Raw genomic sequence first — 55,631 nt, 5'->3', positions numbered from 1 at the left:
GCGCCCAGGATCTCGCCCGAGCACAGCCGGGGCAGCCACTCGCGCTTCTGCTCCTCGGTGCCGAACAGGTGCAGCGGCATCGCGCCCAGCGAGACGCCCGCCTCCAGCGTGATCGCCACCGACGAGTCGACCCGGGCCAGCTCCTCCAGGGCCACGCCGAGGGCGAAGTAGTCGCCGCCCATGCCGCCGTACTCCTCCGGGAACGGCAGCCCGAACAGGCCCATGCGGCCCATCTCGCGGACGATCTCGTACGGGAACTCGTGCCGCTCGTAGAAGTCGCCGATCTTCGGCGCCACCACGTCGTGCGCGAACGCCTCGACCGTACGGCGCAGTTCTTCCAGTTCGGGGGAGAGCTTGTGGTCCATGGTGTTCACGACTCCTGGTGGGAGAGGGCTCGAACGGTGCGGGACGGGCTCGGTCGGCCCAGGTGCGCGGCCATCCAGACGCTTGTGGCGACGAGACGGCCGAGGTCGACCCCGGTGTCGATGCCGAGGCCCCGCAGCATCCACACGAGGTCTTCGGTGGCGAGGTTGCCGGTGGCGGACTTGGCGAAGGGGCAGCCGCCGAGCCCGCCGGCGGAGGCGTCGACCGTGGTGACGCCCTGCTGGAGCGCGGCCAGCGTGTTGGACAGGGCCTGGCCGTAGGTGTCGTGGAAGTGCACGCCCAGCGCGGAGACCGGCACGCCCGCTCCGGTCAGCGCCGTGAGCAGGGCCGTCACATGGCCCGGGGTCGCCACCCCGATGGTGTCGCCGAGGCTCAGCTCGTCGCAGCCCATGTCCAGCAGGGCCCGGCAGACCCCGACCACCTGGGGGACGGGGACGGCCCCCTCCCACGGGTCGCCGAAGCACATCGAGAGGTAGCCCCGTACGTGCACGTCGTCGCCCTGGGCCTTCGCCCGGGTCACCACCGGCTCGAACATGGCCAGCGCCTCGTCCACCGTGCGGTTGAGGTTGGCCTTGGCGAAGGACTCCGTGGCGCTGGCGAAGACCGCGACGCGGCGCGCGCCGAGCGCCAGGGCCCGGTCCAGGCCCCGTTCGTTCGGCACCAGCACCGGCAGCGACACCGGCAGGTCGCAGACCTGCGGGTACAGGTCCTCGGCGTCCGCCAGCTGGGGGACCCACTTGGGGTGGACGAAGCTCGTCGCCTCGATCGTGGTCAGGCCCGTGCCGGCCAGCCGGCGGATGAACTCCGCCTTGACGGCCGTCGGCACGGTCGCCTTCTCGTTCTGGAGCCCGTCGCGCGCGCCGACCTCGTGGATACGGACGCGGGCGGGCAGGCCCTCGGCCGGTACGGCCGTCGGGAGGCCCAGTTCCGGGGTGTTCACGCCGTCTCCTCCTTCGCGTCCGTCGCGTCGTCGGTGGGGGCGATGACCGCGAGCACCTGGTCCATGGCGACGGTCGTGCCCGGTGCCACGTCCAGCTCGGCGACGGTGCCGGCGTGCGGGGCGGAGATGACGTGCTCCATCTTCATCGCCTCCACCACCAGCAGGCTCTGCCCGGCGCTCACCTCGTCGCCGACGGCGACCTTCACCACCGTCACCGTGCCCGGCATCGGCGCGGTCAGCGAGTCGGCGCCCGCGTGGGCGGCCCGGTCGAGGGACGCGGCGACCGGGTCGTGGTCGCGCACCTGCCAGGCGTCGCCGTCGCGGCCCAGCCAGTCGGCGGCGCGGTGGAAGGTGTGCCGGACGCCGTCCAGGGTGACGGCGACGTGGTCGTCGGTGACGGTGTGGGAGCCGCGCGGGGTGTGCGTGACGGGTTCGAGTCCCGGCGCACGCAGGGGGAAGGAGACCGGCTTCGGCTCGCCGCCGGTGCGCCAGCCGCTGGGCACCGAGAACGGGTCCGTCCAGCCGCCGCCGCGCGGACGCAGCGCCTCCAGCCGTACGGCCGCCGCCGCCTCGTACACCGCCTCCGGTACGCCGGTGGCGACCAGGCCGTCGACCTCGCGCTCCACCAGCCCCGTGTCCAGCTCGCCCGCCACCACCGCCGGGTGCGCGAGCAGCCGCCGCAGGAACCCGGCGTTGGTCGGCACGCCCAGGGTGACGGTGCCGGCCAGGGCCGCCCGGAGCCTGCGCAGCGCGGTCTCCCGGTCGGGGCCGTACGCGATCACCTTGGACAGCATCGGGTCGTACAGGCTGCCGACCTCGGCGCCCTCGCTGAGCCCCGAGTCGGTGCGTACGCCGTCGCCCTCGGGCTCGCGCAGCCGCAGCACCGTGCCGCCGGAGGGGAGGAAGCCGCGGGCGCCCTCTTTGATGGACACAGTTTCCGCGCACAGCCGGGCCTCGATGGCGTGCCCCGTCAGCCGTACGTCCTCCTGCGCGAACCCGAGCCGCTCACCGGCCGCCACCCGCAGCTGCCACTCCACCAGGTCCAGGCCGGTCACCAGCTCGGTCACCGGGTGCTCGACCTGGAGACGGGTGTTCATCTCCATGAAGTAGTACTGGGAGGGGTCGCTCCCGGGCACGATGAACTCCACCGTGCCCGCGCCCCGGTAGCCGCAGGAGCGGGCCGCCTGCACGGCCGCCTCGCCCATCGCCGCCCGCGTCGCCTCGTCCAGCAGAACGCTGGGCGCCTCCTCGATCACCTTCTGGTGGCGGCGCTGGAGCGAGCACTCGCGCTCGCCCAGGTGCACCACGTTCCCGTGGCCGTCGGCCAGCACCTGGATCTCGATGTGCCGGGGACGGTCGATCCACCGCTCCACCAGCAGCGTGTCGTCGCCGAAGGAGGCGCGGGCCTCGCGGCGCGCGGCGGTGATCTCGTCGGCGAGCACCGCAGCGTCCCGCACCAGCCGCATGCCCTTGCCGCCGCCGCCCGCCGACGGCTTGAGGAGCACCGGGGTGCCGATCTCGCGGGCGGCGTCGGCGAGCTGCTCGTCGGTGAGCCCGCTGCCGCTGGAGCCGGGGACGACCGGGACACCGGCCACCTGCACCGTCTCCTTTGCGCGGATCTTGTCGCCCATCAGGGCGATGGCGTCGGCGGGCGGCCCGATGAAGACCAGCCCCGCCTCCACGCAGGCCCGCGCGAAACCCGCGTTCTCGGCGAGGAAGCCGTACCCCGGGTGGACGGCCTGCGCCCCCGTCCGGGCCGCCGCCTCCAGCAGCCGCTCGACGGACAGATAGCTCTCCGTCGCGGGCGCCGGGCCGATCCGTACCGCGTCGTCGGCCTCCCGCACGTGCCGCGCGTCCGCGTCGGCGTCGGAGAAGACCGCCACCGAGCGCACGCCCATCGCGCGCAGCGTCCGGATGACGCGGACGGCGATCTCGCCCCGGTTGGCGACGAGCACGGTGTCGAACATGCGTGGCGTCTCGTTCGTGTTCTGCATGGGATTCTGCATGGGTCCCCTCCTCACATCCGGAAGACGCCGAACTGGGGCTCGCCCAGCGGCGCGTTGGCACACGCGGTCAGGGCAAGGCCCAGCACCTGCCGGGTGTCGGCGGGCTCGATCACGCCGTCGTCCCACAGGCGGGCGGTCGCGTAGTAGGCGTTGCCCTGGCGCTCGTACTGGGCGCGGACCGGTGCCTTGAAGGACTCCTCCTCCTCGGCCGGCCACTCCTCCCCGCGCGCCTCCAGCTGGTCCCGCTTGACCGTGGCCAGCACGGAGGCGGCCTGCTCGCCGCCCATCACGGAGATCTTGGCGTTGGGCCACATCCACAGGAAGCGCGGTGAATACGCCCGCCCGCACATCGAGTAGTTCCCCGCGCCGTACGACCCGCCGACGACCACCGTCAGCTTCGGCACGCGCGTGCACGCCACCGCCGTCACCATCTTGGCGCCGTGCTTGGCGATGCCCCCGGCCTCGTAGTCCCGGCCCACCATGAACCCGGAGATGTTCTGGAGGAACACCAGCGGGATGCCGCGCTGGTCGCACAGCTCGATGAAGTGGGCGCCCTTCTGGGCGGACTCGGAGAACAGGATGCCGTTGTTGGCGACGATGCCGACCGGGTGGCCGTGGATGCGGGCGAACCCCGTGACCAGGGTCTGCCCGTACTCGGACTTGAACTCGGCGAAGCGGGAGCCGTCCACCACGCGCGCGATGACCTCGCGGGCGTCGTAGGGGGTGCGGGAGTCGACCGGCACCACGCCGTACAGCTGCTGAGGGTCGACCTTCGGCTCGACGGCCGCCTCCACGCCCCACGGGAGGGTGCCGCGCTCCGGCAGGGTGGAGACGATCTGCCGCACGATGCGCAGGGCGTGCGGGTCGTCCTCGGCGAGGTGGTCGGTCACGCCGGACACGCGCGCGTGGACCTCGCCGCCGCCCAGCTCCTCCGCCGTGACCACCTCGCCGGTGGCCGCCTTCACCAGCGGCGGGCCGCCCAGGAAGATCGTGCCCTGATTGCGGACGATCACCGCCTCGTCGCTCATCGCCGGGACGTACGCGCCGCCCGCCGTGCAGGAGCCGAGGACGGCGGCGATCTGCGGGATCCCGGCGCCGGACATCCGGGCCTGGTTGTAGAAGATCCGCCCGAAGTGCTCGCGGTCCGGGAAGACCTCGTCCTGCATCGGCAGGAAGGCGCCCCCCGAGTCGACGAGGTAGAGGCACGGCAGCCGGTTCTCCAGCGCCACCTCCTGCGCCCGCAGGTGCTTCTTCACGGTCATCGGGTAGTACGTGCCGCCCTTGACGGTGGCGTCGTTGGCGACGATCACGCACTCCCGGCCGCTGACCCGGCCGATTCCGGCGATGACGCCGGCGGCGGGGGCCGCCCCGTCGTAGAGCCCGTCGGCCGCGAGCGGCGCCAGCTCCAGGAACGGCGAGCCCGGATCGAGCAGTGTGTCCACGCGGTCGCGCGGCAGCAGCTTGCCCCGCGCGGTGTGCCGGGCCCGCGCCCGCTCGCCGCCGCCCAGCCGGGCCGCCGCGAGCTTGGCGCGCAGTTCCTGAACGAGGGTGGCGTGCGCCTCCTCGTTGGCCCGAAAGGCCTCCGACGCGGGGTCTGCCGCCGTCGTCAGCTCCGGTGCCTCGTGCATCCTGCGGTCCCCTCACCCGATGGTCGATCGGTCGATCGGTTAATGAGCGTTAACGCATTTCCTTCAGGTTAACGACCGCTAACCGCCCTGTCTAGAATTGGTCCCATGGCCACCAGAACCGATGCCCCCACCCGCCGCGAGCAGATCCTCAAGGAGGCCGCCCGGCTCTTCGCCGAGCGCGGCTTCCACGGGGTGGGCGTCGACGAGATAGGCGCCGCGGTCGGCATCAGCGGTCCCGGCCTGTACCGGCACTTCCCCGGCAAGGATGCGATGCTCGCCGAGCTGCTGGTCGGGATCAGCGACTCGCTGCTGACCGGGGCGAAGCGGCGGCTGGCGGAGGCGGACGGGTCGGCCGGCTCCGAGGCGGTCCTCGACTCGCTCATCGAGGGGCACATCGACTTCGCGCTCGACGACCGCCCGCTCATCACCCTGCACGACCGTGAGCTGGACCGCCTGCGGGACGCCGACCGCAAGATGGTGCGGCAGTTGCAGCGGCAGTACGTGGAGCTGTGGGTCGGGGTGCTCCGGGAGGTCTACCCGGCGGTCGCCGAGCCCGCCGCCCGCTCGGCGGTCCACTCGGTCTTCGGCCTCCTGAACTCCACCCCCCACCTGGGCCGCCCCGGCTCCCTGCCCGGTCGCGCGGTGACGGCGTCGCTGCTGCACCGGATGGCGCGCGGGGCGTTCGCGGCGGTGGGGGAGGCGTAGGGCCGCGTCCCCCTCTTCCTGGCCGACCGGGTCGGGGCCCTCCGCTCCCCGGTCGTCCGAGGCGTGGTCCTTCGCTTCTCGGCCGACCGAGTCGGGTGGTGGGTGGGCATAGGCCGGGGACCGGGGCGGAGCCCCGGGCGGCACGGCGGCCGGCCGCGCCGCGGAGTGACGAGGGTTACCCGCGTCCCGGTCTGGACGCCCCTGACTACCCGCCGGTACGGTTGGGTCTGAGCAAGCGCTTAGATATTCGTACCCTGGAGGTGGCGCGGTGCGCCGTACGGTGTTCAACGAGGACCACGAGGCGTTCCGGGAGACCCTCCGCGCCTTCATCGAGGCCGAGGTCGTCCCCGTCTACGACGACTGGTTCGCCGCGGGCCAGGCGCCGCGCGAGTTCTACTACAAGCTCGGCGAGCTGGGCATCTTCGGCATCAACGTGCCCGAGGAGTTCGGCGGCGCCGGAATGGACAGCCACAAGTTCGAGGCCGTCCTCTACGAGGAGACCGCCCGCGCGGGCGTCCAGTTCGGCGGCTCCGGCGTGCACGTGCTGCTCGCCCTGCCCTACATCAACATGCTGGCCACCGACGAGCAGAAGAAGCGCTACCTGCCGAAGTTCGTCACCGGCGAGGAGATGTGGGCCATCGCGATGACGGAGCCCGGCACCGGCTCCGACCTCGCGGGCATGAAGTCCACCGCCAAGCTCTCCGAGGACGGCACCCACTACGTCCTCAACGGCGCCAAGACCTTCATCACCGGCGGCGTGCACGCCGACAAGGTCATCGTCTGCGCCCGCACCGCCGCGCCCACGGCCGAGGACCGCCGCCACGGCATCTCCCTGTTCGCCGTGGACACCAAGTCCGAGGGCTACTCGGTCGGCCGCAAGCTGGACAAGCTGGGCCTGCGCACCTCCGACACCGCCGAGCTGGCCTTCGTCGACGTCAAGGTCCCCGTCGAGGACCTGCTCGGCGAGGAGAACAAGGGCTTCTCCTACCTCGGCCACAACCTGGCCTCCGAGCGCTGGGGCATCGCCTTCGGCGCCTACGCGCAGGCCAAGGCCGCCGTCCGGTTCGCCAAGAGTTACGTGCAGGACCGCACCGTCTTCGGCAAGCCGGTCGCCCACTTCCAGAACACCAAGTTCGAGCTGGCCGCCTGCCAGGCCGAGGTGGACGCCGCCGAGGCCGTCGTCGACCGCGCCACCGAGGCCCTGGACGCCGGCGAGCTGACCCCCGCCGAGGCGGCCAGCGCCAAGCTGTTCTGCACCGAGGTCGCCCACCGCGTCATCGACCGCTGCCTCCAGCTGCACGGCGGCTACGGCTACATGAACGAGTACCCGATCGCCCGCCTGTACGCGGACAACCGCGTCAACCGCATCTACGGCGGCACCAGCGAGATCATGAAGTCGATCATCGCGAAGAACATGGGCCTGTAGACCACAGGTCATGAGCGAAGCACTCCAGTCCCTCCTCGACCTGCTCGACCTCGAGCGGATCGAGGAGGACATCTACCGCGGCCGCTCCCGGTCCGCCGTCGTCCCCCGGGTCTTCGGCGGGCAGGTGGCGGCCCAGGCCATGGTCGCCGCCGGACGCACGGTCCCCGAGGACCGGCACGCGCACTCCCTGCACGCGTACTTCCTGCGCCCCGGCGACCCCGGTGCCCCCATCGTCTACAACGTCGACCGGCTGCGCGACGGCCGCTCCTTCACCACTCGCCGCGTCGTCGCCGTCCAGCACGGCAAGCCGATCTTCACCCTGTCGGCGTCCTTCCAGACGTACGAGGAGGGTCTCGACCACCAGGCCCCGATGCCGCCCGCACCGGACCCGGCGACCCTGCCCACCGGCGAGGAGCGGCTGCGCGGCTATCCGCACCTGCCCGCCGAGACGGTGGAGCGCTTCCTGGAGGCGCGTGCCGCCGTCGACCTGCGCTACGTCGACGACCCGCCCTTCGGCGACTTCGGCACCCCGCGCGAGGCGCACTCCCAGGTGTGGTTCCGCACCAACGGCAAACTCGCGGACGACCCGCTGCTGCACGTCGTCCTCGCCACCTACGTCTCCGACATGACCCTGCTCGACTCGGTCCTGCTCGCACACGGCCGCGGCGGCTGGGCCGTCGGCGACGTCGTCGGGGCCTCGCTGGACCACGCCATGTGGTTCCACCGGCCCTTCCGCGCCGACGAATGGCTGCTGTACGACCAGCAGTCGCCGTCCGCGTCCGGCGGCCGGGGCCTCGGCCAGGCCCGCATCCACACCCAGGACGGGCGGCTCGCCGTCTCGGTGGTCCAGGAAGGCGTGGTCCGCGTCCCTCGGGAACACTGAGGGGCATGGCGGACACAGGGGACACGGCGGACGAAAAGAAGAACGGCGACAGCACCTTCACGGTGCTCGTCGCCGCCTTCGCCAATCTGGGCATCGCCGTCGCCAAGGCGGTGGCCGGCGTGATCAGCGGCTCCAGCGCCATGCTCTCCGAGGCCGCGCACTCGGTCGCCGACACCGTCACCGAGGTACTGCTGCTGACCTCGCTCAAACGCAGCGTCCGCCCCGCCGACGAGGACCACCCCCTCGGCCACGGCCCCGAACGCTACGTCTGGGCGCTGCTCGCCGCCGTCGCCACCTTCGTCGGCGGCGCCGTCTTCTCCCTCTACGACGGCATCCACACCCTCACCCACGGCGAGGACCTCGGCGACCCGCTGGTGTCGTACATCGTCCTGGCCGTCGCCTTCCTCCTGGAGGGCTACTCGCTGCGCACCGGCCTGCGGCAGGTCCGCGGCGAGGCCGCCCACCACCGGGTCTCCTTCGGCCGCTATCTGCGCCGCACCCCCGACACCGCCGTGAAGGCCGTCGTCATGGAGGACTCCGCCGCGCTGGCCGGCCTGCTGCTGGCCGCGGCCGGACTGCTCGGCGGACAGCTCACCGGCTCCGGCGTCTGGGACGCCGTCGCCTCGCTGTGCATCGGCGCGCTGCTGCTGTACGTCGCCTGGGTGCTGGGCCGCTCCAACGTCGAGTTCCTCGTCGGCCGCGCCCTGCCGCGCTCCGTGCGGGACCGGATCCGGGCGGAGCTGGTGGCCGTCGAGCACATCGAGGCGGTGCTGGAGCTGACCACCCTCGTACAGGGGCCGAGCGAGGCCCTGGTCGCCGCCAAGGTCGACTTCCGGGACGTGTCGACGGCGGCGCAGATCGAGTGGGCCTGCGAGCGGGCCGAGCAACGGCTGCGCGAGGAGTTCCCGATCGTGCGCCGGGTCTACCTGGACCCGACGCCGGGTTTCGCGCAGCGCCGCTCGGAGGGGCTCAACCCCTGGCCCTAGGGGGGAGAGGCGGCTACTTCAGTCCCGCCTCCGTCAGCAGGTACGCCGTCATCGGGTCGTAGTAGCGCGGGCTGACCACGTGGTCGTCCAGCGGCACCGCCACCTGGAGGGTGCCCTCGGACTCGGCGAGGAAGAGCGCCGGGTCGTTGCAGTCCGCGTAACCGACGGAGTCCACGCCGTGCTGGGCGGCGTACCCGGCCCAGCCGTGGTCGGCGACCACCAGGTCGGGCAGCGGGCGGCCCTCGCGCTCCAGGCCGGTCAGGATCGCCTTCATCGGCTCGCCCGAGTGGGTGTGCCACAGCGAGGCCCCGTGCTCCAGCACGGACACGTCCGCGAACTGCTGGACGTACCCCTCCTCGGTGGTCAGCCCCTCCGGGATCACGACGATCTCGCAGCCCGCGGCCCGCAGCGCGGCGGCCGTGGCGCGGTGCACGTCCAGCAGCCCGCCGGGGTGACCGGTGGCGAACAGCACCCGCTGCCCGCCGTCGGCCGCCTTGCGCAGCCGCCCCGCCATCCGCTCCAGCGCGGAGACGGTCAGCTCCGGGTCGATGGTGTCCTGGCCGTACCGGTGCTCGGGGTCGTCGTTGACGCCGACCCGCTCCGCCATCACCGCGAGCACGTCCTGCTCGTCGGTCCAGCGGTCGCCCAGCTCCAGACCGAGCCAGAAGCCCCGGTCGCCGTTGGCCAGCTTCCGGTAGTGGGAGAGGTTGTTCTCGCGGGGCGTGGCGACGTCGCCCGCGATACGCGTTCTGACGAGGTGCTCGGCGAGTTCGGCGCGGCTGGGTGTCCCGGGTATCGGCATGGCTCCATTGTGGGGCAGCCCGGGTCCGGGCAGCAGCCGGTCCCCGGCGGGATAGCCGATTCCTCCAGTCACCGGGGCGCGTATGGACGGAATGTACATGTCGCAGCCGTAATTCGGCCATCTAGTCTGCGACGACCGGCTGCCCCGCTCACCAGTACAGTCGGACGGCAGCAGTACATACGCGACGAAGCGTAAGAAGGAAGGCAGTGCATGAGCAGCAACGAGACGCCCCGCGGTCCCGTCGACTCCTCCCGGATCCCGCGCTACGCCGGGCCCGCGACCTTCGCCCGGCTCCCGCGCCTGGACGAGGTCGGCGCCGCCGACGTCGCCGTCGTGGGTGTGCCGTTCGACTCGGGCGTCTCCTACCGGCCCGGTGCCCGCTTCGGCGGCAACGCCATCCGGGAGGCCTCCCGCCTGCTGCGCCCCTACAACCCGGCGCAGGACGCCTCCCCCTTCGCCCTCGCCCAGGTCGCGGACGGCGGCGACATCGCCGTGAACCCGTTCAACATCCACGAGGCCGTCGAGACGATCGAGGCCGCCGCCGACGACCTCCTCGGCACCGGCGCCCGGCTGATGACCCTGGGCGGCGACCACACCATCGCCCTGCCGCTGCTGCGCTCGGTCGCCAAGAAGCACGGCCCCGTCGCCCTGCTCCACTTCGACGCGCACCTGGACACCTGGGACACCTACTTCGGCGCCGAGTACACCCACGGCACGCCCTTCCGGCGCGCGGTGGAGGAAGGCGTCCTCGACACCTCCGCGCTCTCCCACGTCGGCACCCGAGGCCCCCTGTACGGCAAGAAGGACCTCACCGACGACGAGAAGATGGGCTTCGGCATCGTCACGTCGGCGGACGTCTACCGCCGCGGCGCCGACGAGGTGGCCGACCAGCTGCGGCAGCGCATCGGGGACCGCCCGCTGTACATCTCCATCGACATCGACTGCCTCGACCCCGCCCACGCCCCCGGCACCGGCACCCCCGAGGCCGGCGGCATGACCTCCCGCGAGCTGCTGGAGATCCTGCGCGGCCTGGCCTCCTGCAACCTGGTCTCCGCCGACGTCGTCGAGGTCGCCCCGGCCTACGACCACGCGGAGATCACGTCGGTGGCCGCGTCCCACACCGCCTACGAACTGACCACGATCATGTCCCGCCAGATCGCCGAGGCGCGTTCGAAGTGACCCACGACCACGACCTGGTGCTCCGTCCGACCGCTGCCCAGACGGAGGCCGCGCTGAATCCTCCCGGCGGCCGCACCGGCGGGGACCTGGTCGTGGAGTCCCTGGCCGCGCTCGGCGCGACCACCGTCTTCGGCCTGCCCGGTCAGCACGCCCTCGGCGTGTTCGACGCCCTGCGCCGTTCCGACCTGCGCTACATCGGCCTGCGGGTGGAGAACAACGCCGGGTTCGCCGCCGACGCCTACGGCCGGATCACCGGCGAGGCCGCCCCGCTGCTCCTGTCCACCGGCCCGGGAGCCCTCACCTCCCTCGCCGCGCTCCAGGAGGCACGGGCGGCCTCCGCGCCCGTCCTGGCGATCGGCAGCCAGGTGCCCACGGCGGGCCTCGGCGGCGGCCGCCGCGGCTACCTGCACGAACTCCCCGACCAGGCCGCGTCCTTCCGGGGTGTGGTCAAGTCCGTGCACACCGTCCGCACCCGGTCCCAGATCCCGTCCGCGATCGCGGAGGCGTGGACGTCGGCGCTGACCGTCCCGCACGGCCCGGTGTGGGTGGAGATCCCGCAGGACGTCCTGCTGGCCGAGACGCCGATCCCCGTGGTGACCGGCGGCGACACCTTCCCCGAGGAGCTGCCCCCGCGCCCCGAGCTGACGGCGGTGGCGGCCGACCTGCTCGCGCGCGCCGAGCGCCCGGTGATCATCGCGGGCGGGGGAGTGGTCCGGGCGGACGCGTCGAAGAAGCTCCGCCAACTCGCGGAACGCCTCCGGGCCCCCGTCGTCACGACCTTCGGCGGCAAGGGCGCCTTCCCCTGGACGCACCCCCTGTCCCTCCAGTCCTGGCTGGAGGACCGCCACACCACGGACTTCCTGGAGGACGCCGACGTCCTCCTCGTCGTCGGCTCGGGCCTCGGCGAACTCTCCTCGAACTACCACACGTTCAAGCCCCGCGGCCGGGTGATCCAGATCGAGGCCGACCTCGGCAAACTGGAATCCAACCACCCCGCCCTCGGCATCCACGCCGACGCCCGCCTCGCCCTCCAGGCGCTGCTGGAGACGGTGGGGGAGCGCACCGACCCGAGCGCCCCGGAGCGGGTCCGTGCGGTACTGGACAAGGTCCGCGACCGCATCGCGTCCCAGGAACTCACCCTGGAGCAGGACGTCCTGGCCGCCGTCCGCAAGGCCCTCCCGCCCCGTGCCCCCTCCTTCTGGGACATGACCATCCTGGCCTACTGGGCGTGGTCGGCCTTCGACGCCAAGGCCCCGAACACCATGCACTCCGCCCAGGGCGCCGGCGGCCTCGGCTACGCCTTCCCGGCCGCCCTGGGAGCCGCGGTCGCCGACCCCACCCACCCGGTGCTGGCGGTCTCCGGCGACGGCGGCGCCCTGTACTCCGTCGCCGAACTGGCCACCGCCCGCCAGTACGACCTGAACGTCACCTGGCTGATCGTCGACGACGGCGGCTACGGCATCCTGCGCGAGTACATGACCGACGCCTTCGGCGCGCCGACGGCGACGGAGCTGACCCGCCCCGACTACGTCGCGCTGGCCGAGTCGTTCGGGGTGCCGGGAGTGCGGACGTCCCCGGAGACGCTGACCGCCGACCTCACGAAGGCCCTGACCGCACCGGGCCCCTCGGTGGTCGTCCTCCCGGCCGTACTGCGGATGTTCGCGCCGACGCACCGGGACTGAGCGTTCGGCGGCCCTACGAGATCGCGCGCAGCAGGGGGCGGCTCCCTGCCCGTTCCCGCAGCCGCTCCACGGCGGTCGCCGTCTCCTCGTCCGCGGGCAGCATGACGACGAGCTGCTGCGCGTCCGAGGTGAGGTCCAGCGTCTCGCGGCGCAGCCGCAGCTCGCCCTCGTCGGGACGGCCGATGCGCAGCACACCGCGCGGTGGTACCACGTGCCGGTTCATGCGCCGGGTGAAGTCGGGGCCGGCGACGGGCGCCAGCTCCGCGGTGAACCACTCCGCGTTCTCGATCTTCGGGCCGAGCCACAGATCGAACGCCTGCTCGTCGGCCACGTCGTCCCAGGCGACGAAGAACGCTCTGGCACGGGCGTCGGTGAAGACGTACCGGGTGAGATTCGGTTCGTCGGCCTCCAGCAGACCCGAGCCCTCCGCCACGGTCCCGAAGGTGCCGGTCCACGCGAGGATGTCGCCGAGCCGGTTGGTCACCATGGCGATGCCCGGCTCCAGGAGGCGCAGGGTCTCCAGCACGGAGGGGCGCACCTCCCGGCTCGGTGGCTCGGGGCGCGCGTGGGCGGTGCACTCCCCGCCGGTGATCTTCGACAGGTAGCGCAGGTGCCCGCGTTCCGCCGGGTTCAGGGCGAGCGCGTCGGCGAGCGCGTTCAGCACGGCGACCGAGGGATTGCGGTCCCGGCCCTGCTCGATGCGGGTCAGATACTCGACGCTGATCCCGGCCCGCGCCGCGACGTCCGACCGCCGCAGCCCCGGTGACCTGCGACGTCCATGATCGGGCAGCCCCAACTCCTGCGGCTGAACACTGTCACGCCTGGTCCGGACGAAGTCCCCCAACGGTGTCCCCATGCTGAGAGACTACGGCGTCTCCCGCCGCCCGGGGACTGCTCAAGGTGGCCCTGTCGGGGCCAGCCTGAGCAGAGTCTGGCTGTGCCGTCGGCGGCCGTCGAGAGTGGCGGCATGGACATCAACACGCACAAGCTCGTGATCGTCGTCGGAAGCGTCCGTGAGGGCCGGTTCGGGCCCGTGGTGGGCGCCTGGGTCGCCGAACAGGCCGTACAGCACGGCGGGTTCGAGGTGGAGGTCGTCGACCTGGCCGACATCGACATCCCCCTCGCCCTGCCGGCGGAGTCGCCCAAGTACGCCGGCGACTCCTACCCGCGACCGGCCGGCATGGCCGCGCTCACCTCGGCCCTGGAGAGCGCCGACGCGTTCGTCGTGGTCACGCCCGAGTACAACCACAGCTATCCGGCGTCCCTGAAGGCGGCCATCGACTGGCACTTCACCCAGTGGACGGCCAAGCCGGTCGCCTTCGTCAGCTACGGAGGTGCGGCGGGCGGCCGGCACGCGGTGCTCCACCTGGAGAACGTGCTGACCGAACTGCACGCGGTGACCATCCGCGACGGACTCGCCTTCCCGAACTACTTCACCGCGTGGCAGGACGGACAGCCGGTCGACGACGCGGCCCCCGGATACGCCAAGACCCTGCTGGAGCAGCTCGCGTGGTGGGCGGGGGCGCTCCGCTCGGCCCGTGAAGCCGCCCCCTACCCGGCGTGACGCCGCCTACCAGATCGACTCCACCCACTCCGGGTGGTCGACGAACGGGTTGCGGTTGTGCTGGTAGTCGTCGTAGACGACCTGGTTGCGGTGCTCCTCGAAGGCGTCCGGCGGGTCCTCGTCGTTCCACTCCTTGAGCACCGAGAGCTTGCCGATGTACGGGTCGCTGCCGTTGTCGACCTGGCCGTTGACCTCCAGGTCGGCGAAGCCGTCGCCGCCCTCGTAGCGGACCGCCATGTAGAAGATCATGCGGGCCACGTCGCCCTTGACGGCGTCGCGGGGTTCGAAGGAGTCGGAGTCGGTGAGGCTGCCGCCGCCCTCGCTGACCGCGCTGCCGCCGTTGTCGAAGTCCTTGTTGCCCCGGACGCTGTTGACCCGGACGTCCGAGGGACGCAGGTGGTGCAGGTCGGTGCCGGGGCCGGTGGCGGTGCCGAAGTCGCCGTGGGACTTGGCCCACACGTGCTCGCGGTTCCAGTCGCCGGTGTCGCCGCCGTTGAGCGACTTGCTGCGGGAGACGCCCGAGTAGAGCAGGATCACGTTGCCGCTGTTGTCCGGGTCCTCGTCGGTGGCCTTGAGCGCGTCCCAGACCGCCGAGTACGACAGCTTGGTCTGGTCGCTGATGATCGTGTGGAGGGACGACTTGAGGCTCGTGCCGGTCTTGCCGATCGCGTCCTTGTAGTACGTCGAGTCGTAGTCCGATGCCGTGGTCGTCGCCGTGGCCGGGGTCGCGGTCAGCGCGGGTGCGGCGACCGCGGCCAGTGCGGCGGCCGTGGCGAGGGCCGTCGCCTTCCGGCGGCGGGTGCGTATCGCGAGCATGTGGGGTGTCCGATCTACGCGTGTCGAACGGAGTTGTAGGACGAGCGTGACATGGACATGTTGGAGGCCGGGTGTACGGAGCGTGTCGATTGCGTGACGGTCGCCGTGCCGCGTCGGTCGGGTACGCGAGGTGCAGAAGGCGAGCCCGAAGCAGGCCGCCGGACCCGGCAGGGGAAGCAACCGCCCGTCGCGGACGGCCCGCAGACCTGACCGTCAGGGCGAGGGGTGCCTTGTCGACGGCGAGGAAGAACGAGCCGTGGGTGCCGCCGGGGTCACTCGGGAGTGGCCGCCCACGGGGCGAGACGCTGGGTGGCGGCCCACGATGCCAGGAGCGCCACATTGTCGGCGGTCGGTGTGCCCGCGGGCGCGGTGTACACGTTGAGGTGCAGGCCGGGTTCGGCGGGCAGTTCCAGCGACTCGACGTCCAGGTCGAACCGGCCCACGACCGGATGGCGCACACGCTTGCGGCCGGACCGGTGCAGCCGCACGTCCTGAGAGGCCCACCGCCGCCGGAACAGCTCACTGCGCGTGGACAGTTCGCCGATCAGGGCGGTCAGCTCGCCGTCGTGCGGATCGCGACCGGCTTCCATGCGGAGCTTCGCGGCCACGTCACCGGTGATCTCGTCGTAGTCGACGAAGAAGTCTCTGGCCGCCTCGGGGTTCAGATAGACGAACCGCGCGGTGTTCGCGGGCCGTCGCGGGTCGGCCAGCACCGGTGCATACAGCGCGCGAGCGAGTCGATTCGTGGCGAGCACGTCATAGCGGCCGTTACCGATCCAGGCCGGTGCGTCGGAGATCGCGTCGAGCACCTGCCGCAGCGTCGAGCGCACCGTCACGGCGGGCCCGGACCGGCGCGGGCCGCCGGGCGCCGCGGACCGGCGAGCGAGATGGAACAGGTGGTCGCGCTCGGCCTCGTCGAGTCGCAACGCCGAGGCCAAGGCGTCGAGCACGCCGTCGGAGGCACCGGCGAGACTGCCGCGCTCCATGCGCACGTAGTAGTCGACCGACACCCCCGCCAGCAGCGCCACCTCCTCGCGGCGCAGGCCCTTGACCCGGCGGTTGCCGCCGTAAGCGGGCAGGCCCGCCTTCTCGGGTGTGATGCGGGCGCGCCGCGAGCTGAGGAACTCCCGGATCTCGGCGCGCGGGTCGCTCGTGGTCATCCCCTCACCGTAAGCCCGTCCCGGAGTCACGGGGTCCCCGATGCGGTGGTCGCGATGCCGCCGTCCACCGGGATGACGGTGCCGTTGAGGTAGGACCCGGCCCGGCCGGCGAGAAACACGGCGATACCCGCCATGTCGTCGTCGCGGCCGAGCCGGCGCAGCGGGGTCGCCGCCGCGATCGTGTCGCCGACGGCATCGAGCGTGGCCGCCATCATCTGTGACGGGAACACTCCCGGTGCCACCGCGTTCACCGTGACGTGCTGTGGGCCCAGCTCCCTGGCAAGCACTCTGGTGAGTTGATGGAGTGCCGCCTTGCTGCCGGCGTACGAGTAGTTGGGCGACTGGGCGACGTGGATGGCGGCGATGCTGCCGATGTTGATGATCCGCGCGGGATCATCGGTGGTGCCCGCCCGGCGAAGCGCCGGGAGCAGCGCCTGCACCAGCCAGAACGGCGACTTGAGGTTGAGATCGAGCACCGTGTCCCAGGCCTCGTCCGGGAAGGTCGCCAGCGGCTCGCGCCACATCGCTCCCGCGTTGTTGACCAGGATGTCCAGCCGCTCCGAGTCGGTCGTGACAAGGTCGGCGAGGCGCTGACACTCGTCGTGCCTGGACAGGTCGGCGGGGATGGCTCGAACGTCGCCGAACGCGGACAGCGACTGCTGTGCCTCCGCGCACGTGTCCGCCTTGCGTGAGCTGATGACGACGCGGGCGCCCGCCTGGAGCAGGCCGCGCGCGATCATCATGCCGATGCCCTTGGTGCCGCCCGTGACGAGGGCGTACTTCCCACTGAGATCGAAAAGGTCCGTGTGAGTGGTGAATCGGTTGTCCGCCATGGGGCTCCGTACCTCGCGTGTCCGTGGAGTCGTGTCCGTGCAGTCGCGTCCATGGAGTTGTGTCCATGGAGCGTTGTCGGCGCTTTCGACCCGACGAGGCTGACAGGCGTTCCGGACGGCTGGGAGTTCCTGGTGATCCAGGTACTGGGAGGACCCCTTTCCCTGATGCGCGGCTCAGTCGAGCAGTTTGGGCAGGGCCTCCTTGAGTGTCGTGAGCTGGGCGCGGTAGCCCGCGTTGAACTCGGCCAGTTCGCGCACGCCGAGGTTGTGGCCCAGGTCGCCTTCCTTCAACGGCACCATGGCGGGCATCGCGCCGAACACCTCGGCCATCGCCTTCGCGTGCCGGCCCTTCTGGACGGCGGTCACCAGGTCTTCGAAGAGGTCGAGCTTCAGGGCCTGGATCCGGCTGCGCGGACTGTCCTTGTCCTTGAACTCGTCGCGCACGGTCGGCTTGTGGGTGCCGCCGGGATCCGCGATGAACTTGAGCACCCGCAGCGTCGCGTACAGCCGCCCGGCCAGCCTCTGGCCGCTTTCCTTCTGTTCTGGCATGGAGCATTACTTGCCATCCCGACGCTCCCGCATCCCAGCTTTCGAAAAGCGGTCAACTTCCGTCCATCCCCCCGCCCTAGGGTGACCGGCATGCGCCCGAGAACCCTCCGCACCGCCCTCGCCACCCTCACCGCGGCCCTCGCGGCGGCCGGCTGCCTCACCGCCGCGGGCCCGGCCGCCGCACAGGAGAGACATCAGGCGAACGCCTGCTCGCCCTCCGTCTCCCTCACCGGCTTCACCGACGTCCTCGACAAGACGACCTACGACGGCACCTACGTCGGCAACCTCTCCGCCCTCGCTCCCGCCCGGCGCGGCTCCCTGGCCGCCCTCTCCGACCGCTCGGAGCTGTTCCGGCTGGACGCGCGGACCCTTCGGCCGCGCGGCGTGGTCACGCTCGCCGACGAGAACGGCGCCGCCCTCGACGCCGAGGGGCTGGTCGCCGACAGGGACGGCACCTACCTCGTCACCTCCGAGACCGAGCCGTCCGTCCGCCGCTACTCCCCGGCCGGCGAGCTGCTCGGCCGCCTGCCCGTGCCGGACGACCTCCGCACGGCGCCCGAGGGCCGCGCCCGGGCCAACGGGAGCTTCGAGGGGCTCACCCTCGTGTCCGGCGGACGGACGCTGCTCGCCTCGATGGAGTACCCGCTCGACGGCGATCCGGCCGACCTGGTCCGCTTCCAGACCTGGCAGCGGACGCGGCACGGCGACTTCCGGCTCGGTGCTCGGTACACCTACCGGACGGACCCCGGTCTCGGCGTCTCCGAGGTCACCGCGACCCCCGACGGCCGCCTCCTCGTCGTGGAGCGGGGCTTCACCGCCGGCGTCGGCAACACGGTCCGCCTCCACCTGGCCGACCGGCCCGGCCGCGGCACCGCACTCCACAAGCGGCTCCTCGCCGACCTCGCCGACTGCCCGTCCCTCGGCGCCACGGCCGAGCAGCCCCAGCCCAACCCCCTCCTCGACAACTTCGAGGGGATGGCCGTGACCGGCCGCTCCGGAGGGCGTACGGAGGTCCTCGTCGTCAGCGACGACAACCAGAACGACGTACAGACCACCCGCTTCCTCAGGCTCCGCGTACGCGCCTGATCACCCGGCCGATTGTTGCGGCGGGATGAAATCCCCGCTCGCCCGTGTTGGTGCCTTCCGGTAGATCAGGTGAGCAGGACGACCGACCGGAGGGCACGGCGTGGACGCGCAACGGGGCTGGGTACGACGACTGGCGGGGTACGCCTGGCGGAACCCCAAGGACGTCGTCCTCGCCCTGGGGGCCTCGCTGGGCGGCATGGCCGTCATGGCCTTCGTGCCCCTGATCACCAAGGTGATCATCGACGACGTGATCGGCGACAAGACCAGGGACATGGCCGTCTGGGCCGGTCTCCTGATCGGCGCCGCGGCCGTCGTCTACGTCCTGACCTACATCCGCCGGTACTACGGCGGCCGGCTCGCCCTCGACGTCCAGCACGACCTGCGGACCGACATGTACGGGACGATCACCCGGCTCGACGGGCGGCGGCAGGACGAGCTGTCCACGGGGCAGGTGGTCGGGCGGGCGACCAGCGACCTCCAGCTGATCCAGGGCCTGCTCTTCATGCTCCCGATGACCATCGGGAACGTCCTGCTCTTCCTGATCTCCCTGGTGATCATGGCGTGGCTGTCCCTGCCGCTCACCCTGGTCGCACTCGCCGTCGCCCCCGCCCTGTGGTTCATCGCCCGCCGCAGCCGCACCCGGCTGCACCCCGCCACCTGGTACGCGCAGGCGCAGGCCGCCGCCGTCGCCGGGGTGGTCGACGGCTCGGTGAGCGGCGTCCGCGTGGTGAAGGGCTTCGGGCAGGAGGAGCAGGAGACCGGGAAGCTCAGGGAGGTCGGGCGCAAGCTCTTCGCCGGGCGGCTGCGCACGATCAGGCTGAACGCCACGTACACCCCGGCCCTCCAGGCCGTCCCCGCGCTCGGACAGGTCGCCATGCTCGCCCTCGGCGGCTGGCTGGCCGTCCGCGGGCACATCACCCTCGGCACCTTCGTCGCCTTCTCCACCTACCTCGCCCAGCTCGTCGGCCCGGTCCGCATGCTCGCCATGGTGCTCACCGTCGGCCAGCAGGCCCGGGCGGGCACCGAGCGCGTCCTGGAGCTGATCGACACCGAGCCGGGCATCGAGGACGGCACGAAGACCCTGCCGGCCGACGCGCCCGCGACCGTCGAGTTCGACGACGTCGCCTTCGGCTACGACACGGGCGACGGAGAGCCTCGGCCCGTCCTCGACGGGCTCTCCTTCGAGATCCGCGCCGGGGAGACCCTCGCCGTCGTCGGCTCCTCCGGCTCCGGCAAGTCCACCGTCTCGCTGCTCCTGCCGCGCTTCTACGACGTGACGCGCGGCGCCGTCCTCGTCGGCGGCCACGACGTGCGCGAGCTGACCCTGGACTCGCTGCGGGCCGCCGTCGGCCTGGTGCCCGAGGACTCCTTCCTCTTCTCCGACACCGTCCGCGCCAACATCGCCTACGGCCGCCCGGAGGCCACCGACGAGGAGATCGAGGCCGCCGCGCGGGCCGCGCAGGCCCACGGGTTCATCACCGAACTGCCCGACGGCTACGACACGACCGTCGGCGAGCACGGGCTGACCCTCTCCGGCGGCCAGCGCCAGCGCGTCGCGCTCGCCCGGGCGATCCTCACCGACCCCCGGCTGCTGGTCCTGGACGACGCCACCTCCGCCGTGGACGCCCGCGTCGAGCACGAGATCCACGAGGCGCTGAAGCAGGTCATGCGGGGCCGCACCACGCTCCTCATCGCCCACCGCCGCTCCACCCTGGGCCTCGCCGACCGCATCGCCGTGCTCGACCGGGGCCGCCTCGCCGACCTCGGCACCCACGAGGAGCTCCAGGAGCGCTCCGCCCTCTACCGGCGCCTGCTCACCGACCCCGACGAGCTGGGCGGCGTCTCACCGGGGCACACGCCCCCCGCCGAAAAGGCGGAGGACACCTCCGTACGCGACGAGCTGGACGCCGAGTTCGACGCCGAGCGCGGGGTCACGCCCCGGCTGTGGACCGGCGACCGGGCGCCCAAGGACACCGCCCTCGCCGGCACCCCGGCCACCCCCGAGCTGCTCGCCCAGGTCGACGCGCTGCCCCCGGCGAACGGCACCCCGGACATCGACGAGACGCGGGCGGTACGGCCCGAGTCCTCCTACGGCCTGCGGCGTCTGCTGCGCGGCTTCCGCACCCCGCTGCTGATCAGCCTCGCCCTGGTGGCCGTGGACGCGGGCATGGGCCTGCTGCTGCCCGTGCTGATCCGCAACGGCATCGACGACGGCGTCACCCAGGTCGCCCTCGGCGCGGTGTGGGCGTCCTCGCTGCTCGGCCTGCTCGCCGTACTCGCCCAGTGGGGGGCGCAGACCGGCGAGATCCGCATGACGGGGCGGACCGGCGAGCGGATCCTGTACTCGCTCCGCCTGAAGATCTTCGCCCAGCTCCAGCGACTCGGCCTCGACTACTACGAGCGCGAGCTGACCGGCCGGATCATGACCCGGATGACGACGGACGTGGACGCGCTGTCGACGTTCCTCCAGACCGGACTCGTCACCGCCTTCGTCTCGGTCGTCACCTTCTTCGGCATCATGGTCGCCCTGCTGGTGATCGACGTCGAACTCGCCCTGATCGTCTTCGCGACCCTGCCGCCACTGATCATCGCCACGTACTTCTTCCGCAAGGCCAGCGTGAAGGCCTACGAACTGGCCCGCGAGCGCGTGTCCACGGTCAACGCCGACCTCCAGGAGTCGGTGGCGGGCCTCAGGATCGTGCAGGCCTTCCGGCGCGAGCGGGACGGCGGGCGGCGGTTCGCCGAGCGCAGCGACAGCTACCGGCAGGCCCGCATCCGCGGACAGTGGCTGATCTCGATCTACTTCCCGTTCGTGCAGCTGCTGTCGTCGGCCGCCGCCGCGGCGGTGCTGGTCGTGGGCGGGGCCCGGATCGACGACGCGACGCTGACGACCGGTGCGCTGGTGGCGTACCTGCTCTACATCGACCTGTTCTTCGCACCGGTCCAGCAGCTCTCCCAGGTCTTCGACGGCTACCAGCAGGCGTCCGTCTCGCTGGGCCGCATCCAGGAACTGCTGCGCGAACCGACCTCGACCAAGGCCCCCGAGAAGCCGCGCGACGTGGACTCCCTGCGCGGCGAGATCGCGTTCGAGGACGTGCACTTCAAGTACGGCGACGACGAGGAAGCCCTCACCGGCATCGACCTGCGCATCCCCGCCGGGCAGACCGTCGCCTTCGTCGGCCAGACCGGCGCGGGCAAGTCGACCCTGGTGAAGCTGGTGGCCCGGTTCTACGACCCGACCGGCGGCCGGGTCACCGTCGACGGGCAGGACCTGCGCGCCCTCGACCTCACCTCCTACCGGCACCGCCTCGGCGTCGTCCCGCAGGAGGCGTACCTCTTCCCCGGCACCGTCCGCGACGCCATCGCCTACGGGCGTCCGGACGCCACCGACGCCCAGGTGGAGGCGGCGGCACGGGCGGTCGGCGCGCACGAGATGATCGCCACGCTCACCGGCGGCTACCTGCACGAGGTCGCCGAGCGGGGCCGCAACCTCTCCGCCGGGCAGCGGCAGCTGATCGCGCTGGCCCGCGCCGAACTGGTCGACCCGGACGTGCTGCTCCTCGACGAGGCGACGGCGGCCCTGGACCTGGCCACCGAGGCCCAGGTCAACCAGGCCACCGACCGCATCGCGGGACGCCGTACGACGCTCGTCGTCGCGCACCGCCTGACCACGGCCGCCCGCGCTGACCGGGTCGTCGTCATGGACGGCGGCCGGGTCGCCGAGGACGGCACGCACGACGAACTGCTGGCCCTCGACGGACGGTACGCGCGGCTGTGGCGGACCTTCGTCGGCGCGGCCGAGCCCGAGGAGCCGGTCGGCGCGCTCCACTGACGCGTGCGCGCAACCGTGCGACGCATGTCCTGCGTCCGTACATCCGTACGTCACATCCGTACGTCGTCAGTGATCGCCCTACGGAGGGGGACCGCAGTGGGCCGGGCCGGTGCCGCAACTCGCCGTCGGCTGGCGCTCGGCACGGCCGTGCTGAGCGCCGCCGCGCTGCTCGCCGTCGCGATGCCGCAGGAGGCACAGGCCGCCACGGGGTGCGCCGGCCGCAAGGTGCGCACCCTGTCCTTCTCCTCCGGGTCCGTCCTCGTGTACAAACGCGGCGGCTACGTCTGCGCCGTCACGCTCCCCAAGAAGCCGGGCACCAAGCGGCAGATGTCCGTCGGCGTGCAGGCCCGGGGCGGCCGGGCGGTCGTGGACTCGGGCCGGTTCGCCCACCGCGCCGGACCGGTGACCGTGCACGCCGGAAACCGCTGCGTGCGGGTGACCGGCAAGGTGGCCAGGTCCTCGGTCGGCTCCGGCTGGATCCTCTGCTGACTCTGGTGTCGCGGGAGTTGCTCCGATAGCTTCCGGCGGACATCAGTTTCACAGGGAGGGTGCATGCGCAAGGCGCTCAGATGGCTGCTGGCGCTCGTGGTGCTCATAGGCACCGTCAGCACGGCGGGGGCGGCCACCGCCGCCGAGCCGAAGGCCGTCGACATCAAGGACCGGCTGCTGTCCATACCGGGCATGAGCCTGATCGAGGAGAAGCCGTACACCGGCTACCGCTTCTTCGTCCTCAACTACACCCAGCCGGTGGACCACCGGCACCCGTCCAAGGGCACGTTCCAGCAGCGGATCACCGTGCTGCACAAGGACGTGAACCGGCCGACGGTCTTCTACACCGGCGGCTACAACGTCTCCACGAACCCCAGCCGGCGCGAGCCGACCCAGATCGTGGACGGCAACCAGGTCTCCATGGAGTACCGCTACTTCACGCCGTCCCGGCCCGCCCCGGCCGACTGGTCCAAGCTGGACATCTGGCAGGCCGCCAGCGACCAGCACCGCATCTTCAAGGCGCTGAAGCCGATCTACTCGGAGAACTGGATCTCCACCGGCGGCTCCAAGGGCGGCATGACCGCCACCTACTACGAGCGCTTCTACCCGCGCGACATGGACGGCGTCGTCGCCTACGTCGCCCCCAACGACGTGGTGAACAAGGAGGACTCGGCCTACGACCGCTTCTTCGCCCGCGTCGGCACCGAGGAGTGCCGCGACAAGCTCAACGGCGTGCAGCGCGAGGCGCTGGTGCGCCGGGCGCCGCTGGAGAAGAAGTACGCGGCGTACGCGGCCGAGAACGGCTACACCTTCGACACCATCGGCAGCCTCGACCGCGCCTACGAGGCCGTCGTCCTCGACTACGTGTGGGGCTTCTGGCAGTACAGCACCCTCGCCGACTGCGCGGACATCCCGGCCGACGCGAAGAACGCCACCGACGAGGCGATCTGGGGCTCCGTCGACACGATCTCCGGCTTCTCCGCCTACACGGACCAGGGCCTTGAGACGTACACGCCGTACTACTACCAGGCGGGCACCCAGCTGGGCGCGCCGACGATCCACTTCCCGCACATCGAGAAGAAGTACATCCGCTACGGCTACCAGCCGCCGCGCAACTTCGTGCCCCGTTCGATCCCGATGAAGTTCGAGCCGTGGGCGATGCGGGACGTCGACACCTGGGTGCGGCACAACGCCCGGCACATGCTGTTCGTGTACGGCGAGAACGACCCGTGGGGCGCCGAGCGCTTCCGCCTCGGCCACGGCGCGCGCGACTCCTACGTCCTGACCGCGCCCGGCATGAACCACGGTGCGAACGTGGCCGGTCTGGTGCCCGACCAGAAGGCGCGGGCCACGGCCCGCATCCTGGACTGGGCGGGCGTCGCCCCGGCCAAGGTCCAGGAGAACCCGTCGGCGGCCAGGCCGCTGGCGACGTTCGACGCCAGGCTGGACCAGCGGGACGTCGAGCGCGAGCCGGCGCTGCGCCCGTAGGGCCCGCTCCTTCGGCACGGTGACTGTGCCCGGCCGCTCACAGCGGCCGGGCACAGCCCACCGGGCGCTCGCCGCCGAGCCGGACGTACAGACCGGTCGAGGCCGGGCAGTCCGCCCGGGTGGCGACCGCCTCGACCACCTTGAACTGCGGTGTGCGCTCGCCGCCGCCGTCGCAGGCCGCCTCGCGGACCCGGCCGCCGCCGACGTCCTGGACGCAGTCGCCGACGATGGTGCGCGGGCCGCCCCCGCCGCCCGGATCGCCGGGATGCGGCGGCCGGAGCCCGCGCATGCAGGCGTAGCCCCGGGGTACGGCCCCGTCGCCGTCCTCGTCGGCGGACGGCCGGCGCTCACTGATGTGCAGGACGAAGTCGGTGGTGGCGGGACACGGCGGGCCGTTGCCCGCGCGGCCGTCCTCCCGGGCCACCACCCGGGCCGCCGCCCGCTCGCTGTCGCAGGGCACCTCGGTGGGTGCGATGGCGCCGAACGAACTGCACTCGCCCACCGCCAGGAACACCGCCCCGTACCCGGACGGCCGCACCCCGGCCGCCGCGGTGTCCGCCGCCGGGCCCCGGTCTCCCGGGCTCCGGCAGCCCGTCAGCAGCACGGCACACACCACGGCACACAGCAGGGCACACAGCGGGGCGTGCACCCCCGCAGCCCGTCGCTCACGCATCGTCGTCCCCCCGGATCCCGGTCCAGCGTGGCCCGCCGGAGCGGGCGCACGCCAGACGCGCGGGAGGCTTTGCGCACGGGCGAGGAGGGCGCCCCCGGCGCGTGCCGTAGCCCGCGCTACGACCGGGCTACGACCGGGCTACGACCGGTAGGTCAGCCCGTGTCCGAGCGGGAGGAGCACCGTGTCCGGGTCGTCCGCGCGTACCACCGGGACCGGCAGCTTCCCGCGCGGCCGCGCCCGACCGGCGATCACCCGGGCCGCCGCCCGTACCTCCACGTCGGTCCAGGAGTACGCGGCGAGGAAGGCGGGGACGCCGGGGAGCTGGGCGACGTCGTAGGGGTTGCGGACGGCGACCGCGACGATTGGCTTCCCGGTCTCCAGCAGCCGAGTGACCAGGGTGCGCTGGCTGCTGCCCGCGGTCACGTTGTACGTGGCGACGACCACCGCGTCGGCGTCCCCGGCCGCCGCGACGGCGCGGTCGATCAGGGCGGCGGAGGGTGCGGTGCCGGTGGACAGGGCGGTGGCGGTGAAGCCCAGCTCCGCCAGCGCGCCCGCGAGCACACCGGTGGGCGGCCCGGTCGTCCCCGACGGCGAGGCCGGATCGGCGCCCACCACCAGCAGCCTGCGGTGTTCGCGGCGCGAAAGCGGCAGCAGCCGCTCCTCGTTGACCAGCAGTGTCGTGGTCCGCTCCGCGATCCGGTCGGCCGCGGCCAGGTGCGCCCGGGTGCCGACGGTCCGGTCGACGTCCCGGCGGCTGGTGTACGCGTCCCGGAACAGCCCCAGCTTGGCCTTCAGCCGCAGCACGCGCAGGATCGATTCGTCCAGCCGCGCCTCGGTCAGTTCGCCCTCCCGTACGGCCGTCAGGACGGCGTTCCAGGCGAGCGGCAGGTCCGGCGGGTTGAGCAGCTGGTCGACACCGGCCTTCAGCGCCAGCACCGGCACCCGCGCGTCGCCGTACTTCGTCCGTACGCCCTCCATGCCGAGGGAGTCGGTGACCACGACCCCGTCGTAGCCCAGCTCCTCGCGCAGGATGCCGGTGAGGATGGGACGCGAGAGGGTGGCCGGGTCGCCGGAGTCGTCGAGCGCCGGGACCATCAGGTGGGCGGTCATGATGGCGTCGATGCCGGCCTCGATCGCCGCGCGGAAGGGCGGTGCGTCCAGCTCCTCCCACTGCTCGCGGCTGTGCGTGATGACCGGGAAGCCGGTGTGGCTGTCGGTCGCGGTGTCGCCGTGCCCGGGGAAGTGCTTGGCGCACGCGGCCACCCCGGACCGCTGGTACCCCGTCACCTCGGCCGCCACGAGCCCCGCCACGGCGTCCGGGTCGGCGCCGAAGGACCGTACGCCGATCACCGGGTTGGCCGGGTTGACGTTCACGTCGGCGACGGGGGAGTAGTCCTGGCGGATGCCCAGGGCGTGCAGCTCGGCGCCCGCGATCCGGCCCAGCGTACGGGCGTCGGACCGCGACCCGCCCGCCCCGACGGCCATCGCGCCCGGGAAGAGGGTGGCGGGCTCGCCCACGCGGGCCACTATGCCGTGCTCCTGGTCGGTCGAGATGAGCACGGGCAGACCGCGCGGCTGCTCCAGGGAGGCCTTCTGGATGCCGTTGGACAGGTCGGCGATCTGGTGCGGGTCGCGGGTGTTGTGCGCCCAGGCGAAGTAGATGATGCCGCCGACCCGGTACCTGGCGACCAGCTCGGCGGCGGTGCGGACGCCGATCTCCTCGAGGTTGGCGTCGATGTCGGCCTGGTCGGGGTCGGTGGCGGAGTGGCCGTAGACCCGCATGACGAAGAGCTGCCCGACCTTCTCCTCCAGCGTCATGCGGGAGATCAGGCCGCGGAGCTTGTCGTCGTCGGGCCTGCGGGCGTCGGCGTGGGCCGTACCGCCCCCGGCCGCGAGGGCCGCGGTGACGACCGCGGTGGCGGTGAGGACGGTACGTCTGGAGGGCTGTGCGGTGCTTCCCGTGCCGGCCGTGCTGCTGTGGTGCACGTGCGCTCCTTCCGGAGAGCTGGTGAAGGAAACTGCCAAGGAGTCACCAATATCCGGGAAGTTTCTGCCAGTCAAGGGACCGCACAGGAGTCGCCCGAAGCGAGGCGAGGCGCCCGCCGGGGGCCGTGAGTGCGGCCAAGCGCTTAGAAGGCGCCTGCTCTCTGAGGGCCCGCCGGGCGTGCGGCCGGTGCGGGGTCAGACGCGGGCGGCGGCCTGGCGTGGCGGGCTGGTGCGGGCCGCGACCGTCGGCCAGTGGGCCCGGAGCGTGCGGACCGTTTCCGCGATGGCCGGGCGGCGGGCCGCGCCCGTGCGCCACAGGGCGTACAGCCGCCGTACCGGCATCGGGTCGAGCGGCACCTCCACCACTCCCGCCGGGAGCGGGCCGCGCCCCAGCCGGGGGATGAGGGCGACGCCGAGGCCGGCCGCGACCAGCGCGACGAGGGTCGGGTTCTCGTCCGCCTGGTGGACGATGTCCGGCTCGTGGCCGGCGCCCCGCAGCGTGCGCATCAGCCAGTCGTGGCAGACCCGTCCCGGCGGCTGGCAGATCCACCGCTCCCCGCCCAGCTCGTCCCGCCGTACGGCCGTCCGGCCCGCGAACCGGTGGCCCTCGGGCACCAGCAGGTCGCACAGGTCCTCGCCGACCGGCGCCTGCTCCACCCCGGCCGGTGCCGGGAGCGGGGCGATGTCCCAGTCGTGGGCCACCACCAGGTCCACGGCGCCCTTGGCCACCAGGTCCACGGACAGGTGCGGGTCGACCTCGGTGAGCCGCGCGTCCAGCCCGGGATGCCGTACCGCCAGGTCGGCGAGGACGGACGGCAGCAGTCCACGCGCCGCCGACGCGAACGCGGCGATGGTCAGCCGCCCCGACGGCACCCCGCGCCGCTCCTCCAGCCGGGTCTCCGCCCGCTCCACGATGGCCAGCAACTCCGCCGCCGCCTGGACGAGTTGCCAGGCCTCGTCGGTGAGCCGGACCCCGCGCCCCTCCCGTTCCAGGAGCACCGTCCTGGTCTCCCGCTCCAGCTTGGCGATCTGCTGCGACACGGCGGACGGCGTGAACCCGAGCGCGGCGGCGGCCGCTCCGACCGTCCCGTGCACGGACACGGCGTGCAGGGCGCGCAGGCGCTGGAGGTCGAGCATGACGGCTCCCGAGGTCGAGACGAGGGGCGGCGGGGTGGCGTATCCGGATCCGGAAAGCATCGGCAGCGCCGCCGAAGCATTAGCAGTGCTTCATCCAACCATGCACCAATCATCGCTGGTGCTGAACGGTCCTCTCGGTCGATCCTCGACGCATGCGACCTTCCCACCTCTTCCTCGCCGTGCTCGTCGCCGCCGTCTGGGGCGTGAACTTCACGGTCATCGAGATCGGCCTCGACCACTTCCCGCCGCTCCTCTTCTCCGCCCTGCGCTTCCTGGCGGCCGCGCTGCCCGCCGTGTTCCTGGTGGGCCGTCCCAAGGTCGCCTGGAAGTGGATCGTGGCGGTGGGACTGGTGCTCGGCGTGGCCAAGTTCGGCCTGGTCTTCGTGGGCATGGACGCGGGCATGCCCGCCGGACTGTCGTCCCTCGTCCTCCAGATCCAGGCGGTGTTCACCGCGGTGATCGCCGCGGCGGTCCTCGGCGAACGCCCCTCCCGCGTCCAGGCCCTGGGCATGCTGGTCGCACTGGGCGGCATCGGCGTGGCCGCGGTCGACGAGGGCACCTCGGGCCCCCTGGGCGCGTTCCTGATGGTGATCGGCGCCGCGGCGGCGTGGGGCGTGTCCAACGTCCTGACCCGCAGGGCGTCCCCGCCCGACGCGCTGAACTTCATGGTGTGGGTCTCCACCGTCCCCGTGCTGCCCCTGCTCGCCCTCTCCCTGCTCACCGAGGGCCCCGCCGAGGACCTCGCGGCCCTGCGCGCCCTGGACTGGCAGGGGACGGGCACGATCCTCTTCGTCGCCTGGGTCTCGACGGTCTTCGGCTTCGGTGCCTGGGGGTGGCTGCTGCGCCGTCACCCCGCCTCGACGGTCGCGCCGTTCTCCCTCCTGGTGCCGGTCTTCGGCATGTCCTCGGCGGCCCTCTTCCTCGGCGAGTCGGTGACCCCGCTGCGCTGGTGCGCGGCGGCCCTGCTGGTGGGCGGGGTGGCGCTGACGACGCTGACTCCCGCCCGCAGGCGCGTGCCGGAGACGACCGTCCGCACCTCCCCGGAATTCGCTGGACGGACCCCCGCCCCGGCTGAAGAATCCGTGGCGTGACATTCACGCTGAAGAGCCCGGTCCTCGAAGGCGCGCTGGTACGACTGGAGCCGCTGAGCCACCGGCACGCGGCCGACCTGGCGGCGGCGGTGGGCGAGGACCGGGGCACCTACGACTTCACGTGGGTGCCGAGGCCCGACCAGGTCGGCTCCTACATCGACACCCAGCTGGCCACGGCGGCCACCGGACGGCTGGCGCCCTACGCGCAGGTGTCCCTCGCGACCGGCCGCGCGGTCGGTACCACTTCCTACTGGGAACCCCGCTCCTGGCTCACCGACGACGTGCTCGACGCCGTCGAGGTCGGCTTCACCTGGCTGGCCCGTTCCGCCCAGGGCACGGGTGTCAACGCCGAGGCCAAGCTGCTGCTGTTCCGCCACGCCTTCGAGGTCTGGGCCGTGTCCCGCGTCGACCTCAAGACCGACGCCCGCAACCGGCGCTCCCGCGCCGCGATCGAGAGGACCGGCGCCCGCTTCGAGGGCGTCCTGCGCAACTGGTCCCGCTCCTCGGTGCCCGGCGAGGAGGGCCGGCTGCGCGACTCCGCGATCTACTCGATCACGGCGGCGGAGTGGCCGCAGTGCCGGGAGCGGCTGGAGCACCGGGTCCGGGCGGCGGCGCCCGCCCTCACGCCGCGTCCGTGAGCAGCCGGGCGAGGTGTTCGCGGCCCTGCCCCAGCAGCTCGGGCAGCGGGGCCGCCGACTCGTACCACCGCTTCTCGTACTCCCAGCACAGCCAGCCGTCCCAGCCGTGCCGGGACAGCACGTCCACCACCTCGGTGAGTGGCAGCACCCCGGCGCCCAGCGCCAGCGGCGTAGTGTCCTCGGCGGAGGCGATGTCCTTGACCTGGACGTAGCCGAGGTGCGGGGAGAGCGCCGCGTAGGTGTCGAAGGGCTGCTCGCCGCCCAGCCAGGTGTGCATCACGTCCCACAGGGCGCCGGCCCGCAGGTGTCCGACCGGGCCGAGGACACGCATCGCGTCGGCGCCGGTGCGGTGCGAGTCGTGGGTCTCCAGCAGGATGCTCACGCCGCGCTCGGCGGCGTACTCGGCGGCGGTGCCCAGCCGCCGGGCGGCCGTCGCGTCGGCCTCCTCGGCACTCTGCTCGGTGCCGCCGCCGGGGAAGACCCGGACGTACGGGGCGCCCAGGTCGCGGGCGAGGTCGAGCAGGCCGCGGATCTCGGCGAGGACCGGTTCGTCGTCCCCGGGCGCGGCGACCCGCGCGTACCCCGCGAGCCCCAGCGGCTCGACACCGGCCGCCCTGAACTCGGCCGCCACCGCGGCCCGTTCGTCGGGACCCAGGCCCGGATGGACCGGTTCCTCCGGGTGGGCGCGCAGCTCGACACCGTGGTAGCCGTGCGCGGTCGCGAGCCCCAGCACGTCGGCCAGGGGCAGTCCGGGAACACCGAGAGTGGAGAACGCCAGCTTCATGCCCACGGAGCGTACCCGCGATCATGCGGTTCACCTGTCGACGCGGGCCGGAAATCTCGGCCCGCCCCCATGAGGACGCCGGTCGGTACCACTAGCCCGTCCGGCGTTTGAGGACGAGGCCGTTCAGGCCGAAGGGGGGTCTGGGGGCGCAGCCCCCAGGGCGGCCCACACCGACACGGGGCCACCGCGACACCAACGGTCCGTTCAAGACCGCGGCCCTCCGGAGGACCCCCGTACCATCAACTCCCCCCGCACCGTCGCGATCCCGCCCACCGGCGCGTCCTCCCGCCCCATCGCCACCCGTCCCGCCCGTGCCCCCGCCTCCGCCAGCGGCAGCCGGACCGTCGTCAGCGCGGGCACCGCGTCGATGCTGAACGGCAGGTCGTCGAAACCGGCCACGGACACGTCGTCCGGGATCCGCAGCCCCGAGTCGCGCAGCGCCGCGCACGCGCCCAGCGCGACGGTGTCGTTCGCGGCGACGACCGCGGTCAGCGTCGGGTCCCTGCGCAGCAGTTCCAGCGTCGCCTCGTAACCGGCCTGCCGGTCGTAGCGGCCGTGGACCGTCCAGCGCGGGTCCTCCTCGATGCCGTGCGCGGCGAGCGCGGTGCGGTGACCCTCCAGCCGGTGCCGCGTCGTGGTCCGTTCCTCCGGACCCGCGATGTAGCCGAGCCGCCGGTGCCCGAGCCCGATCAGGTGCTCGGTCAGCTCCCGGCCGCCCCCGCGGTTGTCGAAGGTGAGCGCGATCGCCCCGGTGTCCGGCGCCGGCGGCCGTCCGCACAGGACCACCCGCGTCCCGGCCTCGACGAGCCTGCGCAGCTTCGCCGCCACGGCCGCCTGGTGGGTCTCGTCCTCCATCGCGCCGCCGGTCAGCACGACCGCCGCCGCGCGCTGCCGTTGCAGCAGCGTGAGGTAGGTCAGCTCGCGCTCCGGGGTGCCGCCGGTGTTGCAGACCACGGCGAGTCTCTCGCCGCCCGCTCTGCCGCCGGGGCCGCCGATCTCGGACTGGACGGCGCCGGCCATGATGCCGAAGAAGGGGTCGGCGATGTCGTTGACGAGGATGCCCACCAGGTCGGACGTGGCCGCCGCCAGTGCGCTCGCGGGGCCGTTGAGCACGTAGTCCAGCTCGTCGACGGCCTTGAGCACCCGCTCCCGGGTGGAGGCGGCCACCGGGTAGTTGCCGTTCAGCACGCGCGACACCGTCGCGGGGGAGACCTGGGCGCGGGCCGCCACGTCCGCCAGTGTCACCGTCATGTCCTCGTCCTCCGCATCGCGCGTGTGAGCCGAACGCCGTACCGGCTGACCTTACGGCCACCGCCCGCCGTCGTTCGCCCCCTCGAACAACTCACCCGAACCGCGGTCTTGTCCAGACCACCGTTCACAGGCTAGCTTCGTTCTACATAGAAAGCGCTTGCTGTACGGCTCGAGCTCGATCCGCGGCTTGCGGCATGGCTCGTACGAAGGGAATGACGTGACACGCAAGACGGTGCGTATCGCCATGAACGGTGTGACCGGGCGCATGGGTTACCGCCAGCACCTCGTCCGCTCCATCCTGGCGTTGCGCGAACAGGGCGGCCTCGACCTCGGTGACGGCACCGTGCTGTGGCCGGAGCCGGTCCTGGTCGGCCGCCGCGAGCACGCGCTGCGGGCGCTGGCCGAACGCCACGGACTCGACCACGTCTCCACGGACCTCGACGCGGTCCTGGCCGACGACGGCATCGACATCTACTTCGACGCCCAGGTGACCTCGGCCCGCGAGGAGGCGATCAAGAAGGCGATCGCCGCGGGCAAGCACATCTACACCGAGAAGCCCACCGCCACCGGTCTGGACGGCGCCCTGGAACTCGCCCGCCTCGCCCGGGCCAAGGGCATCAAGCACGGCGTCGTCCAGGACAAGCTCTTCCTCCCCGGCCTGCTCAAGCTCAAGCGCCTCATCGACGGCGGCTTCTTCGGGCGGATCCTGTCCGTGCGCGGCGAGTTCGGCTACTGGGTCTTCGAGGGCGACTGGCAGGAGGCGCAGCGCCCGTCCTGGAACTACCGCAGCGAGGACGGCGGCGGCATCGTCGTCGACATGTTCCCGCACTGGGAGTACGTCCTGCACGAGCTGTTCGGCCGGGTGAGGTCCGTCCAGGCCCTCACCGCCACCCACATCCCCGAGCGCTGGGACGAGAAGGGCAAGCCCTACGACGCCACCGCCGACGACGCCGCGTACGGCGTCTTCGAACTCGACGGCGGCGCCATCGCGCAGATCAACTCCTCCTGGGCGGTCCGCGTCAACCGCGACGAACTGGTCGAGTTCCAGGTCGACGGCACCGAGGGCTCCGCCGTCGCGGGCCTGCGGGGCTGCCGCGTCCAGCACCGCTCCGCCACCCCCAAGCCGGTGTGGAACCCGGACATCCCCGCCACCGAGGTCTTCCGCGACCAGTGGCAGGAGGTCCCCGACAACGGCGAGTTCGACAACGGCTTCAAGGCCCAGTGGGAGCTGTTCCTGAAGCACGTCTACGCCGACGCCCCCTACCAGTGGGACCTGCTGGCCGGCGCCCGTGGCGTGCAGCTCGCGGAACTGGGCCTGAAGTCCTCGGCGGAGGGCCGCCGCCTCGACGTACCGGAGATCGCGCTGTGACCCTCCACCTGCCGAGCGCCGACGGCACCCTGCGCGCCTACGAGCCCCGCCCGGAGCCGTCGCACCGCACCCCGCCGAGCACGGGAAGCGCTTTCACCTCGCGTACGGTCTTCTCGGCCGCGCACGTCGTCGCCGACCCGTACGCGGACACCACCCCCGACGGGCCCGCCGCCGTCGACTGGGACGCCACCCTCGCCTTCCGCCGCCACCTGTGGTCGCACGGACTCGGCGTCGCCGAGGCGATGGACACCGCCCAGCGCGGCATGGGCCTGGACTGGCCCACGGCGGCCGAACTGATTCGCCGCTCCGCCGCCGAGGCGAAGGCGACCGGCGGCCGCATCGCCTGCGGCGTCGGCACGGACCAGCTGACCGCGACCGCCGCGACCACGGCGACCCTCGCGGACGTCCGGTCGGCCTACGAGGAACAGCTCGCCGTCGTCGAGGAGTCGGGCGCCCAGGCCATCCTGATGGCCTCCCGCGCCCTCGCCGCGACCGCGAAGGGCCCGGACGACTACCTGGAGCTCTACGGCCATATCCTGCGCCAGGCCGCCGAACCCGTGATCCTGCACTGGCTGGGCCCGATGTTCGACCCGGCCCTGGAGGGCTACTGGGGCTCGTCCGACCTGGACGCGGCGACCGACACCTTCCTGGAGGTCATCGCCGCCCACCCCGACAAGGTCGACGGCATCAAGGTCTCCCTCCTGGACGCGCAGCGCGAGATCGACCTGCGCCGCCGCCTGCCGCGGGGCGTGCGCTGCTACACCGGCGACGACTTCAACTACCCGGAGCTGATCGCGGGTGACGAGCAGGGCTTCAGCCACGCCCTGCTCGGCATCTTCGACCCGCTGGGCCCGCTGGCCGCGGACGCGGTGCGGGTCCTGGACACGGGGGACACGGACGGCTTCCGCGCCCTGCTCGACCCCACCGTCGAACTCTCCCGCCACCTCTTCCAGGCGCCCACCCGCTACTACAAGACGGGCGTGGTCTTCCTGGCCTGGCTGTCCGGCCACCAGAGCCACTTCACGATGGTCGGCGGCCTCCAGTCGGCCCGCTCCCTGCCGCACCTCGCCCGCGCCTACGAACTCGCCGACGGACTCGGCCTGTTCCCCGACCCCAAGCTGGCCGAGGAGCGCATGGGGAACCTGCTCGCCCTGTACGGAGTGAACCGATGAGCGACACCGGCCTGACGCGCTTCAGCATCAACCAGATGACGGTCAAGCAGCTCTCCCTGCCCGAACTGACCGCCGCCTGCCGCGAACTGGGCATCGGCAACGTCGGCCTGTGGCGCGAACCCGTCCAGGCCTACGGCGTCGAGGCCGCCGCCAAGCTGGTCCGCGACGCGGGCCTGACCGTCACCACCCTGTGCCGCGGCGGCTTCCTCACGGCCGTCGACGCCGACGAACGCGCGAAGGCCCTCGCCGACAACCGCCGAGCCGTCGACGAGGCCGCCGCCCTCGGCACCGACACCCTCGTCCTGGTCTCGGGCGGCCTCCCCGCGGGCGACAAGGACCTGCGCGCCGCCCGCGAACGCATCGCCGACGCGCTGGCGGAGCTGGGCCCCTACGCCGAGCAGCACGGCGTACGCCTCGCCATCGAACCGCTCCACCCCATGTACGCCGCCGACCGCTGCGTGGTCTCCACCCTCACCCAGGCCCTGGACCTCGCCGAACGCTTCCCGGCCCAGCAGGTCGGCGTCACCGTCGACACGTACCACATCTGGTGGGACGACCGGGCGCCCGAGCAGATCGCCCGGGCCGGTGCGGGCGGCCGCATCCACACCTTCCAGCTCGCCGACTGGACGACCCCGCTGCCCGAGGGCGTCCTCAACGGCCGCGGCCAGATCGGGGACGGCGCGATCGACATGCGGGAGTGGAAGGGGTACGTCGAGGCGGCCGGATACAGCGGCGCCATCGAGGTCGAGCTGTTCAACGAGGGACTGTGGGCGCGGGACGGACGGGAGGTGCTCGCCGAGACGGCGGCCCGGTTCGCCGCGCACGCGGGAGACTCCGCGGACACGCCGCCCGGAAAATAATTCCGGCGACCCGTGCAACCCTTCCGCCCTGTGGCGGGTCGTACTTGGCATCGGAACACCCGTGGGAGTACCCGGGGGGGAAAATCCACGGAGTTCTGAAGGGGTGGGGACCCGAGAGGGCCCGGTCGACGACCGGGCCCTCTCAAACTTCTCGCCACCGTCTCCCGCCCCCGGCGGCGGCCCTTCAGAAGAAGACCCCGCACCGCAGCAGCACATTGGCGTACGGCCGCGCCTCCCCGGTGCGCACGATCAGCCGCGCGCCCGCCGACAACTCCTTGAGCCGCTCGTGCGGGACGAGGTCGAGCGCGGGGAAGAGCCCGTCGAGCAGTGCGGCGCACTCGGCGTTCGCCTCCCGGACCTCCGCCGCCGCCGTCGCGCCCTCGACGACCAGCTCGGCGAGCAGGCCGTCCACCACCTCCGCGAAGGACGGCACCCCGGCCCGGAAGGCCAGGTCGACGACGCGCGGCCCGTCCGGAACGGGCATCCCCGCGTCGCACACCAGGACGCCGTCCCCGTGGCCCAGCTCGGCGAGGGCGCCCGCGAGGTGACGGTTGAGTATGCCTGCCTTCTTCACAGCGCCCCGGCCCCCAGTGCCTCGGCCTCGGCCGCCGTCGGGTACGACTCCTGCGCCCCCGCCTTCGTGACCGCCGCCGCGCCCACCCGGGCCGCGTAGGCCGCCGCCGCCGCGAGCGACTCGCCGGTGCCGAGCCGCCAGGCCAGCGCCGCGGTGAACGCGTCGCCCGCGCCCGTCGTGTCCACGGCGTCCACCTTCACGGACGGCACCCGGACCACACCCTGGGCCGCCGACGCGACCAGCGCGCCCTCGGCGCCCAGCGTCACGACCACCGAGCGCGGACCCTTGGCCAGCAGGACGCGGGCCCAGTCCTCGGGGCGCTCGCCGACCAGGGAGTCGCCGAGGATCACCTTCGCCTCGTGCTCGTTGACGATCAGCGGGTCGCAGGCGGCCAGCACCTCCTGCGGAAGCGGCCGCGGCGGCGACGGGTTCAGCACGAAACGGCTGTCCGGAGCGAGCGAGCGGACCACCTCCACGACCGTCTCCAGCGGGATCTCCAACTGCGTGGAGACCACCCGGGAGGCATGGAAGAGGCTCGCCGCGGCCCGGACGTCGCCCGGCGCCAGCCGGCCGTTGGCGCCCGGCGAGACCACGATGCTGTTGTCCCCGGACGGGTCGACGGTGATCAGCGCGACGCCGGTCGGGGCGCCGCCCACCAGCACGCCCACGGTGTCGACACCGGCCGCCCGCTGCGAGTCCAGCAGCAGACGCCCGTAGTCGTCGTCGCCCACCCGGGCCAGCAGGGCCGTACGGGCACCGAGCCGGGCGGCGGCGACGGCCTGGTTGCCGCCCTTGCCGCCCGGGTGGACGGCCAGGTCGGAGCCGAGCACCGTCTCGCCCGCCGCCGGCCGCCGCTCGACACCGATCACCAGGTCGGCGTTGGCCGACCCGACGACCAGCAGGTCGTAGTCGTACATCAGTCGTTCTCCGATTCGAGTGATTCCCGCTGGTCCTGCCGGTCTCCGCGATCCGGTCTCAGCCCTCGAAGCCCGCCACGTTCTCCTTGGTGACGACCTTCACGGGCACCTTCACCGTCTGCTCCACCTTCTTGTCCTCGGCCGCCCGCAGCGCGTTCTGTACGGCGATCCTGCCCAGTTCCTTCGGCTGCTGCGCCACCGACGCGTACAACGTGCCGTCCTGGACCGCCTTCAGCCCGTCCGGGGTGCCGTCGAAGCCGACGACCTGGACCGACTTGCCGGCCTTCGAACCCAGCGCCTTGATCGCGCCCAGCGCCATCTCGTCGTTCTCCGCGAAGACGCCGTCGACGTCCGGGTGCGCCTGGAGCAGGTTGGTCATCACGTCCAGGCCCTTGGTGCGGTCGAAGTCCGCGGGCTGCTTGGCGACGACCTTGATGCCCGGGTACGCCTTGAGCCCGGCCGCGAAGCCCGCCCCGCGCTCCCGGCTGGCGGAGGTGCCGGCCTGGCCCTGGAGGATGACGATCGTGCCCTTGCCGCCGAGCTTCTCGGCGAGCGCCTTGGCGCCCAGCTCACCGCCCTCGACGTTGTCGGACGCGACCAGCGCGGACGTGTCCGCCTTGTTGACGCCGCGGTCCACGGCGATGACCGGGATGTCGTCCTTGTTCGCCGAGCGCACCGAGGGACCGGCCGCGTCGGAGTCCACCGGGTTGACGATGACCGCGGACAGGCTGCCGCTGACGAAGTTCTGGAGCTGGTTGGCCTGCTGCGAGGCGTCGTTCTGGGCGTCCGTGACCGTCAGGTCCACGCCCAGCTTCTTCGCCTCCTCCTCCGCCCCGTTCCTGATCTGCACGAAGAACGGGTTGTTCAGCGTGGACAGCGACAGCCCTATCTTCTGGTCCTTGCCGCCGGAGGACCCGTTGTGCAGCAGCGAGGTCGCGCCCACCACGGCCACCGCGACGACGGCCGCGATCACGTACGTGAGTGCCTGCTTGCCCCGGTTGCCGCCGCCCGACGCCCCGGCCGCCGGAGTGACCGCGCCCGCCTTGCGGCGCAGCGTGTCGAAGAGCACCGCGAGCGCGATGACGACACCGATGACGACCTGCTGCCAGAACGCGGAGACGGACAGCAGGTTGAGGCCGTTGCGCAGCACCGCGAGGATCAGCGCGCCGATCAGTGTGCCGGACGCCTTGCCGGTGCCGCCCGCCAGCGAGGCACCGCCGATGACGACGGCGGCGATGGCGTCCAGCTCGTAGCCCTGCGCGGCCTGCGGCTGCGCGGAGGAGAGCCGGGAGGCGAGCACGATGCCCGCGGCGGCGGCGAACAGGCCGGAGAAGGCGTAGATGGCGAGCTTCTGCCGCTTCACCCGCAGGCCGGACAGCCGCGCGGCCTCCTCGTTGCCGCCGATCGCGTACATGGACCGGCCGATGTAGGTCCGGCCGAGCACGAAGGCGGTGATCAGCCCCATCACGATCATCACGAGCACCGGAACGGGCAGCCACCCGCCGAGCGTGTCACCGAGGTGCGAGACCGAGTCCGGGAAGGCGATCGGCGAACCCTGCGAGATGACCAGCGACAGACCGCGCCCCACCGACAGCATGGCGAGCGTCGCGATGAACGGCGGCAGCTTCCCGTACGAGATCAGGAAACCGTTCACCAGACCGCAGGCGATGCCCGTCAGGACGGACAGCAGCACCGCGAGCGCGACCGGCATCCCGGCCTCGGTGGCGCTCCAGGCCAGCACGGTGGCCGACAGCGCGGCGACCGAGCCGACCGACAGGTCGATGCCCGCCGAGACGATGACGAAGGTGACGCCGAAGGCGAGGATCGCGGTGACGGCGGCCTGGACGCCGACGTTGAGGAGGTTGTCGGCGGTCAGGAAGTCCCCGGACAGCGCCGACATGACGATGACGAGGACGATCAGCGCGGTCAGCGCGCCGTTGTCGAGCAGCAGGCGGCGCAGGCCGCTCGTGGCGCCCTGCGCGCCCGGCTTGCTCTTGAGCGTGTCAGTGGCCACGGGAGGCCTCCGTTCCATCCGTTCCCTCGCTGTGCGGGGAGTTGCCGGTGTGCGTGCTGACGGCGAGCGCCATCACGGCGTCCTGGGTGGCCTGTTCGGCGGTGAGTTCACCCGCGACGCGCCCCTGCGCCATGACGACCACGCGGTCGCTCATGCCGAGCACCTCCGGCAGATCGCTGGAGATCATGAGCACGGCGGCACCGGCGGCCGTCAGTTCGTTGATGAGCTGGTAGATCTCGACCTTGGCGCCGACGTCGATGCCGCGCGTCGGCTCGTCGAGGATCAGCACCTTGGTGTTCGCCAGCAGCCACTTGCCGATGACGACCTTCTGCTGGTTGCCGCCCGACAGCGTCCGCACGTGCTGCCCGAGCCCGGCCATCCGCACGCCGAGCTGCCCGGCGATCCGCTCGGCAGCCGCGTGCTGCCCCTTGAGGTCGACGAGCCCGGCGCGGGCGGTGGACCGGAGCGTGACGAGCCCGAGGTTCTCCTCCACCGAGGCGTCGAGGACGAGGCCCTGCCCCTTGCGGTCCTCGGGCACGAGCCCGATCCCGGCGGCCATGGCCGCGTTCACGTCGTGCCGCCGCAGCGGCGCACCCTCGACCCGCACGGTCCCGGCGTCGTACGGATCGGCGCCGAACACCGCCCGCACCACCTCCGTACGCCCGGCCCCGACCAGCCCCGCGATGCCGACGACCTCACCGGCCCGCACCTCGAAGCCGACGTCGTGGAAGACGCCGTCCCTCGTCAGCCCCTCCACCTTGAGCAGCGCCTCACCGGCGTCGGTGCGCTCGCGCGGGTACTGCTGCTCGATCGACCGCCCCACCATGAGCCGGACCAGTTCGTCCTCGGGGGTGGAGGCGGGCACCTGCCCGACGCTCCGGCCGTCCCGGATGACGGTGACCCGGTCGCCGAGGGCGGCGATCTCCTCCAGGTGATGGGTGATGAAGACGATGCCGACGCCGTCCTCGCGCAGCCGCCGCACGATGGCGAACAGCTTCTCGACCTCCTCGGAGGTCAGCACGGCGGTCGGCTCGTCCATGATGAGCACGCGCGCGTCGAGGCTGAGCGCCTTGGCGATCTCGACCATCTGGAGCCGCGCGATGCCGAGTTCACGCACCCGCGCACGGGGAGACACGTTGACCCCCACCCGCTCCAGCAGCACCTCGGCGTCAGCCTCCATCTTCTTCCGGTCGATCATGCCGAGCCGGCGGGGCTGGCGCCCCAGGAAGATGTTCTCGGCCACCGTCAGGTCGGGGACCAGGTTGAACTCCTGGTAGATGGTGGCGATCCCGAGGCGCTCGGAGTCCTGCGCACCGTGGATGCGCACCTCCTCGCCACCGGCCAGGATCCGCCCGGCGTCGGGCGTGTAGGCGCCGGAGAGCATCTTGATGAGCGTGCTCTTGCCCGCGCCGTTCTCACCGAGGAGCACGTGCACCTCGCCCCGGCGCAGGTCGAAGTCGACGCTGTCGAGCGCGACCACGCCGGGGAAGGTCTTGCGGATGCCCTCGATGCGCAGCAACTCGTCCGGACTGCGGCTGCTCACGGCGTACTCCTTCGTACGGGGGACGGGGACGGGGACGGGGGGTGTTGTTCGGGGGGCGGCTCACCGCACGAGCGGCGTACGACGAGCCGGGCCGGAAGGGTGACGGACTCACCGGCCCGCCCCGCGATCCGCTCGACCAGGGCGCGTACGGCGGCCCTTCCGAGCTCCCGGGTGGGCTGGGCGATCGCGGTGACCGGGGGATCGGTGTGCACGAACCACGGGATGTCGTCGAACGCGGCGAGCCCGACGTCCTCGGGGACCCGCAACCCGCGGGCCCGTACGGCGTCCAGCGCGCCGAGCGCCATCAGGTTGTCGGCGGCGAAGACGACCTCGGGCGGCTCGGGCAGGTCGAGGAAGCCCTCGGTGACCCGGCGCCCGCTGCCGGCCTGGAAGTCGCCCTGGCCGATGTAGGCGTCGGGGAGGGGAAGCCCGTACGCGGCCAGCGCCTCGCGGAAGGCGTCGACGCGCTCGCGTCCGGTGGTCGTGGCGGCGGGCCCGGCGATGATCGCGAGCCGCCGGTGCCCGAGCCCGTGCAGATGCGCGACGAGATCCCGTACGGCCGCCCGTCCGTCCGACCTGACGACGGGCACGTCCACGCCGGGGATCCACCGGTCGACGAAGACCATCGGCGTCCCGGCCCGCGCGGCGTCCAGCATGCGCGGGGAGCCCCCGTCGGTGGGGGAGACGAGGAGCCCGTCGATCCGCCGGTCCAGCAGCGTGGTGACGTGGTGGTCCTGGAGGTCGGGCCGCTCGTCGGCGTTGCCGATGATGACGCTGTACCCGAGCGCGCGGGCCTCCTCCTCGACGGAACGGGCCAGCTCGGTGAAGTACGGGTTCATGACGTCGCTGATGACCAGGCCGAGGGTGCGGGTCTGGTCGGTGCGCAGCGACCGGGCGAGGGCGTTCGGACGGTAGCCCAGCGTCTCGACGGCGGCCAGCACGCGGGCGCGTGCGGCGGCGCTGACCGACGGGTGGCCGTTGAGCGCCCGCGAGACCGTCGCGACGGACACGCCCGCCTCGGCGGCGACGTCCTTGATGCTCGCCATCGTCGTTCCACCTCCTCGTGGAATCGATTACACGGAGGATTGGAAACGATTACATGGGCGAATTCAAGGGGTCGGGTGGCGCCGATGCCGAATCGTGACCGCCGCCCGGCGGATCCGTCCGGGACCCGGACGTGCGCGAGGGCGCCGACGGCAGGGTTCGTCGTCGGCGCCCTCGCGAGGCCCTGGGCGAGGCCCCGGGCCGTGGCGGTCAGCTCACGGCCGCCGCGAACATCCCCGCCTCGTACGAGCCGCCCTTCTGGTGGGTGATCACGGCGAGCCGGTTGGCCGCGTTGATCATGGCGACCAGGCAGATCAGGGCGGCGACCTGGTCGTCGTCGTAGTGCTTGCGCACCAGCGCCCAGGTCTCGTCGGACACGCCCTCGTGCGCGTCGGCGAGCCGGGTGCCCTCCTCGGCGAGGGCCAGCGCCGCCTGCTCGGCCTCGGTGAACACGGTGGATTCGCGCCAGGCCGCGACCAGGTGCAGCCGGACCGCGCTCTCCCCGGCGGCCGCGGCCTCCTTGACGTGCATGTCGATGCAGTGGCCGCAGCCGTTGATCTGGCTGGCCCGCAGCGACACCAGCTCCTGCGTGGCCTTCGGCAGCGGCGACTCGTGCAGCAGCATGCCCATGCCGGCGAACCGCTTCGCGAACCGACCGGCGAACTCGTTCTCGAACAGGTTGAATCGGGTGTCGTCCATGATCTCGTCCTCGCTGTCGGTGCCTCGGTGACGAACACAAGACGCCGCCGCCCCGCACCCTGTGACAGGACACGGACGTGACCCAGGCCACCACCGACGGGTGTCACAGGAGCCCGGCGGCCGGTGTCCCGTGCACGAGACACCGCCGGAACCGAACGAACGGGAGAAGCTGGTGACCAGCGAGAACAGCGGCGACCAGGGCGACGCCACCGAGTCCTTCGTCACCCACCGCAACCTGCTCTTCACCGTCGCCTACGAGATGCTCGGCTCGGCCGCCGACGCCGAGGACGTGCTCCAGGAGACCTGGCTGAAGTGGGCGGGAGTCGACCTCGACACGGTGCGCGACCGCCGCGCGTACCTGGTCCGCGTCACCACCCGCCAGGCCCTGAACCGGCTGCGCACGCTCGGCCGCCGCAAGGAGTCCTACGTCGGCTCCTGGCTGCCCGAGCCGCTGCTCACCACCCCCGACGTGGCCGAGGACGTCGAGCTGGCCGACAGCGTGTCGATGGCGATGATGCTGGTCATGGAGACGCTCTCGCCCACCGAGCGGGCGGTGTTCGTACTGCGCGAGGTGTTCGAACTCGACTACGACGAGATCGCCGAGGCCGTCGAGAAGAGCCCGGCCGCCGTCCGCCAGACCGCGCACCGGGCCCGCGCGCACGTCGCGGCACGCCGGCCGCGCGGGGCGGTGTCGGCGACCGAGTCCCAGGAGGCGCTCGCGGCCTTCCGGCGGGCGGTCGAGACGGGCGATCTTCAGGGCCTGCTCGACGTCCTCTCCCCGGACGTCGTCCTGCTCGGCGACGGCGGCGGCATCAAGCAGGCCGTGCTGCGGCCCGTCATCGGCGCCGACAAGGTGGCCCGCCTCATGCTCGGCGGCCTGAGCAAGCTGCCCGTCGTGATGACGATGGACCCGGCCCAGGTCAACGGACACCCGGCCCTGGTCATCCGGCTCGACGGCGAACTCGACACCGTGGTGGCGGTCCGTTTCGAGGCCGGCCGCATCACGGGGCTCTACGCGGTGCGCAACCCGGAGAAGCTGTCGCGCATGGGCGAGGAGACGGTCCTGAGCCGATGAGCGAGCGGCTCAGTGGGAGTCCGGGAGCGCCTCTCCGGTCTCCAGCAGCGTCTTGAGGCTGGACATCAGGGCGGGCCAGCCGTGCTGGATCATCTCGCGGGCGGTGCTGCCGGGCTCGAACCCGTCGTGGACGACGGTCAGTTTCACCGAGCCGTCGCCGAGGTCCTCGATGTCGAAGGCGACCTTCGAGCGCCGCTCGGCGGAGAGCCGGGCGAGGGTCGCGTCGTCGATCCCGTTGGCCGCCGCCCATTGCGGCGTGAAGGTGTGCCAGGTGTACGACAGCCGCCGGGGCGGGTCGGACTCGAGGACGACCTGCTCGGGGTGGGCGGTCTCGGTCCCCCGCTCCTTCCAGACCACGGGCGACCCGGCCGCCCAGTCGGTACCGAACTCCAGCCCCCAGTAGCGGCGCGTGAAGGCCGGGTCGGTGAGCCCCTGCCACACCTTCTCCGGCGCGGCCTTGATGTAGGTCGTGTAGACGAACGCGTTGCTGTCCATGGCGGTGTCCTCCAGCGCGTGCTTGAGGTCGGCGAGTGCGTGCACCCGCTCCCGGTCGTAGCGGCTGATCCAGCGTTCGGCGATGGCGTTGATCGGCTCGGCGTTGAGGTAGTGCAGCTTCTCCCGGCCCCGCCGCACGGTGGTGACCAGGTGGGCCCCCTCCAGCACCGCCAGATGCTTGCTGACCGACTGCCGGGCCATGTCCAGCTCGGCGCACAGCTCACGCAGGCTCTGCCCGTTGCGCGCGTTCAGACTGTCCAGCAGCCGACGCCGACTGCCGTCCGCCAGCGCCTTGAAGACCTCGTCCATCTCCGCCCCCTGACATGCAGCCTATCGGCTGCCTATAACGTTAGGCAGCCGAAGGGCTGCATGTCAAAGTCCGCCACCTACGCGTTCCCCGCACCCGTCGAGAGCCGCCACGGCCGGTCGCCCCCACGCGCCCAGTCCCACAGCGCGTTGACCCTGTGGTCGTGCTCGAATCCGGCGCCGAGCGGTCCGACCCGCTCGGTCGCCTCGCCGGTGCGCGGATCGTCGCGCAGGGCGAGGCCGTAGGCGGCTTCCAGGCGTACGAGCTGGTTGCCGTCGGCCAGCAGTGCGGCCAGGGCGTCGGCGACGGCGGGCGTACGGTCCCGGGAGGAGGCCAGCGCCTCCGCCACCCCGCCCCGCAACTCCTCGTACGGCCCCTCGGCCAGGCGGACCAGCTCCTCGGCGGCGGGGGCGAGGAGGGCGTCGTCGTCCCGCAGGCCCGCCCGGCACGCTTCCAGCCGTACGCGGGCGTCGGGGTCGCCGAGGAGGGCGAGCAGGGCCGCGCGGGCCTCGGGCGAGCGAGCCTCCTCCGACGCGTCAAGGACGGTGGTCGCGCGGAGCCGCACGCGGGGATCCGGATGCGCGGCGTGGCGCAGCCCGGTCGCCTCCATGTCGGGATGCTCGTACTCCGCGAAGGCCTCCAGCACCTTCGCGAGCACCGCCCCGTCCGTCTCCCGCGTCGCCCACGCGGCCAGGATCCCGCTCTCCCGCTCCGCGGAGGGGGAGTCGCAGGCGATGACCCCGCGCGCACGCAGGTAGTCCGCGACGAAGCGGCGATGCGCCGGATCGGGGTGCTCGCGCTGTGCCAGCGTGGCCGCCAGGACTTCCGCGCAGTGGCGCCGCACGAGCGTGAGCCACACCGCCGACCAGTCCACATGCTCCTCGTCGGGTATGCGGACGGCGCGGTCGATCAGTTCGTCGACCGGAGTCGGGATGCGGAACGACCACTCCAGCGAGGTCAGGATGGCACCGTGCCCGGCCCGCACGACGAGGCCGCCGAGGGTGTACTGGTCGACCCAGTCGTAGTCGCCGTCCGTGACCCGCACCGACGCCGCGGGTCCTCGTGCCCCCGTCCTGCGCCGCAGCCCTTCGACCGGGCCCGTCTCGTACCAGCTCCGGGCGCGGGCGAGCAGCCGTTCACGCTCCTGCTCCCGCAGTCGCAGCCGGGGGTCCTTGCCGAGCACCGACTCGAAGACGGCCGGTGACCCGCCGTCCAGGGCTCGCCACAAGGGCGTACCCCCGTCCGGAAGCTCCCGGTCCGGATCGGCCCCGCCGTCCATCAGCGCTTCGGCGACGGGGGCGTCATAGGCCGCCACGGCCGCGCACAGCACCGGCAGTCCCTTTTCGGGGTCCGGCGTGTTCGGGTCCGCCCCCTCGTACAGCAGGTCCCGCACCGCGTCGGCGTCACCCGACAGGACCGCCGAGACCAGCCGGCGATCGAGTTCACTTCCCGTCATGCGCCGAGCGTCCGGAAGATCCCTGTGTGGGGCAAGTGAATAACCGGGCCGGGCTCTGTCAGGCCGCCGCCAGCTCGCACCACACGTACTTGCCCCGGTTGCCGTGTCTGGCCAGCGGGTGCCATCCCCACACGTCGGCACAGGCCCGCACCAGCGCCAGCCCGCGCCCTTCCTCCAGCTCGGTCACCCTCTCGAACCGCGCGGGCGGCTCGGGCGGTTCGGGGTCCGCGTCCCACGCCCCGATCCGCAGGGTGCCCGGCGGCGACCAGCGAATGCGGAGGGCGGCGGGGCCCTTGGTGTGCCGTACGGCGTTGGAGACCAGCTCCGTGGCGAGCAGTTCGGCGACGTCGGCGAGGCGGATCAGGCCGTGCATGGTGAGGACCAGACGGAGGGTGCGGCGGCTGATGGTGACGGCGCGCAGGTCGTTGGGGATGTAGAGGGAGTACTCCCAGGCTTCGTTTTCGGGCATGAGGAATTCCCTGTTCGTGTGGGGAGTTGAGAGCGGGTCGGTGTCGTTGCCGGAGCCGTCGTGGCAGGACGGAACGGTGCACTTCCGGTTTCGCACGGTGTGCGTCGCATCACTGACCGTAGGGCTAACATGTCATACGGAGCAAGTCGATCGACTAATCTGGCCCCGAACGGGTCGCACCGGCACGCTCGTTGAATCCAGGGAGCCCTGCATGGTCCTGCGGCGGGAATGCACCGCACGTCAGTTGCGTCTCGCGGCCGAGCTGCGGAGGCTACGAGACGCAGCAGGGCTCTCCGCCATCGAGGCGGCGGCGCTGCTCGGAGTGAACCGCGTGCAGATCAGTCACATCGAGTCGGGCCTCGCGGGCGTGAGTGAGGAGCGCCTGCGTCGTCTCGCGGCGCACTATTCCTGCACAGACGAGGCGTTCGTCGACGCCCTTGTCGTCATGGCTACGGATCGGACTCGCGGCTGGTGGGAGGAGTACCGAGGTCTTCTGCCGACACCCTTTCTGGACATCGCCGAGTTGGAGCACCACTCCACCTTCCGTCAGGACGTGGAGTTCTTGTTCGTTCCGGGCCTGCTTCAGACGGAGGACTACGCGCGAGCCGCCTTCTCATCCCGCGTGCCCGAACTTCCGCACGCGGAGCTGGACCTGCGAGTTCGCCATCGGATGCAGCGCAAGGTGGTTCTCGAAGCCCCGGTGCCGTACGAGTCCCTCATTCATGAGGCGGCACTGCGTATCAGAGTCGGCGATCGGGTCACCGCGCGAGCCCAGCTCGCCCGAGTCCTGGAACTCTCCGAAGCCGATCACATCAACGTGCGCGTGATTCCCTTCGACCTGGACGGCTTTGGCGGCGCCTGGAGCCCCATGATGTTGGCCGGCGGGAGCGTCCCCCGGCTGGACACGGCCGTTCGCGACGCACCGCACGGCACCGGCTTCATCGATTCCGAGGCCCAACTCGGGGTCTTCCGAACAGTTTTCCGTAGAGTGAAGGATGCGTCGCTCGACCCAAGCCGGTCGCGTGACCTCATTTGCAGACTGGCCAAGGAACTGTGAGGCTCCGTGTCCACCCCTGACACCTGGCGCAAGTCGTCCTACTCCGGCGGCGGTGACGGCAATAACTGCGTGGAGGTATCTACCTCGACCACCCACGTCGCCGTCCGCGACTCCAAGGCCCCCGCCCGGGCCATCCTCGCCTTCCCGGCGGAGACTTTCACCTCCTTCCTCGACGCATTGAAGGCCCCCTTGGCCAAGCCCTGACGTGTCGGTTCAGCCTGTTTGCTCAATGCGCTCGAAGATGTCCGAGTCCGTTTCCCGCTGCCAGGTCGGCAGGTCGGCCCAGTCGGCGACGTATCCCGGCTTCGGGTCCTCGAAGTGCCTGAACATCTGGGCCGTCCAGCACAGCGCGACGAAACGGCCCTTCTGTTCGCGGCTGAGTCGCGAGGCGTGGCCCTCACTGACCTCGATGAAGGCGCGCACCTGCCCGCACACGGCGGCGGCGGCTTCCCGCTCCCACTGGGGCGTCTCGTCCCACGGCGTTACATAGCCGGGCTTCGGCTCGCCGGGGTAGTGCTTGGTCACACCTGCGATCCAAGCCTCGCGGAAGATCCGACCGTCACTCATGCCCACGTCCCTCTTGTCATGCGGTGCGGGAAAGCGCCGCGATTCGGTGATCCAGACTCGAGATTCGGTCATCGGACATGTGTGGGGCAAGACGCTCCCGAAGCCCGTCCAGCTTCTTGCCGATGAAGCCCGAGTTCGACTGGTCGGCCAGGCCGATCGCCGTCTCCGCGTAGTGCATGACCTGGTCGACATCGCGCCGATGGATCCCGACCACGGCCAGGTCGGTCAGTACGGCGGCGCGGCGGCGCAGCGACAGCGGTTGAGCGAGGGCCGAGGCGAGGGCGTCCTCCGCAAGGTCGGGACGGCCGAGCCGGAGATAGCAGGCGCCGCGTTCCTCGAAGAGGCGGGAACCGTCGAAGCGGAGCCAGCCCCCGTTGCGGGAACGGCCGTCCAGAGCATGGACCTTTTCGGCTTCGTCGAGGGCGCGGGTGCAGGAGTCGATGTCGCCCATGGCCGCGTAGGCCTCGGCCTGGACGGCGGCGACCCAGTGACGGGTAGACAGTGCGGTGTCACCCTTTCGGGCGATACTGCGGGCTGCCGCCAGCAGGGGTTGGGCAGCGGACGCGCGAGGGGCGTACAGCTCGACGTAGGCGTGACGGGTCATGGCGCAGGCCCAGAGATCGTGCTCACCGCCGGCCTGGGCGGCGTGGGCGGCCAGGGTGTAGCACTGCGCCGCGTCGGTGTACCGGTTGGCGTCGAAAAACAGTTCACCGGCGAGCTGGTAGAGGTCGGCCGTCATGGTGCACAGCCGAGCCCGGTCCGCGTCGGTGCGTGTTCCGGCCAGACATGTCGTCAGGGCGTGGAGCTGCCTGCGGACCGCTGGGAAGACGGCCTGTTTCGAGTCGGAGAGGGTGAACACCTGCCACAGGCCGCGCTGTACGCCTTCTCCATTCTCCAGTAGTCCTGCGTCCGTTCGTTCCCGGGGAGAGTCGTCCGAACCGGGCAGGGCGACCAGAGCGCCCGTGACGGCGAGCAGACCCAGGACTTCACGGCGTTTCATGTCGTCGTCATCGCAGGACCTGAGGGCGGGAACGTCGGAAGGCGCGGCGAGATCGGCAGGCGGCTCATCGACGAGAAGTCCTTCCAGCTCGAGAAGAGTGATCTCCAACAGGTTTGCGATCCGGGGGCGTTGGTGTGGTCGCGGAGTGGCACGCCCGCTCTCCCAGCGGATCACGGTGGACACGGCCACCATGAGTGCTTCGGCGAAGCCTTCCTGGGAGTAGCCCCGCGCCGTCCGCCGCTCGGCAAAGCGCTTACGCCTCAACGTCATCGGTCTCCCCTCAGAAGGGCGCACCTTCCCTCGGACGCGGCCCGGATGCGCGGAAAACGCCCGGGCAGTGCGAGGGATCCGCTCTGGGAGACGGTAACGGATTGTCGTTCACTGGTCACATGCCCACCGGAGGTGCAGACCTCCGGTAGCTCTCGAAGCGGTGGTCCTGGTTTCGGTTGTGACTGCCGCACTGTCCGAAAGGAATCACCTCATGTCGATCTCCGAACCGGCTCGCAAAGAGGGTGCCGCCGACAGTCGTACGCACATCCCTCCCGCCTCCACGCGGCCATGGGCCGCGGGCCGACTCGCTCCCTACCCGACCGTCGTCCACAGGTCTCACCTCACGGTCACCATCGATCCCACGACGCAACTCGGCGTGTACCGCGACCGTGCGGGCCGGGTGATCGAGATGGGCAAGCACGGCACCAGTTCCGGTACCGAGACCGCCACGACGACGAACTCGGATTCCCAGAACGACCAGGGACACGACCAGGACAGCAACCAGGACTGATGACCACTACCGACAAGGGGCCGGTCGTCGTGGCCACCGAAGCGGATGACGTCACCGCCGACATGGTGATCACTGAGCTGAACCGGCGTGACGTGCCCGTGGTCCGGTTCAATCCCGCCGACATCGGCGAGAGCCTCACCGTCTCGGCCCGGTTCGGCGCCTGCCCGATGCCGGTGGCCGGAAAGCTGCGCACCCCGACGAGAACGGCCGACCTGCCGACCGTCCGAGCGGTGTACTGGCGTCGACCCGAGTGGCCCTCCTTCCCCCGCCTTTCCTCGGACGATGCCCGTTTCGCAGCAGCACAGGTCCGTTACGGCCTCGGAGGGGTCCTGTACGCCTTGGACAGCCCGCTCTGGGTCAACCACCCGTTGCGCGTCGCTGCAGCCGACTACAAACCCGCCCAGCTGGTCCACGCCCAGCAGCTCGGCTTCAAGGTTCCCTCTACCCTGGTCACCAATGACCCCGTCGAGGCACGCGAGTTCGTGCGCAGTCAGGGGAACACGGTCTCCAAGACACTGCGATGGACCGCCTACACGCGGAACGGTGTACCGATGACCGGATGGACCGATCAGGTCACCGCCGAGGAGATCGACGACAGCGTGCGTGTGGTCCCCCACCTGTTTCAAGCACGCGTGGACAAGGTGGCCGACCTCCGCGTCCTGATCGTGGGCCGGCGCACGTTCGCCGTACGCATCGATTCCGGACTGCTCGACTGGCGCAAGGACTACAGTGCCTTGGCCTACAGCGTCGTGCGTCTTCCCAGCCGGGTGGGCGAAGCCCTCCATGCCTACCTCGACCGTCTGGAGCTGGTGTCGGGGAGCTTCGACCTCGCGGTGGACCGGGCGGGGGACTACTGGTGGCTGGAACTGAATCCCAACGGGCAGTGGGGGTGGCTGGAGACGGAGACGGGCCTGCCCATGTCCACGGCCTTCGCCGACCTGCTCATTCGGGGAGACGGCCCATGACCGACTCGGCACAGGAGCGGCGCCGTATGAGTGCGCTGCTCACCACCAAGGGAGTCCTCACGTCCGCCTGGCTGCGCGAAGCCGTCGAGACCGTGCCGCGCGAGCTGTTCCTCCAACACGGAGTCTTCCTTGACGAGGGGCGGACCTGGCGGCCCGTCACGGCACTCGACACCATCCCGCACGAGTGGCTGGAGCTGGCCTACAGCGTCCGCACGCTCACCACCCAGCTCGACGGCCACCTCAGCGCCGACCAGGCAGCCGGATCCGTCGAGGGTGTGCCCACCTCGTCCTCGACCGACCCCACCACCGTCGTCGGCATGATCGAGCTCTTGGACCTCACGGCGGCACACCGCGTCCTGGAGATCGGCACGGGCACCGGCTACTCCACCGCCCTGACGTGTCAGCGGGTCGGCGAGGACAACGTCACGACGGTCGAGGTCGACCCTCAGGTGGCGGCGCGCGCCGATGCCGCCCTGGAGTCCGTCGGTTGCTCGACGTGGACGGTGACGGGCGACGGGCTCCTCGGACATCCGCCCCGGGCACCGTACGACAGGGTGATCGCCACCTGTGCGGTCCGCCGTATCCCGCACACGTGGGTCCGGCAGACGAAGCCCGGTGGCATCATCCTCAGCACTGTCGGCTCCTGGCCCTGGGGAACCGGACTGGCGAAGGTCACCGTCAGCGACGACGAGACCGCCGACGGCGTGATCGTCGGGCCCTCCTCTTTCATGCAGGCGCGTGCTCAGGCGCTGACCCCCTTGGGCGGTGACCTGTCCGCACGCGCCGCGTACGCGGACGGGGAACGGCCCGCGCTCGTGTCCCCCTTCGCTCTGGAGGAGTGGATGCCAGCCTTCCTCGCCCAGCTCGCCGCACCGGGAGCCCAGTTCGTACGGGCCACCCGGAGCGACGGCGCGCCGCTGCGGTATCTCTTCGACCCGGCGCGGGAGTCGTTCGCCGAGTTCTGTGCCGACGGCGACGGTTGGACCGTCCGACAGGGCGGTCCCGCGTCTCTCTGGGACGACGTCGAGCGCGCACTGGTCGCCTGGCAGGACGAGGGCAGCCCGGGGATCGAGGAGGTGCGGCTCCGCGTCACCGACAGATCGCACATCTACTGGATCGATGGCAGCCCCTCGCTGCGTTGGGAACACCGACTCGCCTGAACCCCCCTAAGCTCCCGGAAAGCACAGCGCCCCACAGCCCATAGGAAGCACGATGGACGACGACGAATCCCTGTCGGCATGGGCCGAGCGCCGGGACCGGAAGATCGGACGGCTGCGTGCCGTGCCGCTCGTCGCGGGGGACGGCCCCCGGGGAACGCACCTCGCCCCCGACGCACCTCGCGTGATCCAGCGGTGGAACGGGCACGAGTGGGAGCCCTACGGCTTCGCCGTGAACCTCGCGGAGGCACGGCGCGCCCTTCACCCCGACAGCGGCGCCGTCCCGAGCCCGGAACCGGCTCCGAAGCTCGGGCCCGGGACGGGCAGGCACCGGAAGCCTCAGGCCGGCCGGTAAAGGGCAATGGCCTCACCAGCCGGGCCTCGTGCCGCCTTCACCCGTTTCCTCACGGTGATGACGGAGCCGGAGGGAAACCCGCCTCGCCGCTGACCCAGCACACCTCCCCGGGGCCGCCGTCGCCCCGGTCGAACTGGCAGCACGCGGCGCCGACGGCGGCGGCGAGGTCGGTGAACGTCCTCCTGATGCCCGCCGACCGCTCGAACAGGCGGCTGATGCCGGAGGTCGGCGCCCAGAACTCCAGGGCCGTGTACCCGGGGTCCAGGAACGACCGGAACCGGACCGTCAGGTAGACGTACCCGATCCGGACCCGTCCGTCCTCCTCGGGCGGCAGACCGTACGACTCCGCGTACGCCCGCACCGCGTCGTCCACCGGGAACATGAGGGACGTGTCCAGGTCGAGCGTCTCGCTGTCGGCGCAGTCGACCGGCTCGCTGCCGAAGCCGGACGTGAAGGGGAGGGTGATCCGCTCGCCGCCGGGCAGCGTGACGTCGAGCGGCGGCACGTCACGGGACGGCGGCGCCAACTCGGCCACGGCGGCCAGCGCTCCCGCGACGCCCCGAGGGGGCAGATGGATGTCGTAGCCGTAGGTCAGGCCCATGTTTCCCTCCGCCGTGCCCGGGAGAACCCCGCCGTCAACCGGTCCTGCCGTACCGGCGGAACTCCGACGTCTCCACCGTCCACGGCCCGAACGGCACCGCGTCGCCGAAGATGTACGGCTCCTCGCTGCTGTACCGGCCCTTGCACGGCTCGGAGTGCACCTCGATCGTGCCGGTGCGCGGGTCGACGATCATGTAGTGCGGGATGCCCATGGCCGGATAGTCGGCCACCTTCTCGTCGTAGTCGTTGCTCGGGTTGGACGGCGAGACGATCTCGACGGCAGCCAGCACCTGCGTCGCGTCGACGGCCAGACCCTCTTCGTCGAGGGTGGCCTCGGGGATCACGACGGCGTCGGGGCGGCGCATGCGGCTGATGGGCGGATGCTCGATCTGGGGGCTGCTCGCGCAGATGTAGCCGGGGCGGGTGTTGAAGAGCTGCGCGTCCAGTTGCTCGCGGATACGACGGACCATGCCCTCACGGCGTTTGGACGGACACCTCATGGCCAGCTCTGGACCCGACGGCCCGATCTCGACGCGCCAAGCCCCTTCGAGTCGCTCCGCGTAGGATCCGAGACCTTCGGCGATATCGCGCATCCTGGCGTAGTCCACGCCCGGAGCGTACCGAGAAGCCGGTCACGGTCATCCCTGTCAGTCCTCACCGGTACCGTCGGATCATGCCCAACCAGCCCCCCGCGGCCCCCGGTGAGCGGCGGCTCGCCACCCTCGAAGGTGTCCTGGAGCGCGTCACGTACGCCAACGAGGAGAACGGCTACACCGTCGCCCGCGTCGACACCGGCAGAGGCGCCGGCGATCTGCTGACCGTCGTCGGCGCGCTGCTCGGTGCGCAGGTGGGGGAGTCGCTGCGGATGGAGGGGCGCTGGGGGTCGCACCCCCAGTACGGCAAGCAGTTCCACGTGGAGAACTACACGACGCTGCTGCCCGCCACCGTGCAGGGCATCCGGCGTTATCTGGGGTCCGGGCTGGTCAAGGGGATCGGGCCGATCTTCGCCGACCGGATCACGCAGCACTTCGGGCTGGACACGCTCACCATCATCGAGGAGGAGCCCAAGCGGCTCATCGAGGTGCCCGGCCTCGGGCCCAAGCGGACGAAGAAGATCGCCGACGCCTGGGAGGAGCAGAAGGCGATCAAGGAGGTCATGCTCTTCCTCCAGACGGTCGAGGTGTCCACCTCCATCGCGGTCCGCATTTACAAGAAGTACGGGGACGCCTCGATCTCCGTCGTGAAGAACCAGCCCTACCGCCTCGCCGCCGACGTCTGGGGCATCGGCTTCCTCACCGCCGACAAGATCGCCCAGTCCGTCGGGATCCCGCACGACAGCCCGGAGCGGGTGAAGGCCGGGTTGCAGTACGCGCTGTCGCAGGCCACCGACCAGGGGCACTGCTACCTCCCGGAGGAGAAGCTGATCGCCGACGCGGTGAAGCTGCTCCAGGTGGACACCGGGCTCGTCATCGAGTGCCTCGGCGAGCTGGCCGCCGAGCCCGAGGAGCCGGACGGCGATCCCGGGGTCGTGCGGGAGAAGGTGCCCCACCCCGAGGGCGGCGAGCCCGTCACCGCCGTCTACCTCGTGCCCTTCCACCGCGCCGAGCTGGCCCTGGCGGGGCAGTTGCGGCGTCTGCTGCACACCGACGACGACCGGATGCCCGGCTTCCAGGACGTGGCCTGGGACAAGGCGCTCGGGTGGCTCAGGCAGCGTACGGGCGCCGACCTCGCGCCCGAGCAGGAGGCCGCCGTCAAGCTCGCGCTCAGCGAGAAGGTCGCCGTGCTCACCGGCGGGCCCGGCTGCGGCAAGTCCTTCACCGTGCGGTCCATCGTGGAGCTGGCGCGGGCCAAGAAGGCGAAGGTCGTGCTCGCCGCGCCCACTGGGCGGGCCGCCAAGCGGCTCGCCGAGCTGACCGGCGCTGAGGCGTCCACCGTGCACCGGCTGCTGGAGCTGAAGCCCGGCGGCGACGCGGCCTACGACCGGGAGCGGCCGCTCGACGCCGACCTGGTGGTGGTGGACGAGGCGTCGATGCTCGATCTGCTCCTGGCCAACAAGCTCGTGAAGGCCGTGCCGCCGGGGGCCCATCTGCTGCTCGTCGGGGACGTCGACCAGCTGCCGAGCGTGGGGGCGGGGGAGGTGCTCCGGGACCTGCTGGCGCCGGGCAGCCCCGTCCCCGCCGTCCGGCTCACCCGGGTCTTCCGGCAGGCCCAGCAGTCCGGCGTCGTCGCCAACGCCCACCGGATCAACGCCGGGCAGCATCCGCTCACCGACGGAATGAAGGACTTCTTCCTCTTCGTCGAGGACGACACGGAGGAGGCCGGGCGGCTCACCGTCGATGTCGCCGCGCGGCGCATTCCCGCGAAGTTCGGGCTCGATCCGCGCCGGGACGTGCAGGTGCTGGCGCCCATGCACCGCGGACCCGCCGGCGCCGGGACGCTGAACGGGCTGCTCCAGCAGGCCGTCACCCCGGGCCGCCCGGACGTGCCCGAGAAGCGGTTCGGCGGACGCGTCTTCCGGGTCGGCGACAAGGTCACCCAGATCCGCAACAATTACGAGAAGGGCGAGAACGGCGTCTTCAACGGCACCGTGGGCGTCGTCACCTCGCTCGACCCGGTCGACCAGCGCCTCACCGTGCTGACGGACGAGGACGAGGAGGTGCCGTACGAATTCGACGAACTCGATGAACTGGCCCACGCGTACGCGGTCACCATCCACCGGTCGCAGGGGAGCGAGTATCCGGCCGTCGTGATCCCCGTGACGACCGGGGCCTGGATGATGCTCCAGCGGAACCTGCTGTACACCGCGGTCACCCGGGCGAAGAAGCTGGTCGTCCTCGTCGGCTCGCGCAAGGCGATCGGGCAGGCGGTGCGGACGGTGTCGGCCGGGAGGCGGTGCACGGCGCTCGACTTCCGGCTGGCGGGGCCCCGAACCTGAAACCTTCCGGTAAACCTCCCGGACCGTGTGAAAAAAATGATCGATCAAACGAGTCGGAAAGGTCACACAGGCTTCCGGATGGGCCCCGGAGGGGGCAGGATGAGCAAGTTGGCGGCACTGAGTGCCGCCAATAGGCCCGATGGTCGACCCCGAGTGCACTCTCCTGAGCCAAGTGGGGGATGGTAGAGACAGTCAGGGCACCTCGAAGATGAGGCACTACGT

The 55,631-nt window shown here is 71.8% G+C and carries 52 protein-coding genes (1 of these 52 cut by a window edge); 24 read left to right on the top strand and 28 right to left on the bottom strand.

Annotated elements, in window-relative coordinates:
• The 4 genes in view from ACFYZ3_RS15860 to ACFYZ3_RS15845 are tightly spaced (at most 50 nt apart) and all read right to left on the bottom strand, a layout consistent with a single transcriptional unit that may run on beyond the window.
• Positions 1-365 carry the start of an acyl-CoA dehydrogenase family protein gene (locus ACFYZ3_RS15860; RefSeq protein WP_388517871.1) on the bottom strand. It extends 796 nt beyond the left edge of the window, so the window shows 365 of its 1,161 coding nt (coding positions 1-365); its start codon is at positions 363-365; its stop codon lies off the left edge, out of view.
• Between the two features lie 5 nt (positions 366-370).
• Positions 371-1,324, bottom strand: coding sequence for a hydroxymethylglutaryl-CoA lyase (locus ACFYZ3_RS15855; protein ID WP_388517311.1), 954 nt, complete (start codon positions 1,322-1,324; stop codon positions 371-373).
• Positions 1,321-3,291: an acetyl/propionyl/methylcrotonyl-CoA carboxylase subunit alpha gene (locus ACFYZ3_RS15850; RefSeq protein ID WP_388517869.1), complete on the bottom strand. Its 1,971-nt coding sequence runs from the start codon at positions 3,289-3,291 to the stop codon at positions 1,321-1,323. Before ACFYZ3_RS15850 ends, ACFYZ3_RS15855 begins: the two co-directional genes overlap by 4 nt.
• A 50-nt stretch (positions 3,292-3,341) precedes the next feature.
• Complete coding sequence (locus tag ACFYZ3_RS15845; RefSeq protein ID WP_388517308.1) at positions 3,342-4,958, bottom strand: carboxyl transferase domain-containing protein; 1,617 nt, start codon at positions 4,956-4,958, stop codon at positions 3,342-3,344.
• 105 nt (positions 4,959-5,063) lie between these two features.
• Here ACFYZ3_RS15845 and ACFYZ3_RS15840 point away from each other — a divergent pair, with 105 nt between their 5' ends.
• The 4 genes from ACFYZ3_RS15840 to ACFYZ3_RS15825 all read left to right on the top strand — a co-directional run bounded on the left by ACFYZ3_RS15840 (position 5,064) and on the right by ACFYZ3_RS15825 (position 8,958).
• The gene (locus ACFYZ3_RS15840) at positions 5,064-5,663 is read left to right on the top strand and encodes a TetR/AcrR family transcriptional regulator (RefSeq protein ID WP_361000107.1); all 600 of its coding nucleotides are present in this window, start codon (positions 5,064-5,066) and stop codon (positions 5,661-5,663) included.
• Between the two features lie 268 nt (positions 5,664-5,931).
• On the top strand, positions 5,932-7,089 hold the full coding sequence (locus tag ACFYZ3_RS15835) for an acyl-CoA dehydrogenase family protein (RefSeq protein ID WP_388517304.1): 1,158 nt from the start codon (positions 5,932-5,934) through the stop codon (positions 7,087-7,089).
• A 10-nt stretch (positions 7,090-7,099) separates the two neighbouring features.
• Positions 7,100-7,972 carry an acyl-CoA thioesterase gene (locus tag ACFYZ3_RS15830; RefSeq protein ID WP_388517301.1) on the top strand — a complete coding sequence of 291 codons (873 nt, stop codon included), beginning with the start codon at positions 7,100-7,102 and terminating at the stop codon, positions 7,970-7,972.
• 5 nt (positions 7,973-7,977) lie between these two features.
• Complete coding sequence (locus ACFYZ3_RS15825) at positions 7,978-8,958, top strand: cation diffusion facilitator family transporter (RefSeq protein WP_388517298.1); 981 nt, start codon at positions 7,978-7,980, stop codon at positions 8,956-8,958.
• Between the two features lie 13 nt (positions 8,959-8,971).
• On the opposite strand, the gene ACFYZ3_RS15820 is transcribed toward ACFYZ3_RS15825, so the two are convergent.
• The gene (locus tag ACFYZ3_RS15820; protein ID WP_388517295.1) at positions 8,972-9,760 is read right to left on the bottom strand and encodes a phosphatase; all 789 of its coding nucleotides are present in this window, start codon (positions 9,758-9,760) and stop codon (positions 8,972-8,974) included.
• A gap of 210 nt (positions 9,761-9,970) precedes the next feature.
• Here ACFYZ3_RS15820 and speB point away from each other — a divergent pair, with 210 nt between their 5' ends.
• Both speB and ACFYZ3_RS15810 read left to right on the top strand, forming a co-directional pair.
• A complete protein-coding gene (gene speB, locus ACFYZ3_RS15815) occupies positions 9,971-10,939 on the top strand; it encodes an agmatinase (RefSeq protein WP_189742104.1) in 969 nt (322 codons plus the stop codon).
• On the top strand, positions 10,936-12,621 hold the full coding sequence (locus ACFYZ3_RS15810) for a thiamine pyrophosphate-binding protein (protein ID WP_388517292.1): 1,686 nt from the start codon (positions 10,936-10,938) through the stop codon (positions 12,619-12,621). The genes speB and ACFYZ3_RS15810 overlap by 4 nt, the downstream gene beginning before the upstream one ends.
• Before the next feature lie 13 nt (positions 12,622-12,634).
• On the opposite strand, the gene ACFYZ3_RS15805 is transcribed toward ACFYZ3_RS15810, so the two are convergent.
• Complete coding sequence (locus tag ACFYZ3_RS15805) at positions 12,635-13,477, bottom strand: helix-turn-helix domain-containing protein (RefSeq protein ID WP_388517289.1); 843 nt, start codon at positions 13,475-13,477, stop codon at positions 12,635-12,637.
• Between the two features lie 111 nt (positions 13,478-13,588).
• Between ACFYZ3_RS15805 and ACFYZ3_RS15800 the strand changes: the two genes are divergently transcribed.
• Entirely contained in the window at positions 13,589-14,185 is a 597-nt protein-coding gene (locus ACFYZ3_RS15800; RefSeq protein ID WP_388517287.1) for an NADPH-dependent FMN reductase, read from the top strand.
• 6 nt (positions 14,186-14,191) lie between these two features.
• Here ACFYZ3_RS15800 and ACFYZ3_RS15795 read toward each other — a convergent pair whose 3' ends face one another.
• The 4 genes from ACFYZ3_RS15795 to ACFYZ3_RS15780 form a co-directional block, all read right to left on the bottom strand.
• Positions 14,192-15,001, bottom strand: coding sequence for an endonuclease I family protein (locus ACFYZ3_RS15795; protein ID WP_388517284.1), 810 nt, complete (start codon positions 14,999-15,001; stop codon positions 14,192-14,194).
• A 272-nt stretch (positions 15,002-15,273) separates the two neighbouring features.
• Positions 15,274-16,161: a helix-turn-helix transcriptional regulator gene (locus ACFYZ3_RS15790; protein ID WP_388517281.1), complete on the bottom strand. Its 888-nt coding sequence runs from the start codon at positions 16,159-16,161 to the stop codon at positions 15,274-15,276.
• Between the two features lie 26 nt (positions 16,162-16,187).
• Entirely contained in the window at positions 16,188-16,994 is an 807-nt protein-coding gene (locus tag ACFYZ3_RS15785; protein ID WP_388517278.1) for an SDR family oxidoreductase, read from the bottom strand.
• A 174-nt stretch (positions 16,995-17,168) separates the two neighbouring features.
• Positions 17,169-17,543 (bottom strand): hypothetical protein, encoded by a 375-nt coding sequence (locus tag ACFYZ3_RS15780; RefSeq protein WP_388517276.1) that lies wholly within the window; start codon positions 17,541-17,543, stop codon positions 17,169-17,171.
• Between the two features lie 90 nt (positions 17,544-17,633).
• Here ACFYZ3_RS15780 and ACFYZ3_RS15775 point away from each other — a divergent pair, with 90 nt between their 5' ends.
• The 4 genes from ACFYZ3_RS15775 (at position 17,634) to ACFYZ3_RS15760 (ending at position 24,438) form a co-directional block, all read left to right on the top strand.
• Positions 17,634-18,629 (top strand): esterase-like activity of phytase family protein, encoded by a 996-nt coding sequence (locus ACFYZ3_RS15775; protein ID WP_388517273.1) that lies wholly within the window; start codon positions 17,634-17,636, stop codon positions 18,627-18,629.
• 100 nt (positions 18,630-18,729) lie between these two features.
• The gene (locus ACFYZ3_RS15770) at positions 18,730-22,461 is read left to right on the top strand and encodes an ABC transporter ATP-binding protein (protein ID WP_388517270.1); all 3,732 of its coding nucleotides are present in this window, start codon (positions 18,730-18,732) and stop codon (positions 22,459-22,461) included.
• A gap of 96 nt (positions 22,462-22,557) precedes the next feature.
• Positions 22,558-22,950: a hypothetical protein gene (locus ACFYZ3_RS15765; protein ID WP_388517267.1), complete on the top strand. Its 393-nt coding sequence runs from the start codon at positions 22,558-22,560 to the stop codon at positions 22,948-22,950.
• Between the two features lie 63 nt (positions 22,951-23,013).
• Positions 23,014-24,438 (top strand): S28 family serine protease, encoded by a 1,425-nt coding sequence (locus tag ACFYZ3_RS15760; RefSeq protein WP_361000150.1) that lies wholly within the window; start codon positions 23,014-23,016, stop codon positions 24,436-24,438.
• A gap of 37 nt (positions 24,439-24,475) precedes the next feature.
• Here ACFYZ3_RS15760 and ACFYZ3_RS15755 read toward each other — a convergent pair whose 3' ends face one another.
• The 3 genes from ACFYZ3_RS15755 to ACFYZ3_RS15745 all read right to left on the bottom strand — a co-directional run bounded on the left by ACFYZ3_RS15755 (position 24,476) and on the right by ACFYZ3_RS15745 (position 28,234).
• Complete coding sequence (locus ACFYZ3_RS15755; RefSeq protein WP_388517264.1) at positions 24,476-25,111, bottom strand: hypothetical protein; 636 nt, start codon at positions 25,109-25,111, stop codon at positions 24,476-24,478.
• 138 nt (positions 25,112-25,249) lie between these two features.
• Positions 25,250-27,097, bottom strand: coding sequence for a glycoside hydrolase family 3 protein (locus ACFYZ3_RS15750; protein ID WP_388517262.1), 1,848 nt, complete (start codon positions 27,095-27,097; stop codon positions 25,250-25,252).
• Positions 27,098-27,292: 195 nt separating this feature from the next.
• Positions 27,293-28,234, bottom strand: a complete 942-nt coding sequence (locus tag ACFYZ3_RS15745; protein WP_388517866.1) for a LysR family transcriptional regulator — start codon at positions 28,232-28,234, stop codon at positions 27,293-27,295.
• 152 nt (positions 28,235-28,386) lie between these two features.
• Between ACFYZ3_RS15745 and ACFYZ3_RS15740 the strand changes: the two genes are divergently transcribed.
• A complete protein-coding gene (locus ACFYZ3_RS15740) occupies positions 28,387-29,325 on the top strand; it encodes an EamA family transporter (RefSeq protein WP_388517251.1) in 939 nt (312 codons plus the stop codon).
• Complete coding sequence (locus tag ACFYZ3_RS15735) at positions 29,322-29,963, top strand: GNAT family N-acetyltransferase (protein WP_388517249.1); 642 nt, start codon at positions 29,322-29,324, stop codon at positions 29,961-29,963. Before ACFYZ3_RS15740 ends, ACFYZ3_RS15735 begins: the two co-directional genes overlap by 4 nt.
• Here ACFYZ3_RS15735 and ACFYZ3_RS15730 read toward each other — a convergent pair.
• Together ACFYZ3_RS15730 and ACFYZ3_RS15725 are read right to left on the bottom strand one after the other, a co-directional pair.
• Entirely contained in the window at positions 29,947-30,747 is an 801-nt protein-coding gene (locus ACFYZ3_RS15730; protein ID WP_388517247.1) for a sugar phosphate isomerase/epimerase family protein, read from the bottom strand. The two genes, ACFYZ3_RS15735 and ACFYZ3_RS15730, sit on opposite strands and share 17 nt — an antisense overlap.
• A 204-nt stretch (positions 30,748-30,951) precedes the next feature.
• Positions 30,952-31,998, bottom strand: a complete 1,047-nt coding sequence (locus tag ACFYZ3_RS15725; RefSeq protein WP_361000168.1) for a LacI family DNA-binding transcriptional regulator — start codon at positions 31,996-31,998, stop codon at positions 30,952-30,954.
• Between the two features lie 217 nt (positions 31,999-32,215).
• Here ACFYZ3_RS15725 and ACFYZ3_RS15720 point away from each other — a divergent pair, with 217 nt between their 5' ends.
• The 3 genes from ACFYZ3_RS15720 to ACFYZ3_RS15710 are packed head-to-tail and all read left to right on the top strand — an operon-like array spanning position 32,216 to position 35,399.
• A complete protein-coding gene (locus ACFYZ3_RS15720) occupies positions 32,216-33,367 on the top strand; it encodes a Gfo/Idh/MocA family protein (RefSeq protein WP_388517245.1) in 1,152 nt (383 codons plus the stop codon).
• Complete coding sequence (locus tag ACFYZ3_RS15715; RefSeq protein WP_388517243.1) at positions 33,364-34,539, top strand: dihydrodipicolinate synthase family protein; 1,176 nt, start codon at positions 33,364-33,366, stop codon at positions 34,537-34,539. Before ACFYZ3_RS15720 ends, ACFYZ3_RS15715 begins: the two co-directional genes overlap by 4 nt.
• A complete protein-coding gene (locus tag ACFYZ3_RS15710) occupies positions 34,536-35,399 on the top strand; it encodes a sugar phosphate isomerase/epimerase family protein (protein WP_388517241.1) in 864 nt (287 codons plus the stop codon). The genes ACFYZ3_RS15715 and ACFYZ3_RS15710 overlap by 4 nt, the downstream gene beginning before the upstream one ends.
• Positions 35,400-35,583: 184 nt before the next feature.
• On the opposite strand, the gene rbsD is transcribed toward ACFYZ3_RS15710, so the two are convergent.
• The 6 genes from rbsD to ACFYZ3_RS15680 form a co-directional block, all read right to left on the bottom strand.
• Positions 35,584-35,973 (bottom strand): D-ribose pyranase, encoded by a 390-nt coding sequence (rbsD, locus tag ACFYZ3_RS15705; protein WP_388517239.1) that lies wholly within the window; start codon positions 35,971-35,973, stop codon positions 35,584-35,586.
• Positions 35,970-36,890, bottom strand: a complete 921-nt coding sequence (locus tag ACFYZ3_RS15700) for a ribokinase (protein ID WP_356861344.1) — start codon at positions 36,888-36,890, stop codon at positions 35,970-35,972. The genes rbsD and ACFYZ3_RS15700 overlap by 4 nt, the downstream gene beginning before the upstream one ends.
• Positions 36,891-36,948: 58 nt before the next feature.
• Positions 36,949-38,904, bottom strand: a complete 1,956-nt coding sequence (locus ACFYZ3_RS15695; RefSeq protein ID WP_388517237.1) for a substrate-binding domain-containing protein — start codon at positions 38,902-38,904, stop codon at positions 36,949-36,951.
• Positions 38,894-40,447 (bottom strand): sugar ABC transporter ATP-binding protein, encoded by a 1,554-nt coding sequence (locus tag ACFYZ3_RS15690; protein WP_388517235.1) that lies wholly within the window; start codon positions 40,445-40,447, stop codon positions 38,894-38,896. The genes ACFYZ3_RS15695 and ACFYZ3_RS15690 overlap by 11 nt, the downstream gene beginning before the upstream one ends.
• Positions 40,444-41,493 carry a LacI family DNA-binding transcriptional regulator gene (locus ACFYZ3_RS15685; protein ID WP_388517233.1) on the bottom strand — a complete coding sequence of 350 codons (1,050 nt, stop codon included), beginning with the start codon at positions 41,491-41,493 and terminating at the stop codon, positions 40,444-40,446. Before ACFYZ3_RS15685 ends, ACFYZ3_RS15690 begins: the two co-directional genes overlap by 4 nt.
• Positions 41,494-41,701: 208 nt before the next feature.
• On the bottom strand, positions 41,702-42,190 hold the full coding sequence (locus ACFYZ3_RS15680; protein WP_388517231.1) for a carboxymuconolactone decarboxylase family protein: 489 nt from the start codon (positions 42,188-42,190) through the stop codon (positions 41,702-41,704).
• Positions 42,191-42,320: 130 nt separating this feature from the next.
• Between ACFYZ3_RS15680 and ACFYZ3_RS15675 the strand changes: the two genes are divergently transcribed.
• A complete protein-coding gene (locus ACFYZ3_RS15675) occupies positions 42,321-43,265 on the top strand; it encodes an RNA polymerase sigma-70 factor (protein WP_388517229.1) in 945 nt (314 codons plus the stop codon).
• A gap of 9 nt (positions 43,266-43,274) precedes the next feature.
• Here the strand turns inward: ACFYZ3_RS15675 and ACFYZ3_RS15670 are convergent, their stop codons facing one another.
• From ACFYZ3_RS15670 to ACFYZ3_RS15660, 3 genes are all read right to left on the bottom strand, one after another.
• Positions 43,275-44,069 carry an ArsR/SmtB family transcription factor gene (locus ACFYZ3_RS15670; protein WP_388517227.1) on the bottom strand — a complete coding sequence of 265 codons (795 nt, stop codon included), beginning with the start codon at positions 44,067-44,069 and terminating at the stop codon, positions 43,275-43,277.
• A 77-nt stretch (positions 44,070-44,146) separates the two neighbouring features.
• Positions 44,147-45,523 carry a HEAT repeat domain-containing protein gene (locus ACFYZ3_RS15665; protein WP_388517225.1) on the bottom strand — a complete coding sequence of 459 codons (1,377 nt, stop codon included), beginning with the start codon at positions 45,521-45,523 and terminating at the stop codon, positions 44,147-44,149.
• 58 nt (positions 45,524-45,581) lie between these two features.
• The gene (locus ACFYZ3_RS15660) at positions 45,582-45,992 is read right to left on the bottom strand and encodes an ATP-binding protein (RefSeq protein WP_388517223.1); all 411 of its coding nucleotides are present in this window, start codon (positions 45,990-45,992) and stop codon (positions 45,582-45,584) included.
• A 211-nt stretch (positions 45,993-46,203) separates the two neighbouring features.
• Between ACFYZ3_RS15660 and ACFYZ3_RS15655 the strand changes: the two genes are divergently transcribed.
• A complete protein-coding gene (locus ACFYZ3_RS15655; protein ID WP_388517221.1) occupies positions 46,204-47,049 on the top strand; it encodes a helix-turn-helix domain-containing protein in 846 nt (281 codons plus the stop codon).
• Between the two features lie 6 nt (positions 47,050-47,055).
• Positions 47,056-47,253, top strand: coding sequence for a DUF397 domain-containing protein (locus ACFYZ3_RS15650; protein ID WP_388517219.1), 198 nt, complete (start codon positions 47,056-47,058; stop codon positions 47,251-47,253).
• Positions 47,254-47,262: 9 nt separating this feature from the next.
• Here the strand turns inward: ACFYZ3_RS15650 and ACFYZ3_RS15645 are convergent, their stop codons facing one another.
• Both ACFYZ3_RS15645 and ACFYZ3_RS15640 read right to left on the bottom strand, forming a co-directional pair.
• On the bottom strand, positions 47,263-47,616 hold the full coding sequence (locus ACFYZ3_RS15645; RefSeq protein ID WP_388517217.1) for a hypothetical protein: 354 nt from the start codon (positions 47,614-47,616) through the stop codon (positions 47,263-47,265).
• A gap of 16 nt (positions 47,617-47,632) precedes the next feature.
• Positions 47,633-48,886, bottom strand: a complete 1,254-nt coding sequence (locus ACFYZ3_RS15640) for a helix-turn-helix domain-containing protein (RefSeq protein WP_388517214.1) — start codon at positions 48,884-48,886, stop codon at positions 47,633-47,635.
• A gap of 211 nt (positions 48,887-49,097) precedes the next feature.
• On the opposite strand from ACFYZ3_RS15640, the gene tgmA reads away from it, so the two are divergent.
• Genes tgmA through ACFYZ3_RS15620 form a run of 4 tightly spaced genes read left to right on the top strand, consistent with a single transcriptional unit; the run spans position 49,098 to position 51,874 of the window.
• The gene (tgmA, locus tag ACFYZ3_RS15635) at positions 49,098-49,397 is read left to right on the top strand and encodes a putative ATP-grasp-modified RiPP (RefSeq protein WP_356861312.1); all 300 of its coding nucleotides are present in this window, start codon (positions 49,098-49,100) and stop codon (positions 49,395-49,397) included.
• On the top strand, positions 49,397-50,362 hold the full coding sequence (tgmB, locus tag ACFYZ3_RS15630; protein ID WP_388517212.1) for an ATP-grasp ribosomal peptide maturase: 966 nt from the start codon (positions 49,397-49,399) through the stop codon (positions 50,360-50,362). The genes tgmA and tgmB overlap by 1 nt, the downstream gene beginning before the upstream one ends.
• Entirely contained in the window at positions 50,359-51,522 is a 1,164-nt protein-coding gene (tgmC, locus tag ACFYZ3_RS15625) for an ATP-grasp peptide maturase system methyltransferase (protein ID WP_388517210.1), read from the top strand. The genes tgmB and tgmC overlap by 4 nt, the downstream gene beginning before the upstream one ends.
• Positions 51,523-51,574: 52 nt before the next feature.
• On the top strand, positions 51,575-51,874 hold the full coding sequence (locus ACFYZ3_RS15620) for a DUF6087 family protein (protein ID WP_388517208.1): 300 nt from the start codon (positions 51,575-51,577) through the stop codon (positions 51,872-51,874).
• 49 nt (positions 51,875-51,923) lie between these two features.
• Here the strand turns inward: ACFYZ3_RS15620 and ACFYZ3_RS15615 are convergent, their stop codons facing one another.
• On the bottom strand, positions 51,924-52,475 hold the full coding sequence (locus ACFYZ3_RS15615) for a hypothetical protein (RefSeq protein WP_388517205.1): 552 nt from the start codon (positions 52,473-52,475) through the stop codon (positions 51,924-51,926).
• A 34-nt stretch (positions 52,476-52,509) separates the two neighbouring features.
• The gene (locus ACFYZ3_RS15610) at positions 52,510-53,082 is read right to left on the bottom strand and encodes a Uma2 family endonuclease (RefSeq protein WP_388517203.1); all 573 of its coding nucleotides are present in this window, start codon (positions 53,080-53,082) and stop codon (positions 52,510-52,512) included.
• A gap of 65 nt (positions 53,083-53,147) precedes the next feature.
• Here ACFYZ3_RS15610 and ACFYZ3_RS15605 point away from each other — a divergent pair, with 65 nt between their 5' ends.
• Entirely contained in the window at positions 53,148-55,409 is a 2,262-nt protein-coding gene (locus ACFYZ3_RS15605; RefSeq protein ID WP_388517200.1) for an ATP-dependent RecD-like DNA helicase, read from the top strand.
• The last annotated feature ends 222 nt before the right edge of the window (positions 55,410-55,631 follow it).

This window comes from Streptomyces sp. NPDC001599, from assembly GCF_042893535.1.
GTDB lineage: Bacteria > Actinomycetota > Actinomycetes > Streptomycetales > Streptomycetaceae > Streptomyces.
The sequence above is the reverse complement of the archived record's forward strand: the minus strand, read 5'-3'. Positions and strand labels throughout refer to the sequence as shown.

What these genes read in the sequence shown, in the direction of transcription:
- ACFYZ3_RS15850 (WP_388517869.1), bottom strand. Translation starts at nt 3,291, where the DNA reads ATGTTCGACACCGTGCTCGTCGCCAACCGGGGCGAGATCGCCGTCCGC.
- ACFYZ3_RS15845 (WP_388517308.1), bottom strand. Translation starts at nt 4,958, where the DNA reads ATGCACGAGGCACCGGAGCTGACGACGGCGGCAGACCCCGCGTCGGAG.
- ACFYZ3_RS15840 (WP_361000107.1), top strand. Translation starts at nt 5,064, where the DNA reads ATGGCCACCAGAACCGATGCCCCCACCCGCCGCGAGCAGATCCTCAAG.
- ACFYZ3_RS15830 (WP_388517301.1), top strand. Translation starts at nt 7,100, where the DNA reads ATGAGCGAAGCACTCCAGTCCCTCCTCGACCTGCTCGACCTCGAGCGG.
- ACFYZ3_RS15825 (WP_388517298.1), top strand. Translation starts at nt 7,978, where the DNA reads ATGGCGGACACAGGGGACACGGCGGACGAAAAGAAGAACGGCGACAGC.
- ACFYZ3_RS15820 (WP_388517295.1), bottom strand. Translation starts at nt 9,760, where the DNA reads ATGCCGATACCCGGGACACCCAGCCGCGCCGAACTCGCCGAGCACCTC.
- speB (WP_189742104.1), top strand. Translation starts at nt 9,971, where the DNA reads ATGAGCAGCAACGAGACGCCCCGCGGTCCCGTCGACTCCTCCCGGATC.
- ACFYZ3_RS15805 (WP_388517289.1), bottom strand. Translation starts at nt 13,477, where the DNA reads ATGGGGACACCGTTGGGGGACTTCGTCCGGACCAGGCGTGACAGTGTT.
- ACFYZ3_RS15800 (WP_388517287.1), top strand. Translation starts at nt 13,589, where the DNA reads ATGGACATCAACACGCACAAGCTCGTGATCGTCGTCGGAAGCGTCCGT.
- ACFYZ3_RS15795 (WP_388517284.1), bottom strand. Translation starts at nt 15,001, where the DNA reads ATGCTCGCGATACGCACCCGCCGCCGGAAGGCGACGGCCCTCGCCACG.
- ACFYZ3_RS15790 (WP_388517281.1), bottom strand. Translation starts at nt 16,161, where the DNA reads ATGACCACGAGCGACCCGCGCGCCGAGATCCGGGAGTTCCTCAGCTCG.
- ACFYZ3_RS15785 (WP_388517278.1), bottom strand. Translation starts at nt 16,994, where the DNA reads ATGGCGGACAACCGATTCACCACTCACACGGACCTTTTCGATCTCAGT.
- ACFYZ3_RS15780 (WP_388517276.1), bottom strand. Translation starts at nt 17,543, where the DNA reads ATGCCAGAACAGAAGGAAAGCGGCCAGAGGCTGGCCGGGCGGCTGTAC.
- ACFYZ3_RS15775 (WP_388517273.1), top strand. Translation starts at nt 17,634, where the DNA reads ATGCGCCCGAGAACCCTCCGCACCGCCCTCGCCACCCTCACCGCGGCC.
- ACFYZ3_RS15760 (WP_361000150.1), top strand. Translation starts at nt 23,014, where the DNA reads ATGCGCAAGGCGCTCAGATGGCTGCTGGCGCTCGTGGTGCTCATAGGC.
- ACFYZ3_RS15755 (WP_388517264.1), bottom strand. Translation starts at nt 25,111, where the DNA reads ATGCGTGAGCGACGGGCTGCGGGGGTGCACGCCCCGCTGTGTGCCCTG.
- ACFYZ3_RS15745 (WP_388517866.1), bottom strand. Translation starts at nt 28,234, where the DNA reads ATGCTCGACCTCCAGCGCCTGCGCGCCCTGCACGCCGTGTCCGTGCAC.
- ACFYZ3_RS15740 (WP_388517251.1), top strand. Translation starts at nt 28,387, where the DNA reads ATGCGACCTTCCCACCTCTTCCTCGCCGTGCTCGTCGCCGCCGTCTGG.
- ACFYZ3_RS15730 (WP_388517247.1), bottom strand. Translation starts at nt 30,747, where the DNA reads ATGAAGCTGGCGTTCTCCACTCTCGGTGTTCCCGGACTGCCCCTGGCC.
- ACFYZ3_RS15725 (WP_361000168.1), bottom strand. Translation starts at nt 31,998, where the DNA reads ATGACGGTGACACTGGCGGACGTGGCGGCCCGCGCCCAGGTCTCCCCC.
- ACFYZ3_RS15710 (WP_388517241.1), top strand. Translation starts at nt 34,536, where the DNA reads ATGAGCGACACCGGCCTGACGCGCTTCAGCATCAACCAGATGACGGTC.
- ACFYZ3_RS15700 (WP_356861344.1), bottom strand. Translation starts at nt 36,890, where the DNA reads ATGTACGACTACGACCTGCTGGTCGTCGGGTCGGCCAACGCCGACCTG.
- ACFYZ3_RS15685 (WP_388517233.1), bottom strand. Translation starts at nt 41,493, where the DNA reads ATGGCGAGCATCAAGGACGTCGCCGCCGAGGCGGGCGTGTCCGTCGCG.
- ACFYZ3_RS15680 (WP_388517231.1), bottom strand. Translation starts at nt 42,190, where the DNA reads ATGGACGACACCCGATTCAACCTGTTCGAGAACGAGTTCGCCGGTCGG.
- ACFYZ3_RS15670 (WP_388517227.1), bottom strand. Translation starts at nt 44,069, where the DNA reads ATGGACGAGGTCTTCAAGGCGCTGGCGGACGGCAGTCGGCGTCGGCTG.
- ACFYZ3_RS15665 (WP_388517225.1), bottom strand. Translation starts at nt 45,523, where the DNA reads ATGACGGGAAGTGAACTCGATCGCCGGCTGGTCTCGGCGGTCCTGTCG.
- ACFYZ3_RS15660 (WP_388517223.1), bottom strand. Translation starts at nt 45,992, where the DNA reads ATGCCCGAAAACGAAGCCTGGGAGTACTCCCTCTACATCCCCAACGAC.
- ACFYZ3_RS15655 (WP_388517221.1), top strand. Translation starts at nt 46,204, where the DNA reads ATGGTCCTGCGGCGGGAATGCACCGCACGTCAGTTGCGTCTCGCGGCC.
- ACFYZ3_RS15645 (WP_388517217.1), bottom strand. Translation starts at nt 47,616, where the DNA reads ATGAGTGACGGTCGGATCTTCCGCGAGGCTTGGATCGCAGGTGTGACC.
- ACFYZ3_RS15640 (WP_388517214.1), bottom strand. Translation starts at nt 48,886, where the DNA reads ATGACGTTGAGGCGTAAGCGCTTTGCCGAGCGGCGGACGGCGCGGGGC.
- tgmA (WP_356861312.1), top strand. Translation starts at nt 49,098, where the DNA reads ATGTCGATCTCCGAACCGGCTCGCAAAGAGGGTGCCGCCGACAGTCGT.
- tgmB (WP_388517212.1), top strand. Translation starts at nt 49,397, where the DNA reads ATGACCACTACCGACAAGGGGCCGGTCGTCGTGGCCACCGAAGCGGAT.
- tgmC (WP_388517210.1), top strand. Translation starts at nt 50,359, where the DNA reads ATGACCGACTCGGCACAGGAGCGGCGCCGTATGAGTGCGCTGCTCACC.
- ACFYZ3_RS15620 (WP_388517208.1), top strand. Translation starts at nt 51,575, where the DNA reads ATGGACGACGACGAATCCCTGTCGGCATGGGCCGAGCGCCGGGACCGG.
- ACFYZ3_RS15615 (WP_388517205.1), bottom strand. Translation starts at nt 52,475, where the DNA reads ATGGGCCTGACCTACGGCTACGACATCCATCTGCCCCCTCGGGGCGTC.
- ACFYZ3_RS15605 (WP_388517200.1), top strand. Translation starts at nt 53,148, where the DNA reads ATGCCCAACCAGCCCCCCGCGGCCCCCGGTGAGCGGCGGCTCGCCACC.